This window comes from Trichocoleus desertorum ATA4-8-CV12, from assembly GCA_019358975.1.
In the GTDB taxonomy this organism is placed as follows: domain Bacteria; phylum Cyanobacteriota; class Cyanobacteriia; order FACHB-46; family FACHB-46; genus Trichocoleus; species Trichocoleus desertorum_A.
Window position 1 is genome coordinate 57,672 of sequence record JAHHIL010000016.1, and the last position, 43,180, is coordinate 100,851.

A 43,180-nucleotide genomic window follows, 5' to 3' on the forward strand; every position below is an offset into this window, starting at 1 on the left:
AAGTCCCTCTCCAGACAGGGAGGAAACAGGTATAACTTGTTCGTCGAAAATATTGTTGTAGCTACTGATTTGTCCATTAATCTCTTCTTTGGGAAGTTGTCTTAATTCATCTAAATGAGTGCCAGCAACAACAACCCGATTGGCAAATTTATTTTGAAGCTCTAGATATAAAGCCTTGAAAGCCTTTCTTTCAAATCTGTTTAAGGTTCTTGAAATATCTACCACGAAAATAATGGCATCTGGTGTAGGAAACTGACTGATTTGTTCGATACTCAACTCAAGAATCTCAGCAGGTTTGGCTTGATACCTCACATGACCATGTATTTTAACATCCTCTTCTTGTGGCAGTCGTAAAAACAAGCGTGTGATGTTTTCATATCCCAACTCCTCGTTGCCTCCAAGACCAGGTGTATCATAGATAACCAAGCTGCTTGGGAATTTTGCTTCGATTATGCAATCTGTTGTATCTGCCGTTCTTTTTACTTCTGCAATCGATTCACCAAAAAGGGCATTAATCAAGCTAGATTTGCCAGCAGAGGTCATGCCGACCAACACAATTCTAGGTGAGGAGCCAGTATGCATCCTATGTAATGTCTTAGATAGGGTAGTAGAATTCTCGTCATGGTAATCTGACGTATAGCTTTTGTCGAATTGCTCCCAGATACGCCTGCCTACCTCTACAACCTCTCCTCCTACCTCCACAATTTCCTTTACCATAAGCAGAAGAGTTTTTAAGGAACTTATGGAGTTCATATATCTCCGGAGCTAAGTGTTTGTGCCGCTAACTTTCCTAAGGTGCCCTTATCGAGCTCTTGAGGTAACAAAGCGATCGCCCTCTTGTAGCCCGAGTTAAACCAATTTCACCGGATCAAGTTGATAGTAGCGTTGTAGCTGCTCATAAAGGGTAGGATGCTTCCTCGATAATTGCTGCGGCTTTTCAAAAAACGTTTCGGTTGCCACGGCAAAAAACTCAGCGGGGTTCAGGGTGCCGTAGCTATCCATCACCGTTTTGGCTCCTCGTTGCACATCTTGGCAGAGTTGTTGATACTCCTGCGTCATTACCTGTGCCCAAACTGCATAATCTAGCTCTTTGGGCAAAAATGGCACTCCCTCCGCGTTACCATCCTCTTGATCTAACTGGTGAGCAAACTCATGCAGCACCACATTATGTCCATCTCGCCAACTACCCGCATCCCGCTGCACCTGCTCCCAGGACAGCACCACCTGGTCACGGCTCCATGACTCTCCCAATCGTGCTACCCGTCTTTCCTCCACTACATAGTTACCCGCGATCGCCGTCTCCTCTACAAAGTAAGTGCCAGGATATACCAAAATCGATCGCAACTTGAGAAAGTAGGTGCCTCGCTCATTCAACAACAGCAAACAAGCCACTGCCGCGATCGCCAGTCTCATTTCCTCTGTGACTTGCAATCCTGCACAGCCAATAAATTGCTTCTCTTTCAGAAAGACTTGGATATGTCCCTGTAACCGTCTCCTTTCACTCGCAGAGAGACGGGGATAAATAGGTAGATAATTCTCTACTACCGCATCCCAAAGGGGTGGAAATGGGCGTTGCTTAAGGCGATCGCGACGTTGCTTCACTAAGAGCGGACTAGCAAAAATCCCAGCTACAATTAGGCCGATCACGAGAAAAACAATGACTGCTGCAACCATGTTCTATCGCGATCGCGACTCCTGCTGTCAAGACTCCCTGAATTAAGACAAATTTTCTGGGATGCGTTGTGGCAAGCGAAAACGGGAGAAGAAGCGCCACAATTTGGCGATCGCCAGTCCCAAAAACGTGATAACCACGATAATGGCAACCACTGGCAAGGTGATCGCTAAAATCGAGAGCGCGATCGCCACCACTAATTCCACCGTCGCCACGATGGGATTTGCTAAACCGCCAGAAGTTGCCGTTGAGGTGGCTCGTAATAGATTCGTCAAGCTTTTGGTGATGCCAGCCGCTCCCCCTCCCGCTACTAAAGCCAGCGTCCATTGCGCCACGGGGTTGAGATCAGGAGCCAACGAAGCTGTGACAACGGTGCCCGCTAAAATCGCTGCTGGGGTTGCCACCACATCCAGAGCATGATCGAACCAGGGGATGTAGTAGCCACCTACTTCTAGGACTGAAGCGATCGCAAACACGGCTAAAGCTTGTGGGCTTTCAATCCAGTCAAAATCAGTGGGTAAGTTAGTATGACCCAGCACAGCGGCAGCACTGAGCGTCAAGAGCGGCACAAAGACTCGAAAGCCTGAAGCCGCACTCAAACTTACGCCTAATAAAAGTTCGATTAAAGTGTTGAAATTCAAGAGCTGATCCACACGCTCCTCCCTTGTTGCTGCCGCTAGCCCCTCAACCCTAGCTCTAGGATAGCGTTTGCCGCTCGTCTCTTTAGGCTGAGTTTAAGCGGATATTTGAACAGCCGTGCTCAAGGTGATCAAAGAGTGGTTGCAACTGCGCTAACCCAGCCTAATTCTTCACAAATCATAATCATCTCTAAGTACCATTTTGCTGTTATCCTACCTCTTCCTCAGGGCAGAATAGAAGTGTAAAGCTCGACACATTTTACTCTCGATAAAAACATCACGCGATCGCCTGTCCAGTTTACTGTCGAGAGCCCCCCTCAACTCCCACATTCTGCCGAAGGAAGGACAGCAAAATGGTTCAAAGTATCAATGCCACTGGTATTAGCAAATTCACAGCGGCGGATTTAGATCGATTTGCCGAGGTGCTAAATCGAGATGGAATTTGTGTCATTCCTGAACTCTTCGATCGCGAGTTGATCCAAGAGTGGGCAGCAGGGTTTGATGCCCTCTTTCGGGAGCGTCAACAGCGCCCCGGTGGACTGGCCCCCCGCGAGAAAAATCGTTACTATTTGACTTTGCCTTGGGTGCAGCCTTTCGCCAATACGGAAGTGTTTGCCAATCCCACAATTTTAGGTGTGCTGGATCGGGTCTTCTTCCAGGAATACCGCCTAGTGCAATTAGGGGCAGACACACCTTTTCAAGGCTCGGAATACCAAGAACTGCATCGGGATTTCCGTCCTCTCTTCGCTGATCAGATTGTCACTCCCCTGTACGCTCTAGCGGTTAACTTTCCCCTAGTCGAAGTGACGGAAGACAACGGTCCCTTCCAAATGGCACGCGGTACCCATGTCATGCCTCGCGAAGAAGCGCTGGTGAAGATTACAGCAGGTGAGATTCCCGTCGAATCTTTCCCCATGCAACTGGGTGATGTGATCATCCGATCGCCTTTGGCAATCCACCGAGGTTCGCCCAACATCACTGCTCAACCCAGGCCAATGGTCGTGATGGGCTATGCGATGCACTGGTTACACACTCCGGTGATGGATTTGACGGTTCAGCAAGACTACTACCAGAGTCTGCCGCAGCACCTCCAGGAGATGTTGCGCTGCAATGTGGTAGAGCAGCTACCAGAAAACAAGACCGAAACCTACATCAATTTCAAGTACTAAAACCTAACCCCCCAGCCCCTTCCCTACAATGGAAGGAGGAGTAGAAAAGCCCCTCTCCGCGTCGGGGAGGGGTTGAGGAGGGGTCAGCAAGCGAAAAAAATCAACGAGAAGCTTACTCCAGATAGAGGATGATTGAACGGCGATCGCTAACGATCAAAGTTCCATCCTCTATTTTTTTGCTGCCTGATTTCTTGGTGCTGAGGATGGATTGCAGAGTAAGGAGCGATGATGACTCAATCTGAAGCAAAGTCTGGGTTAGGCTCCCAAGAAAATGGAGAGACCTTAACCTATACCAATCCCGTTTATCCTCATTATTTTGCTGATCCATATGTGTGGCAGCATCAAGGGATTTACTACGCGATCGGGACTGGGCCAGCAGAAGCAGCCGGAGAGGTAGAGGAAACTGGGCAGAGACGAGTTTTTCCGCTGTTGCGCTCCCACAACTTGATCGATTGGGAATTTGTCCAGAACGCTTTGGTACGGCCTGACCCTAGTTTAGGAGATAACTTCTGGGCACCAGAGATCGCTTATTCCGATGGCACCTTCTATCTCTATTACTCAGTGGGGCATGAAGATAAAAACCACCAGTTACGGGTTGCCACCAGTTCAGATCCCGTAGGACCATACCAGGACGTAGGCGAACCTTTGTTAGATCCGCAGTCCTGCCCATTTGCGATCGACCCCCACGCCTTCTGTGATGATGATGGGCAGTGGTACTTATTCTATGCTCAAGATTTTTTAGACACTAGCGAGAACGTTCGGGCGGGCACAGCCTTGATGGTCGATCGCTTGGAGAGCATGACCAAACTGGCAGGTGAGGGCAAAGTTGTCCTGCGAGCCCGATCCGATTGGCAAAGATTTCTCGCCGATCGCCCGATGTATGGTGGTGTCTATGATTGGCATACTTTAGAAGGCCCTTCTGTGCGTAAGTATGGCGATCGCTACTACTGCTTTTATAGTGGTGGACGGTGGGAAACGGATAGCTACGGGGTGGATTATGGAGTCGCAGAGCATGTGATGGGGCCGTACTTAGATGCAGGAAACGAAGCAGGCCCAAGGGTTTTGCGATCGCATCCGGGTTACGTCCTCGGCCCTGGTCATAATTCGATCACGGTAGGCCCAGACGGAAAAACTGAGTACATCGTTTATCACGCTTGGGATACAGGCATGGAAGCTCGACGGATGTGCATTGACCCCCTCCACTGCACCCCAGAGGGGCCACGCTGTCCTGGTCCTACTTGGACACCTCAAAACATTGCCATCAACTCGAAGTAGTTTCAGTCCAAGTTGTGGGTTGGGGATTGCGTTCTGCATACAAGTAGTCGCAATAGAGTGCCCAAGCTGCACCAGATAAAGCGGCTAGAGATCCAGCGATCGCGGCAGTGGCTCCCCAACCAAGCGGGCCGAGCCAATTGGCAAATTCCTTCAAAATTGCGGTACTGCCTTTGGCTACGATGTAAGCAACTCCAGTCGCAGCCACGGTTACCAGTCCCACCTGGGTTAGCATTTCCATCAAGTTGCTCTGGGACAAATCCTCTTCAAAATAAATCTTCCAGATTCGGGTGTACATCAGCACGTCGGAAGCGCTGAGCACCACTTGTTTGGGCAGTTCGCCACCGAAAGTGGGCATCGCCACGGCTGCACCGCTACCCACGGCATAACCTGCGATCGCCAGGGCTACATCCAGTCGCTTTTTGTCTAGGTTGCTCATGCTGTTCTCTCCTGAGGATTGTCTGACGGAACCACCAGCAATTTTGGGGGTTCTGCGAGCTATCCTAGCTTGAGACCCTAATTCCTTCCCACTCAGACCTACTTTGAACCCGATAGCTGCTCCTCTCGCCGATCGCTTGCGTCCCCGCACTTTAGATGAATTTGTTGGGCAGGAGCATATTGTTGGCCCTGGACGATTGCTGCGACGAGCCATCCAAGCCGATCAGCTCGCCTCTGTGATTTTTGCTGGGCCACCAGGCACAGGTAAAACTACACTAGCGCGAGTCATTGCCAACACCACTCAAGGCCACTTCATTTCGATTAATGCGGTGTTGGCAGGGGTGAAAGAAATTCGGGCGGCGGTAGAAACCGCTCAGGAACGACGCGATCGCCACGGACAACGCACAATTTTGTTTGTGGATGAAGTGCACCGCTTCAACAAGTCCCAACAAGATGCACTGCTACCGTGGGTAGAGAATGGTACCGTGATTCTCATTGGAGCCACGACCGAGAATCCTTACTTTGAAGTCAACAAAGCTCTGGTCAGCCGTTCTCGCATCTTTCAGCTCAAATCCTTGACTGCGGCTGATTTAGTTAAGGTGGTGCAGCAGGCGCTGAGTGATCCAGAGCGAGGTTATGGCGATCGCGCGGTTCAAATCGCTCCAGACGCACTAGACCACCTTGTCAATGTAGCGAACGGAGATGCTCGTAGCCTCCTCAACGCTTTGGAGCTAGCCGTTGAAACCACCGCACCCGATCGCACAGGCACCATTCACATTAGTCTTGCCGTTGCCGAAGAGTCGATTCAGCAGCGAGCGGTCTTGTATGACAAAGAGGGAGACGCCCACTTTGATATCATCAGCGCCTTCATCAAAAGTCTGCGGGGTAGTGATCCGGACGCGGCATTGTATTGGTTAGCTCGGATGGTTTACGCCGGAGAAGACCCCCGATTTATCTTTCGCCGGATGTTGATTTTAGCCAGCGAAGACGTAGGACTCGCAGATCCAGAAGCTGTCGCCAGAGTCAATGCTTGCGCTGCCACATTCGATCGCGTGGGCATGCCCGAAGGTCGTTACCCCCTAGCTCAAGCCGCTCTGTATTTAGCTACTGCACCGAAATCTAACAGTGTGATGGGCTTTTTTGATGCCTTAGCTGCTGTGGAGCGAGAACGCGAAGCCGATGTGCCTGCTCATCTTAAGGATGCCAATCGAGATAAACACAGTTTTGGGCATGGAGCGAACTATCTTTACCCTCATGCCTACCGCGATCATTGGGTGGCACAGCAATATTTACCTGCGGCTTTGCAAGGTCAGGTGTTTTATCAACCTTCGGAGCAAGGATTTGAGGCTGCAATTCGCACCCAAGTAGAACGTCGCCGAGAAGCCCAACTGGCTGCGATCGCCGAAGGCTTAGATGTAACGGCTCCAGAAATTCTTACCTACAGCCCTACCAATAAAGCCCAAGAACGTTGGCTGCAACGAACTCTTTCTCAAACTGGAGAACGCTTGGCTCAGGTTCGCGATCGCCTTTTTGCCCTAGCTCAACCCCAGCGGCATCATATGATTCTGGAACTGAATGGCGGCAGTGGTTTACTCACTTGGGAAGCTCTGCGCCGAGTTCCAGAAGGCGGCGTTTATGTGCAGGTACCCACTGCAACCGATGTGGAACGACTCCAAACTCAAGCTCAGGCTTTACCAGAGTTGCTGCGACCAACTATGCTGCAAGGCACTGTGCAACAACTGTCAGCTTTGTTAACTGCTCAGGCACCGGAGATTCGGTTCAATCACATTCTGGGCCGCAACATTTTAATGTCGGCAGTAGATAAATCTGGGCTGGTCCGCACCTGGATACCTTTCTTACAATCCGGAGGCAAAATCACCTTAGCTGAAACCGTTCCGCGCCACAGCCAGCGGCTATATCGATTAATAGATGCTGCCAAAGTTGAACCTGACTTGTATCAACGCTTAATTCTAGCAGAAGAAGCTATCTACAAAGACTCCAGCGATCCCCGGATGAATTGGGACAGCACCGATCTACAACGGGTGTTTGAGCAAGCGGGATGTCACGCGCAAATTGAGACAGTTCAGACAGTTGCAGAAATGTATATCTCGCCTGCTTTAGTCGAGCGGTGGTTTGCGATCGCCCCCGATGCGCCCACCTACGCCCACCATCTCAGCCATTATCTCTCTACATTAGAGATAGAGTGGGTCAGAACGCTATTTCAACGCTGCTTGCAAGATCAAAGCGTACCTTGGGAGAGTGCGATCGCGCTCATATCAGCAAACCCAGATTAGCGAACCCAGCAGTTATCTGGATGGCTTTTGTCGATCTAGCCCGTTGTACATCATCGGCATCATCGGATCTACCTGAGAGCGGGAATTAGAGTAGTATCGTTCTGCTTTTAGTAAGCGTTGGCTAAGAGCCAAACCCAGGATCAATGCAGCTAATTGCAATTGCCAGGGCGCAAAAATTAGGCTAAGAAGTGCCCCTGTGATTGCTGCAACCGCTGATAGAATAGCGATTTCATCGCAGGATCTTTCGTAGATGAAAAATGCAGTTACTGCAATTCCCAGAGGAGCTAAGAACAACCAAGACATAGTCAATACGTTGCTAATCACTGCTAGTTAAGATGACTTAACTATGAAACTAAATTATCATAATATTTATTAATCTCTCTCCGTACAAGGAAATAAGTTTTAAGGTGGATGTTGGCTTGAATGTCAGGATAAGCGAGTTTTAGACAGTTTGTTGCTGTTCCACCTTGGTTACCTTGGGTTCGGAACTAGAACTACTGAATACTAAGAACAGTAACAGCCCTTGCACGACCAAGAAGTTAGTGACGAGGAAGAAAGTGGCTTCTTCGACGGGTAGCCCAAATAAGTGTAGCCCAGTGGTATAGGTCTCTGATATGCTCCAAATGCCTTGAGCAATGGCAATGCGATCGGCGACCCACAGATATAAGGTAGGAAGTAGAGTGGCAGTTAGCCAAAGGCGTTTGCGAACCCAAAGCTGCGCTCCTCCGATCAGCCATTGCAACGCTAAGATTGGGCCAGCCCAAACCAAAATTAGTCCTAAATAGACTCCGAAATCACGTTGGAGCAACCATACACCCAGGAGACTCAGACTTGTCCAAATGATTGTACCTGCTACATTGGCTGTGGAAGCGGGTTTTAGTTCGCTTGGCTCCTCCGTATGAGCTAGCAAGCGATATAGCCATAACCCTGTGAGAATGGGCTGTAGCACAAAAAATAAATACTCTTCGATGGGGACATAACCAACAGTGCCCACTACGCGATCGCGACCATAGTGCCATACATCGCGCCAAATCAAATAGTTGTCCCAAGGTGTCGTGTAGACAAACGCTACAGCAGCAATCAGGAACAAAGAGATCCCAGCCTTACGACCTCCTACTCCAGCTAAAGGCTGCGGTTGCTGTGAGGCGAGTAATAAGATGGGCGGCAAGATAAAGATGATGTGAAACAATGAATAAGTCATTTTTATGAACTGATTTTTAGGAATTGGTCATGCTCACAACAATTCTCAGCCAGGGATCTCAGCAATAAGCTTCAGCAGTAAAGCGATCGCTCCATTACTGAGTCCTTACCGAGTTTTTTACTGAGTTCCGGTTTTAGACTAATCGTGAAACGTTCGAGCAGCATCCTTCCAGAGGCTTGAATTCAGATTAAACATCGCTAGCTGATATAAATCGTCAGTCGCTTTGTATCCTATGACTCACAACACTAGCAGTCGCATCGGGATATATTTTGATTGTTGCCAGATCTAAGGCTAGAGCATCTATGGGAGCAAAAACATATGAGGATGTCCAGATTGAGAAGCCGCGATCGCTTTTACTGTAACTTCTCTCCGCTGCACATAGACTAGCTCCTTCCAGAACCATCACTTCAGTGTTCTCTGTCAGCGGGAGCAGGGTTTGTCGTAGGATAGTCATTGGTGTACGTGAAATCAAAAGCCGCTTGAACAGCAACTCAATCATTCTTCAGCAAGCTGCCTTGGCAGTGCTTGAGCGCTCTCGTCAGCGTCCCACTCCTGAACAGGTAGTTCAGGCACTATTGGAGGTAGAAAAAGCGAGCAAGCAGCAAAAAATTCGTTACTCCTTGAGCGATCTGACGGGTAACTGGCGGCTTTGCTTCATCACAGGTATGCGCAAAACTCGGCAACGGGCTGGAGTGGTGCTAGGGGCAGGCCGCTATGTGCCATCTTTGGTCATGATCTCTCTTGCTTATGCTGCATCTCCTTTAGCTGCACCTCCAACTGCAACAGATAACACATCATACAGTTCATCTTTTGAGATGGGGAACGTCACCAATCGAGTTCAACTGGGTCAGCTTCAAATGGCACTCTCAGGCCCGACTAAGCTCTTGACCAAAAACAACATCTTGGCATTTGACTTTACAAGAATCACTTTGCAACTGTCTAAGTTTTCTCTACATCAGGGTACAGTTCGCGGCGGTGAAAGCAGTGAAGCCAGCTTTTATTCAGCGAGTGTAGGGGCGGAGAAGCAAGCTTTTTTTAATTACTTCTTAGTGCAAAAAGATATCATTGCAGCAAGAGGGCGAGGCGGCGGATTAGCCCTGTGGGGGCGGCAGGGATGAAGTTTATTGTTGCTTTTCTGTTGTTGCTAGGACTGTCGCTCCTCGCCGTTCTACCAGCAGAGGCTAAATCGTTTTGTCGTTCGAGTGGCGATCGCTCAATCTGTATTCTTAGCATCAAACGCAGCGCCAAAAACCACTGGGAATATAGAGCCGCTGTGAGTGTCGATGGAGTGGCTAGACCCATTGAGGCGTATAACTGCCGCGATCGCCTGCGAATTCGCCAAGATGGCAAAGCTGTACGATTTGAAGCCCAGGGACCGGGAGAATTAATCTGCAATATGTTCATGATGAGGTACCGTCCTTCAGAGGCGATCGCGCTTCAGTGGAAGCATATCTCAGAAGATTTCCGGTACATTCATTTTGTGTAGGTAGTAGTCGAGGGTGAGAGAGTTCTTATTGCAGATTAGCAGGGATTTGCTCGGGCACTACCCAGTAGTAAATGGTTCTTCCTTGGATTTGTTCAACTCGTTCTGGTTTCCAGTCGCCCATGTCGAAAGCGTGGGATACAATCCGAGTTCCAGGTTTAAGTTCTCGAAGGAGCTTTGGGCGCAGCTTGAGATTGACATCTGGGAGCAAGTAAAGCGTGACGACTGTGGCATCGCTCAGATCAGTTTCAAACAAGTCTTGCTGTAGGAAACGAGTGCGATCGCCCACTCCAGCTTGTTGAGCATTTTCTCGGCTTTGCTGCACTAATTCTGGATTGATATCAATTCCGGTACCGCGAGTCCCAAACTCTTTTGCCGCCGCGATTACAATGCGACCATCACCGCTGCCTAAATCGTAGAGAACATCGTTAGGGCCTACTTTAGCTAGCTCCAGCATGCCCGTAACTACCTCGGGGGGAGTTGGGACAAAGGGCACATCTGCTTGCCGTCCTTGGGGTTGAGCGGTGGGTGCAACTGTTGTTGTGTTAGTTTGAGTACTGCTTTGAGCATCGGCTTCAAAATTGCGCTGTTGGGTGCAGGCGGCAGTCCCTAAACTAACGACTCCAACGCTAGCAAATAACAAAAAGATTCTTTGTAGTTGCATGATTTAGATCTCCTTTAGTGGGTTTAGTATGGTTTTGTTCGTGATATTGAACTCAGCTTTGGCTTATCGCCTGCGACTCCACCAGAGTAGGGGAATACCCGCTAACACCACAGCTACTCCTAGAAATGCGCCTATGCCTGTATAAACTAGGCTGGAGTAAAGTAAATAGAGGCTGATGAGGCAAAACAGCAAGGGTATCCAGGGATAAAGAGGAACCTGAAACGGACGGGGTCTTTCGGGCTCTTGTTTTCGCAGCACGAGAAGCGCCACTCCAGTTAGCAGAAAGAAAAACCAGAAGATGGGAGCTGTGTAGTCCACCATCGTCTCAAAGCCTCGACGAGTGACCGTTCCCAATAGAACCAAAGCCAGCGCGATCGCCCCTTGAGCTAGAAGGGCAGCAGCGGGGGTATTAGAGTTTGGCTGCCAACGGCCTAAGAACGAAAATAGGGGAAAATCTTGCCCCAAGGCGTAATTCGTCCGAGCTCCCGTGAAGATGGTGGCGTTAATTGAACTCAAGGTACAAATGGTAATCAAGAGGCTGATGAAAGCTGCTCCTGGCGCACCCAAGACTTGGCGCATTAGATCCGCAGCGATCGCATCTGATTCGGCCATCGCCGCTAGCCCCAAGCCTTGCAGATAGGCCAGGTTAACTAGTAAATAGATGGTGGTAATAATACCAACACTCCAAAGTAGCGATCGCGCAATGTTGCGCCGACCATCCTGAACTTCTGCAGAGATATAAGCCGCTTCGTTCCAGCCACCGTAGGACAACAATACAAATAGCAGAGCGAGTCCTAGCGTACCTTGGGATGAGGTGGTAGAAGGCACCGATGGAGCCAGAGGGATAAAGGCCATCCCCACCACGACCACTAGTAAAAGCCCCAGAACTTGGGCAACGGTCAGCCAGTTTTGTGCCCATTTCCCCTGCTGTACCCCCAGAATATTGAGGCCAGTTAGACAGGCGATCGCGAGGGCGGCATAGAGAGAAGCAGAGAAGGGGCCAAGCCGAAATAACTGAGAAGCGTAATCGCCTAGAACGAAAGCGAGCAGGGCGATCGAACCTGTTTGGATGACAGTCATCCTGGCCCAAGCAAACAGAAAAGCTGCCCGCCTACCAAAAGCTCGCATTAGATAGTGGTAGTTTCCTCCCACATGCGGATAGGTAGTCGCTAGTTCTGCGTAACAGAGGGCTCCCAGCAGTGACATACCCCCTCCTAAGAGCCAGAGTAATACTACTTCTACTTTACTACCTGCATTTGCTGCTACCAAGCTAGGTGTTTCAAAAATCCCTGCCCCAATAACAATGCCGACAATCAGAGCAACTGCGTCTGTAAAAGATAAAGTAGGCTTTGGGGCCGCTGCTGCAATGAGAGGGAAATTGTGTGATTGATAGGTTTCACGTTTATTCACGTTAAATCCTTATGCAGAAAGGATCTCTGGTCTGTAATATACATATTTGATCACGACTCAACATTGTCTTTAAGCCGTCAGAAGTTGTAACCTAGTCCTAGTTGTAATCCCACTTCGGTTCTGCGAAGGAACCCTACATTGACCCCAGCTGTAGCCGTGAGGCTGTCAGAGATAGGAGCATCTACGCCACCCGTCACCATAGGCCGCAGTCGGCTATCTCTTCCGGTTGAAAGAACAGCACCCCCACCGACATAGGGAGCGATGCTAAGACGACCATCTCCGCTTGCCGCTGCTGTGGGGAAGTCAACCGTCACAGGCAATAGGAAAGTAGCTCTATTACCAACTATGGCAGCAGGGCGAACGGACACATTATCAGTCAGCCCAACTTTACTAAAGACAGCGAAATTTCCGTCGCCTAAAGCTGTTCTACCACTGAGGCCAATGTTGCCACCTACGCCGACATAACTAGAGCCAGAACGGGTAGCGGTACCGGGTGAAATGGTTTGAGCGATCACCAGATCTGTGGAATCACTCTCTAATATTGCTGTATCATCAACTGTGTTAGGCGCGGTAGTGTTGAGGTCGGAGCTAACCACCTCAGCTTGGGCAGGTAGGCCATTCCAGGCGATCGCTAATATACCAAGACCGAGTAATATGAGAGTGTCTTTAGGACAACGGGTATTCATAATCCATCTTGCCGAAGCATTAACTTTAATATCTTTAGTTTCAGCAACGAATGTGATTAGAAAGTGACAGAGCTAAAGATCGCTACAAAGTTTTATGGTCAGCGATCGCGTTTATCGCAGGGGCAGCTCAATTTGAAACGTAGTTCCCTGCCCGAATTGGCTGGTAACAGTGATATGTCCTTGATGAGCCTCAATAATTTGTTGCGCGATCGCCAATCCTAAGCCAAACCCACCAGACTGTTTTGAGCGATCTTGATTCACTCGATAAAAGCGCTCAAAGATACGAGACAGATCTTCCTCTAGAATGCCTATCCCATCATCCTCGACTTGAATCACTACCTGATGTGCTTGGACAAACAAACGCACCTGAACAGTTCCGCCAGCGGGAGTATAGTTGAGCGCATTGCTCAAGAGATTACTCACCGCTTGACGAACTAAATCTGGCTCGGCTCGCAGTTTGATTGGGTACGGAGGCAAATAGCTCGCCAAGCTCAAAGCTTTCTCTGTGGTTTGTGGCGTATAAAAGTTGAGGAGCGATCGCAATAGGTCAGTGAGATCAATGGTTTTTAGAGACTCGGTATTCAGGTAGGTTGTATGACGGGCTAGCAGCAGTAGATTCCCAATCAAATGACTCATGGACTTCGTCACCTCCACAATTTTTTCTAGGCGGAGACGTTGCTGAGCCGCATCTTGAGTCGGTGTGAGAAGTGCTACCTGAGCATTACTAAGCACTACAGCCAAAGGAGTTCGCAGTTCATGAGAAGCATTGGCGGTGAAGCGCTGCAGCTGCTCATAGGCTTGATGGATAGGTTGCATTGCCAATCCTCCCAAAATCCAACCTGCGCCAGCAATCAGACCTAGGGTGATAGGGACTGCCAACGTCAATAAAAGCAGAAACCCTCGCAGAGCTTCTTGGGTAGGAGTCAGTGGGATGCCAACTTGGAGATAGCCAATGTCTATGCCAGATTCTTGCACAGCCAAGGTAACCTGACGCAGCCAAAGGGGTTTTGGGCCTGATAAGTTATCAGTAGTTTTGATCGTTTGAAAAGCGGAGATGGTGGTCATCTGGGTGCGCAACTGCTCTGGCGGAGGAGTACCAAAATATTGCACCAAATTTCCCTGAGCGTTATACCAACGGGCATAAACAATTTCACTGTCGGGGGGTAGCGGGTTACTCCCTAAGAAAGGAACTCGGTCTAGCTTGACTTGCCACTGGTTTGAGTAGCGTCTGAACTGCACATTTGCCGCCATGACACTGGCTTTCTTATAGAGCAGTCGGTCTATATCTTCTAGCCGTTCATTGACTTCTTGGTTATAGAGTACTCCTGTAAAGACAACCAGAATACTTCCCATTGACAGGGTAAACCAACGAGCTAAGTTACGACGACTGCGGTTGAACATTTAGCAATGGGTTGTCATGGTTCGCTGGGAGGGCTGAGGCGATAGCCCATGCCATAAATAGTTTCGATCCAACTGGCTGCACCCACAACTTGTAAGCGCTGTCGAACCCGGCGTACCAAGGCTGTCAAGGCATTACTCTCTGGTTCTTGACCCCACTCCCAGAGCGCTTGTTCAATCTGAGCACGAGTTAATATCTGGTGAGGATGACGCATCAGATGCTCTAGCAATTGAAATTCTTGACTAGAGAGTTCCACGGTGCACTGTCCTCGTTGAGCCGTCAGACTAGATGCACTTAGCTGAAGATCCGCAGTCCTCAGGATCTCTCCTTGCCAAAGGGGCGATCGCCGTCCTAAAGCACGCACTCTTGCCAGTAGCTCAATCAGATCTACAGGCTTCACTAGGTAGTCATCTGCTCCAGCATCTAGACCTGTCACTTTATCTGAAATTGTATCCCTCGCTGTCAGCATTAACACAGGGGCTGTTTTGTTCAAGCGGCGATATTGGCGGCAGAGACTGAGGCCACTGACATTGGGTAACATCCAATCAAGGATGAGCAATTCATAATCTCTTTGGGATAGCAACCATTCAGCCATCTCACCATCTTCCACCCCATCTACGTTATGTCCAGCCCCAGATAGGGCGGTATGTAGAGGTTCTAGTTGTTCAGGGTCATCCTCAACGAGCAGTATCTGCATCGCTTGCTCTTTGTTCTCATCGATTCAAACTTAGGGCATCTAGTGGATGAGTTCGTCTCTCAGGGGTAGGATTTCAGCCCTTAAAATGGCTAGTAAGATCAATATTTATCATTCAGTAACATTGAGTCACTGCTTTCCTAATGTTTTCTTCCCGTTGGCGACGTGTTTTAGGGTCTTTTGGCTTAGAATTCTGGCTCCCTCTCCCTTTACTCGGGTTAGTCTTTTGGTTCAGTGGCAATTTGCTGGCAGAGCGAGTGCTGAGCCGTTCTTATGGAACCGTTTCTAAGCTTCAGGCCGATACTCAGTTGGAAATTCAGCTTTCCGCAACAGTGACATCTATTCAAGTTGACATTTTTAAGCCTCAAGCAGTGACTAGAGTAGCGGTAAAAACCTCAGACTCCGCTCTAACAAAGCTAGAGTTTGAGTTTCCAACAACCGAATCTAGTCAATTAGAATTGCTGATTCCTCAAGAGCTAGGACTACCCCAGGAAAACATTAGAAGATTGGCATATTACCGAATCAAAGATTAGTAGAAATTGCTTAGGAAAACTAGCTTGAGGAGACTAAATTGAGGCTATTTACAGATTCAGTGATGCCAGAACTCTAAAGAGGACAGAATTCACAATTCCTAAGGTGATGGAGCCTAACAAAGCGCTCCAAATCCCCCATCTCAGGCGGAATCCTTGGACTATCAAGGCAGCTAAGCCAAAGATGATGGCATTCAAAATAAAGGCAAACAAACCGAGGGTGAGAAGGAGGAAGGGGAAGGTAAAAAAGGCAAGAATAGGCCGCAATAGTGCGTTTAAAACTCCAAAAACAGCAGCGGATAGAGCTGCTTTGCCAAAGCTGTCAATTTCAATTCCAAGCGGTAGCCGAGAAATAATTAAAAAGCTAATTGTCGTAATTAACCAGGTCAATAAAAGTCCAATCATGACAGTTGCGCCTAAGAGTAAAGTGAATAAATTCTAGCCAATTAAACAAAAATTAAGTGAGCGATCGCGGTTTGTCTTCTAGGTTTGTCTCCCCCTCAATCAATGGCCCCTTAAAACTCGAAGGCTTAGTTAGTAAGGTCGGCTGCCCGCAGGGTTAAGCGATCGCCGCATTGACCGACGTTTCGGTCTCCAAGAGGCTGTAGTCATGCCTAAAAAGTAAAGAGTTTTCCCCGCTAAACCCTCCGCTGTAGTTTGAGCGTGACAATCCAATCCACATAGCGAGCGTAATGAGCTACTTGGCCTGCCGCCTCAACCTTGCCTTGATCAAGGGCCATAGCCATATATGTGATTAAGGCTTTACTTCTAATGTCAGCAATAAATGTGACAGAAAAGTGATAAGTGCGATCGGCTTTGTGACCTCAGGTGACATTAGTTTAAAGAGCGATCGCGACTCGATATTCTGGGCAGAGGCCAACGAGGAGGCAAAATTGTGTTATACCTGGGTAGGTATAAATGCTTGCATTAAACCGACGACCCAAAATTTCAGACTACTGTAGAGGGCGTGTTCTGAAATCGGGATCGTTAAACTAGTGCAACCAAGAGAGCGCTGGTCAGGTTCATCCCCATGAACTTATAGGCCAGCTTTTCCTTAGATTACTGACCATTATAGTCTTAGATAGGCCGAATTCCAGGGATTCTCGAGCTTTGGATCAGGTGCTTAACTGGGTGGTTATATAGAGCGATCGCCAACCTACACACTTTGTTCTAAATTTCTGTTAAGATGAATTTCTGCCAGTACATTCCGGTCTGTTGCTGGCATATTGGAGTTTGCTTATCCGAGCCATCCAACTACACAGATTTCCTGCTCTTAGACTGGTCCCAGGTACTGATTTGGGATAGGGGCACCACTAGGAGCAATTTTAACTATGACATTTCATCACCTCGGCCTCTCGACCGAATTACTTCGTGCGGTTGCCGAGCAGGGCTACGACCAGCCCACTCCCATCCAAGAGCAGGCGATTCCTGCCGTCCTCAAAGGGCAAGACATTCTTGCCAGCGCTCAAACTGGCACGGGCAAGACGGCTGGCTTTACGCTACCTCTACTGCAACGATTGAGCAGATCTGGCTCTAGCCCAAGTCGTCGCAGCCCTCGTGCCCTCATTTTGACCCCCACTCGTGAATTGGCCGCTCAGGTGAGCGATAGCGTTAAAACTTATGGCAAGTACCTGTCGTTACGCTCAGCCGTCGTTTATGGTGGCGTTGGCATTGAGCCGCAAATCCAACTGCTGCGTCGAGGAGTTGATATTGTCGTTGCTACTCCAGGTCGCTTGTTGGACCATCTCAGCCAGAAAACGGTTGATCTATCTCATGTCGAGATTTTAGTGCTAGATGAGTGCGATCGCATGCTAGACATGGGCTTCATTAATGACATTCGCAAGGTCTTGGCGAAGCTACCTGCATCCCGACAAACACTCCTGTTTTCTGCTACTTTTTCGGCAGAAATTCAGAAACTTGCCAACACCTTGCTCAAGTCTCCTACTCTGATCGAAGTGGCTCCCCGCAACACCGCTGCGGAGCAGGTGACTCAAGTCGTGCATCTCGTCGATCGCGATCGCAAGCGCGAACTGCTCTCTCATATGATCGGGTTCCACAATTGGCAACAAGTATTGGTCTTTACCCGCACCAAGCATGGAGCCAATCGCCTCGCCGAACAACTGGCAAAAGATGGGCTGAGAAGTACAGCGATTCATGGCAACAAAACCCAAGCAGCTCGCACCCGTGCGCTTAGTGACTTTAAGCAGGGCAAGGTGCGGGTTTTAGTAGCCACCGATGTAGCTTCGCGAGGTCTCGATATTGATCAATTGCCTTATGTGGTCAACTTCGAGTTACCCAATGTTCCAGAGGACTATGTGCATCGCATTGGCCGGACGGGGCGGGCAGGCAACGCTGGACGAGCGGTTTCGCTGGTTTGCAGTGAAGAATACCCCTTTTTGAAAAGCATTGAACGATTGCTCAATCGTACCTTTATTAAAGATGTAGTTCCCGGATATGAACCAGCCGCCTCAGAGGGGCCTCAGACAGGCCAAGCGAATCGGAAGCGCTCCAATCAAGGCCGCCCTCAGCAACCCAAATCGGAGGTTGCAGCTACACCGAAGCGCAGCAAACAAAACTCTACAGGAGGAACTCGCGATCGCAAACATCTCCGTATCGTTTAAGTGAGTGTTAAACAAGTGGTGTAAGACCTAAATTTTTGCAAAATTTTGCTGTCAGTTCTACATCACAACACTTTACAATTAGCAACGTTGCCGAGAGCGTGGAAAAGGGTTTCCTAAGATTTCCAGTGACGAAATCCAGCCCATACTGGCTACAAAAGCAACATCGATTCCCTCTGAGTAACGCCTGTAGGTGGTCGCCAACAGTTTGTCGCATTTAATCTAGAGAGCAACTATGAAAGACCTGACTCGTTATCGCAATATCGGCATCTTCGCTCACGTCGATGCGGGTAAAACGACTACAACTGAAAGAATTCTGAAACTGACTGGTAAAATCCACAAAATTGGCGAGGTTCATGAAGGTGCAGCAACCACTGACTTCATGGAACAGGAGCAAGAGCGTGGGATCACGATTCAATCCGCTGCGACAAGCTGCTTCTGGAACGACCACCAACTGAATATCATTGACACCCCAGGGCACGTGGACTTCACCATTGAAGTTTATCGCTCCCTTAAAGTTCTGGATGGTGGCATCGGCGTTTTTTGCGGTTCCGGTGGTGTTGAACCTCAATCCGAAACTAACTGGCGCTATGCCAACGACTCCAAGGTGTCTCGGGTTATCTATATCAACAAGCTCGATCGCACTGGGGCTGATTTTTACCGCGTCGTCAAGCAAGTTGACCAAGTCCTAGCTGCTAAGCCTTTGGTCATGGTGTTGCCCATCGGCATTGAAGAGCAGTTTAGTGGCGTCGTTGATCTACTAACCCGTAAAGCATGGGTGTGGGATAACTCTGGCGATCCCATGAACTATCAGATCAAGGAAGTTCCTGCCGACATGGTCGATCAGGTTGAGACCTACCGTGAGCAGTTGATTGAAACTGCAGTCGAGCAAGACGATGAGCTGATGGAGAAATACCTCGAAGGTGAAGAGCTAAGCATCGACGAAATTAAGCGGTGTATCCGTAAGGGCACCATCGACCTAGCTTTCTTCCCCACCTACTGCGGCTCCTCGTTCAAGAACAAAGGAGTACAACTGGTCTTGGATGCGGTAGTAGACTACCTACCCAACCCGATGGAAGTCAAGCCCCAGCCTGAGATGGACCTTGAAGGCAATGAGATGGGTACGTTTGCCTATGTTGACTCCGAGAAGCCATTGCGAGCCTTAGCATTCAAGATCATGGACGATCGCTTTGGCGCACTCACCTTTACCCGGATCTACTCCGGTAAGTTGTCCAAAGGTGACACCGTACTCAACACGGCTACAGGTAAAACCGAGCGGATCAGTCGCCTGGTTGAGATGCATGCTAACTCCCGTGAAGAAGTTGAGTCGGCTCAGGCGGGTGACATTGTCGCGATCGTTGGTATGAAGAATGTCCAGACAGGGCATACTCTCTGCGATCCCAAGAAGCCTGCGACCCTAGAGCCGATGGTCTTCCCAGAACCCGTAATCTCGATCGCGGTGAAGCCAAAAGCAAAAGGTGGTGAAGAGAAGATGGTGACGGCACTGACCAAAATGGTTCAGGAAGACCCCTCCTTCCACATGTTTACGGATGAGGAGAGCGGCGAAACCATTCTTAAAGGGATGGGTGAGCTACACCTAGACATCAAAGTTGACATCCTCAAGCGCACCCACGGCGTAGAAGTGGAAGTTGGTAAACCCCAGGTTGCTTACCGTGAGTCTATTACTAAGCGCCTAGAAGATGACTACACCCATAAGAAGCAGTCGGGTGGTTCGGGCCAATTTGCCAAGATTGGCTACGTCGTCGAACCTGGCGAACCTGGCACTGGTTTTGTATTCGAGTCCAAGGTGACAGGTGGCAGTGTTCCCAGAGAATACTGGCCTGCGGTGCAAAAAGGCTTTGAGAGTTGCATTGGCAAAGGCGTATTGGCTGGATTCCCCTGCCTAGACCTAAAGTTCACCCTGCTAGACGGCGGTTTCCACCCGGTTGACTCGTCGGCGATGGCGTTTGAAATCGCAGCGAAGGCAGCTTATCGGCAATCCATGCCTAAGGCTAGCCCCCAACTGCTAGAGCCCATCATGAATGTCGATGTGTTTACACCAGACAACTACATGGGAGATGTCATTGGCGACCTTAACCGTCGTCGGGGCATGATGAAATCTCAGGAGACAGGCCCGACTGGTGCTCGGATCAAAGCAGATGTGCCATTGAGTGAGATGTTTGGATACATTGGTGACCTACGTACCATGACATCAGGTCGAGGTCAGTTCTCTATGTCTTTCTCTCACTACGCACCTTGCCCGAACAACATCGCGGAAGAAGTGATCAAGGAAACTAAAGAGCGTCAAGCTGCGGCATAGCGCTAATTTGGCACCTCCTTATTTCTTAGAGCCCTATTGCTTAGAGATAGAGGAATAATCTGGAAGCATCCTGGTTGGCGTACTGCTGATCAGGATGTTTTTTCTGGGTGTGGTTTTTGCTTCACTGGTAGCTTCAGGACAAATTCCGTGCCCTGCCCTAACTCAGAGTGGCAAACTAACTCACCATGATGCTTCTCAGCAATTTGATGACTAATAAATAAGCCCAAACCAGTTCCTTGATCTATTGGTTTAGTTGTGAAGAAAGGGCTCAGCAACTTAGCTTGAACCGCTTCTGGAATACCTCGACCGTTATCTTGAATCGACACCTCTACCCACTCGGCATTGACACAGCGGGTTGCAATGGTGATAGCTTTAGGCGAAGTTGCATTCTCAGTGACAGCCTCTCCTAATTCATCGATCGCATTACTCAGCAAATTCATAAAAACTTGGTTGAGCTGTCCAGCGTAGCATTCTACTAACGGCAACTCCCCGTAGTATTTCTCGATCGCAATCACAGCGTTAGACATTCCTGGCTTTAATCGATGTTGCAGGATTAAAAGTGTACTCTCCAACCCTTCATGTAGATCAACTGCTCTCACATCTGCTTCGTCAAGACGCGAGAAGTTACGCAAAGAACGGACAATTTCCCGAATGCGGTCAGTGCCCAGCTTCATCGAAGCACACAGTTTTGGAAAATCCTCCTCAATGTAGCTGAGGTCGCTGTCAGCAAGCTGCTGATCTAGATCTGCTGATGGAGTAGGATGTTCCTGCTGATAGGCATGAATTAGATCTAGTAAGGTTTGGGTATACTCCTGAATCGGCGCTAAGTTGCCGTGAATGAAGTTGATAGGATTATTGACTTCGTGAGCAATGCCAGCCACAAGTTGGCCTAAGCTCGACATCTTCTCGCTATGCACTAACTGAAGTTGAGTTTGATTCAGGTCAGTTAAGGTTTTTGCCAGTTGTGCAGCCTGTTCTTTAGTATTTGCCAGCAATTGCGCGTGTTGTAGTGCTACCCCTAGTTGGGTAGCGATTTGGCTGACAAACTCAACTTCCGATTGTTTCCACTGACGAGTCGTAGAATGTTGATAAACACCTAGTAGACCCCACAGGTTCGGACCGACAAAGAGTGGCACAACCATAAAAGACTTGATCTCAAACTGCTCCAGCAAGTCGATGTGACACTGGGCATATCCTGGCTGGTAAATGTCATTGACAACGGAAATCTCACCGTTGCGATATCGTCCACCTTGGGTTTCCTGGAGGTGAGTGTCATCCCAAACCATGTTTACGCCCAGATGACCAATGCTTTGCCATTCCGATGTAGTGGCTTCGTAGTTCCCAACAAATCCTCCGCCCCAGTCAGGAGTGAAACGATACACAGCCACTCGTTCTGCTTTGAGCACTTGGCTGAGTTCTTGCGTAGTGATTTGAAAGATGGTGTCAATCTCTAAAGACTGACGGATTTTAGCCACGATGCGAGACAGAGTTGTCTGGCGATCTACTAAATGCTCTAATTCTATGTTTGCTTGCTGAAGCTGCTCAGAACGCTGTTTCAGTTCTTCCGTCCGTTCTTCAACCTGCCGCTCTAAATTAGCATTCAGCCCTTGCACCTGTTGGTACAGCCGATATTGTTTTGCTGTTGCGGAGAAGCGTTCCCCCAGGACTTGGGCGTATTTGATCTCTTCTTCGACCCAACTTTGCGATCGCTCCTTCTGGATTTGCCGCCATACGTCGAAAGATTGCCGTGCCATCAACTGGCGTGTATCCGGATTGTGATACCCAGCCCAAAGGGTTTCAGTATCGAGTCCACTGCGGAAGAAGGTGAGACAACCAATGACTTGAGCGCCATGCTTGAGAGGAATAATTAAGGTGCTGCGAATCCTGGTGTCATTGAAGAAGGGGGCTAAGGTTCGAAACAGGGGTTCTTGATAAATATCATTGACCGCCCAGGATAAAGCCACTGGTTTTGTAGATTGAGTCGGTTCTGCTAGTGCGTAAACAGCCCGCATCCACTCAATCGACCAAGGCTGATACCCTGTCCCATCCGTAGAAGTATTCAAGACTGAGTGTAGATACTTCTGCCACACTAAGTTCTCCTCAATGAAGCGCTTCTGAGCAGGATCAATGAAGCTAGGCTGTTCGCCGTGAGTGTAAAGTTCTCTAGGTTGATGGGCATCCGGAAACAGATAGAGTCTGCCGCCAGCATCAAGAGTATCAGCGGCTTCCTCTAGAGCGTCTTGCCAGTTTACGGTGGGAGAGGTTTGTAGCAGGGCTGTGACTCGATTCAGGTTGGCTTCTTGTCGGGCTTGGGCTCGCACCTGCTCCAGCAAAATTGATTGGGCAATGGCAACAGCGACTTGGTCTACGACCGCCTGGATAAACTGCAACTCTTCTTCCGTGACTGTACGAGGCTCGGCGTGATGGGAAACCAAGAGACCCCAAAGTTGAGTCTGGGATTGGAGAGAGGAAGTTTGAGCAGATCCGGTTGCTTCTGCTTCGAGCAGCACCGGAACCACAATTGAAGACTGCACACCCATTGCCATCAGGTACTCTTGGTGGCAAGGATCGACAGGTCGATACCGGATATCTGTATCGTTATCGTTAAGCAGTTCTCCACTTTCGGGGCAGTTGAGGGAGCTAATGCCTACCTCATGAGTGCTCATATTCACGATTGAACGTTGCCGAGCGCGAACGAACAACTCCCGTGCATAGGGGGGGATGTCATCGGCAGGAAAATGCAGCCCGAATAAGGAAGGTAGGCGATCGCTCTGAAGTGACTCAGCAATCACAATTCCATGACCGTCTGGTTGAAACTGGTAAATCTTGACTCGATCCGTTCCTAAGTAAGACCGTACTTCTGCCGCTGTCTTGCTTAAGATTTCTGGAAGTTCTAAGGATTGACGGATACGGTTAGCAATCCGGTGGAGTAATACTTCCCGAGTCAAAGATGAATTGATGTCGTGGGGGGGCAGCATAGTCACGGTTCAACTCAGAATTCAAGGGTTGTTACACTTAGAGTTCCCTTAATTTTCGTAACAGCTAAGGTGCGCCAAAAATAACTTTTGGAAATTGGTTATCTCTGCTGCCTTGATTTCTGCTGCCTTGATTTTTCTCTGTGAGGTAACTTGCCTCAAGTGCTTTACCCTAGGCGAGTTGAGCGAACAAGCTCGACCAATTGAGATCTGCGGGTCTCTTCCCCTGATTCACGATTTCAAATACCTTACGCGCAGTAGCTGGATGATCTAAACACTCGACGCAGGCAGAGGCTACATCAATTCGACTTGTTTGCCCAGATAATTGATCTCCTGTCCCCAGCACCACTCCTTGCTTACCTCCGGTTGTAGCCTTCAACAAGGTATTGAGATCATAGGAAGTATAAGGACCATCAATCAATCGCCCAGGTCGAATAATGGTGTAAGGCAACCCAGACTGCGCGATCGCTTGTTCTCCTTTTTGCTTTGCATCCAGCACGCCATAAGCATTTAATAAATTGTAAGGTGGTTTATCCTTGTGCTCCACGCCACAGGATGAAACAAACACAAATCGCTTTAAGTCCCTAGGCGTAGTCTGCACTAGATGGGTCACTCCCTCGGCATCTACTTTTTCGGGACTATTCTGAGTGCTGGCATTACGGTAGTTAGCATCAAAATAAATCTTGCCCCATTGCTGCCAGCGTTGTAGACCTGTCTGGGATGGCAGATCAAAGTCCCAACGAGATGAAGGAAAAGCCGTTGTTCCAGTACAACAAATAATGTGAGTAATATCTGGCATCGCTGCCGGAAGCGTTTCGGCTTGACGGATATCTCCTACTGCCACCTCCACGCGATCGCCAAACATCTGCTGAGCTTTCTGAGCACTACGGCTAAGGACTCGCACCAAGAATTCTTTTTCTAGCAGCTTTGCCACTACTAGTTGCCCTACGCCTCCTGTTGCTCCAACGACTAGTACGCGCTCAGCCATGCTTACGCCTCATTATGCCAGGTCCATTTCACCAGCCTAAGATACTCTAGAAGGCACAGATTGCTGAACTACAGAAAGGAGTAGAGTTTTCCTAAATTTCTCTAGACACTGGAGGCTTAGAAAAATTTACGTGCTTTCCAAAACGCAATAAAGGTTAATTTTGGTGAACTAGGATTCAGCTCTTGAAGGTATTGAAGTTCTAAAGAAATTATAAATTTTGATGAACTTGCAGAAACTCGCGCAGAGCCCGTAACTGCGCTTCGTTGGGCATAGCGGAAGGATGCACCTGCTTAATCCAGTTCAAAGCTTCCCAGAGTTCCAAATTTTGGTAAAGGCAGAGGTAGGCAATACAGACTGTCGGCGATCGCTCAATGCCTGCCAAGCAATGAACATAGACCGGGAGATGGTTCTGCACACTCTGATGCACAATTTCAACTGCCTTAGCCAGCTGATGCACCTCCAGCTGAGTCGTATAGTAACGATCGGGCAAGATAAATCGGAGGCAATTGAAATCCTGTGTAATGCCTTCTGGCAAGGAACCTTCAATTTCTGCACAGAGAGAAAGCACGACCTTAATATTGGCTGCAACTAGCCGGGAGTGATCTGCCGCTTGGGGTAACCCTCCCACAGCCAACTTACCGGGGATCACCCAACTAAAAGGGGTTTGGCGCTGGTAGGAAGATCGCTGTCGTGGTTTTCCGCGCAGCCAGCTATGCCACTGGAGTCGGATGGTTTCGATCAGCCATTTAATTTGCCGTAATACTTGTCTCACCTGTATTTCTCGATGCTGACCCAATTGCTGTTTTCAGTGATCCAGGGACCCCCGTTTGTAATCCGGATTTGCGTTGACACGCCCGAACTAGTAACGAGTATAGGTGAGCTAAATCTAAAGATTAGCTAGGGATGTTTAACTAATTCTAAATAGTTGTTCTAACTAAGTAGTTGAACTATTCATAAATAACTCATCCTGTTTTGCAAAAGTATGGCATTGTTTATTGAAAAGTCTTCATGCTTTCAAATTCCCTGCCATCACCAAGTCATAGGGTCGAGGTAATTTACTCAAAAATTTGATTTCAGGTGCGCTCACTTCAACCCAATCATGAAGAAAAAAAGGCAGTCGGCTTCTAATGCGTCAACCGAACAACCAGAGAATTGGATTTTCCTTTAGCCATATTACTTTTACCAGCTTATTGCTCCTAGGCAGCACTGCTGCTTCTGGGTGGGCGCAAATGCCCATATTAGCGCCTCCCAGCTTAGCGCCTGCGAGTCTACCTCCATCAAGCCCAGCCATGGATGTTTCCCAGGATGGCTACCAATTGGGAGCGGGCGATCGCGTGCGTCTAGATATCTTTCAGGTTCCAGAGTACAGCGGAGAGCACCAAGTTTTATCCGATGGTTCTCTGAATTTACCCCTGATTGGCACGGTACCTGTCCAAGGCATGACGCTCAAGCAAGCCTCTGCGATTCTCTCGGCCAAATATGCCCCCATCATTAAGCGGCCCCTAGTGACGATGACCTTGCTGAGCGCACGACCCCTCAAGATTGCGATCGCCGGAGAGGTCAGCCATCCCGGTTCTTATACGGTGTCCCCCAGTGGTGAGCAAGGGGTGCCCACGGTCACTCGTGCGGTGCAATTGGCGGGAGGAATCACCCAAGCGGCTGATACCAGGCAGGTACAAGTCCGGCGGGCTCGGCCTCTGAATATGGGTGGCGAGCAAATCTTAACAGTCGATCTCTGGCAACTTCTGCAAACTGGAGATTTACGGCAAGACCTACTGCTGCGAGATGGCGATACCGTTTTTATCCCTACACAAAAAACTGTTAATTTAGCTGAAGCCAATCAACTAGCTGCGGCTAGCTTTGCGGCCAGTAAAGCAGAACCGCTACGAATTGCCGTTGTGGGGCAAGTGAACCGTCCTGGGCCCTATACCCTAACAGGAAATGTGGAGGGGCAGGCAGAGTCAGGTGGGGGAGTGCAAATGCCCACTCTGACGCGAGCGATTCAAGTGGCAGGAGGCATTACGCAATCAGCGGATATCCGTCAAATTCAATTACGGCGGATGACGAAAACAGGAGCAGATCAAGTCATTGGTGTGGATCTCTGGAAGCTGTTACAGGATGGGGATGTGCGTCAAGATATTCCCCTGCAAGAAGGAGATACAATCACGATCCCCACGGCAACGGCCATGACCCCCACGGAAGTCACAGAGCTGGCTTCAGCGAGTTTTTCACCCAGCAAAATTACGGTCAATGTGGTGGGTGAAGTTGTACAGCCTGGTGCAGTAGAAGTGCCACCCAACAGCCCCCTCAATCAAGGGTTATTGGCAGCAGGAGGCTTTAACCGCAGAGCGAAAAAAGGCTCGGTAGAGCTAATTCGGCTCAATCCTAATGGCACTGTGTCCCGACAGCAAGTCGCGATTAATTTCTCCAAGGGGTTGAGTGACAAAGACAATCCCCCCTTACGGAACAATGACACTATTATTGTCAAGCGATCGGGCATTTCTGGGTTTTCAGACGCAGTCGGCACTGTGCTCTCACCGCTGACCAGTGGTTTCGGTCTCTTTAGGCTCCTCGGTCTTTGATCCTCACCAGACTCATCTTCTAGGGTAAATAGTAGGCAACTTATGCAGATGGAACCATACTCCTATCCTTTAGTACCAGGACAGCCGCAGCCCGCTGGCGAGATGCAACCTCACGCTCTACCGCTGACGTATTATGCACCACAGCCCTACTATGCCAAAGACGAGCTAGATCTCAAAAATTTCCTAGAAGTTTTACGCCGTCGAGCCTTGGTTGTGGCAAGTGTGGCGATCGCAGTCACAGCTACCACTTGGGGTTGGACTTGGACTCGAACTCCTATTTACAAAGGGGACTTTCAAGTTCTGGTCGAACCTATCACCGATACCCAAACGCCCCAGAAGTTACTGCAAGACAATCAGAGCGTTCTGCAACCAACCTTCGACTACGCCACCCAAATTGAGGTACTGCGTAGCCCAGAACTATTAGCCCCAATAGTATTGCAGTTACAGAAGCAATACCCCGACCTTAGCTATGCTTCTTTGGTGCAAAACCTTACCATTAGTCAGCTCAGCAACACAAAAATTCTGTTGGTTAGCTATCGCGACTCTGACCCTAAAAAAGTGCAAACCGTTTTAGAAAACTTGTCAACACTATACCTGAATTACGGGGTGCAGCAGCGGCAAGTCAGCTTACAGCAAGGAACCCAGTTTGTTGATGAACAACTACCTAAGCTGCGTGAACGGGTAAGCACCCTGCAAAAACAGCTAGAAGATTTTCGCCAAAGATACAGCCTGATTGATCCAGAATTGCGAGGGAATGAACTGTCAGAGCTGATCAGTGATGTTGAGAAACAACAACAAGAAGCTCGCACGCAGTTGGTAGAAGCTCAATCACTTTACACTACCTTATACAACCAAGTCGGATACCGTCCCGCAGAGGCGATCGCAGCTTCTTCTCTGAGTGAATCTCCCCGCTATCAACAACTCCTCAACCAAATTCAAGAAGTAGAAGCTCAAACAGCGGTCGAATTGGCTCGTTTTCAGCCAACTAGCCCAAATATTCAAATCTTAGAGGACAAAAAACAGCAGTTAGAAGCACTGCTAGATGAAGAGTCCCAGAAGGTTTTGGGTAACCAGTCGCGACCGAGTGGTGCCGATGGCAACTTAACCTCTATCTCCCTAGATCTTAGTAAGCAGTTGGTCAATACCGCCAATCAAGTGCAAGTACTGCAAATGCGCAACCTAGCCCTGGCAGAAGTAGAGCGCAATCTCAAGCAAAACTTTGAGCTAGTACCAGCACTAGCCAGACAATATACTGACTTGCAGCGAGAGTTAAAGGTCGCCACTGAAAGTCTCAACCGCTTCTTGGGCACGAAAGAAACACTGCAAATTGAAGCCGCCCAGAAAGCAATTCCTTGGCAAGTGATTTCTGCCCCGCAAGAACCCCAACAACCGATTTCACCGAATACGCCTCGCAACTTGGCTTTAGGTGTTGTGGCTGGCTTGCTCTTGGGAACTGGGGCTGCGCTCCTGAGCGAGAAGCTGGATAACGTTTTCCACTCGCCTACAGATTTAAAGGACTTGACTCGTCTCCCCCTCCTAGGCGTGGTTCCTTTTCAAAAACGCTTGCCAGAGCCTAACTATGGTGATGTAACCCCTCGGTTTACGCTTCCAGAACACCAAAATTTAACGCTTGAGCCTGGACAACTCCAATTAGATGAAAACTTAAGCGCTTTCCCGGCAGCGAGTCCTAGCCATTACACTGCTTCTCCTTTCCTAGAGTCATTCCGATCGCTTTATACCAATGTTCGTTTATTGGGTTCAGATACACCTGTTCGCTCTTTAGTCATTGGGTCAGCGGTACCTGCAGAAGGGAAATCAACGATCTCACTACAACTGGCAAAAGCAGCAGCAGCAATGGGTCAGCGAGTCTTATTGGTTGATGCTGATATGCGCCGTCCTCAGGTTCATACTTACTTGGGTCTAGCCAACATGCGCGGGCTGAGCCACCTGATTGCTACCAATGTAACTGCCGAAGAGGTGATTCAGCGATCGCCTACCGATGAAAATCTCTTTATCATCACCGCAGGGCAAATTCCTCCCGATCCCACCAAGCTACTCTCTTCCAAAAAGATGCAAAACTTGATGGCAGAGCTACAGGAAAGCTTCGACCTAGTGATCTATGATACGCCTCCCGTCTTGGGTCTAGCCGATAGTAGTATTCTGGCAACTTATACTGATGGCATCATCATGGTGGTTGGTCTTGGCAAAACCGATCGCTCAACTTTAGCAATGGCTTTGGATGGGCTAAAAATTGCTTCTACCCCTGTCCTGGGTATTGTGGCGAATGGGATTAAGGGCTATACCACTCAGTCCTATGATTATTACAATCGCTACTACACCCAAAAACGCGACTCTGCGCCCCTGGAAGTTCTATGAGACCCAGTTAAAAGTTGGCAAATCACCCGGTATAAGGCATCGGGGTATAGCATTGACCTTAGTACTGACTGCTATACCCCAAGCATTTCAAGTTATTCCATCTCATCATCCCTAGTTATCCCTAGGTTAGGAAGAAGCAAGCAATATTTTTTATCTTTTTCTCTTTCCGGTTTTATCCTTTTCGAGAGAAGCCTAGTCTGCTCAACCAAGGACGACTTAACCGAAAGTAGGGGGATGAAGATGAATCAGTCTCAACGGATATGGGACTCGGAGCTTTAGTTTGGGCTTTGATCACAGTGGAGTACTGGTTAGCAATGATCTCTGGGGTAAAGTGATTCATGAGATAACGCCGTCCCGCCGCACCCAACTGCACGCCTAACTCAGTGTTTTGAGCTAGATCGCGAATAAAGTGAGCCAAACCCTGACCATCTCCATTCACAAAAGCTCGACCACAGTCAGCTGCTGCTAGAATTTGACGCAGATAGGAATGGGGTTCGCAAATAATAGCAACAGGGCGTCCAGCGGCAAGCGTACCATACAGCTTACTAGGAGCAACTAAGCCTTCCATGCCGGGACTAATGCTCACCAGGGATAAATCGCAAGCAGTCAAGGAGTAGGGCAAAGTTTGTTTGTCTTGGTAAGGCAGAAACAAACAATTACTTAGACCTGAACTTTTGGCTTGCTCGACACACGCTTGATATTGCGCGCCACTTCCAATAAATACAAACTGAATTGCTTCATTTTGTAGGTAGTTTGCTGCTTTTAAGATAGTTTCCATATCATGGCAACGACCTACATTGCCAGAATAAAGCACCGTGAATTTTTCAGTTAAATGATGCTGAGTTGCAAACCAATTATCTTGTTTGGCGATCGGAACAATGGTATTAGGATCAGCCCAACTATGAATTACCGAAATTTTATCCGCTAAGGCTGGATATCGGTTGACAATTCGCTGCTTCATTGTCGGACTCAATACAATAATTTGCTGCGATCGCCCCCAAACAGCCCGATTAATAGCATGCCAAAGTTGCGCTACCCAGTGTTTTTGCGAGACAACATTGAGTTGAATAGCGACATCAGGATACAGATCATAAACCAAACAGATATAAGGCAGCTTAAAGCATAAGTTAGCTAGCAAACCTAAAATTGGCAAATACGGAGGTGCTGTTGTAACTAAAAGAACGTTGCCTCGTTGGGAATGCTTGAGGAGATGAACGCCAGAACGCAGACAAAACAACAAACCACTAATGACTTTGCCCCGGATGCGCTGAGGCCAAATTTGTGTGGTGCGCGATCGCCGGATGGATACTTTTTCTAAGCTTTCAGCCGCTGGAGCTGATTTATGCTGAAATGCGTAGCCTGGTTGACCTGTAAAGATTTGAACTTCAATTTCTTGCTGACCTAACTGAAAAGCCAGTTCCTCAATAAGTTGCCCAGTAGCAGCATAATCAGGTGGATAGAACTGCGTAATAATTGATAGATGGAGCGCTCGATCGGAGTCTGGATTGCTACAGTTCTTCATATCTGGCTGCTAGTAGAGAGCTGACATAATAATTGCTTGCTCAACAAAATCTTCCTTCTAACTCTATCCATCAATCAGTAAGAGCCTAAAGTCACCTCGTTTTAATAGAATAGATATTACAGTTATTGAAATATGACATTAACCATTTATCTTTAACATCTAGCCGAATGTCAAGGGGTATTTAATAGGACGAAAAAGTTGAGATTCTTTATATATTTTTTAGCTTTTCTCTCATGTGGGACGACTTTCAACACCTGATTCTCTCTACTCGTTATACCAATGCTCTAATATTTGGAATCAAATAATAGCCTTTATTAACTATGAACCCATACCGTATTACTGGAGGAAATCGAGTCATCAGAAAATTTAGAAGTTTTTTTAGAACAGTCCGATAAAAATTTGCATTTGTTCATAATCTAGAGAATAAAGTTGAGGCGCTACCAAATCTTAGGTAATTCCTGGGTCTTCAGGGACAGAGTACACTAGCAGAGCGATGCTTGCTACCAAATCTATGTTCAAAGTTGTTACCCGCGATTTCTCTGAGGAGTTTGGGCGCTGGACAGATGCCCTCAACACCGCCAAATCTCTACAATCTCAGTGCAAAAGCTTACTCCAAGACATCCGAATCTTTGAAGGAGACGATCTGGTATGGATTTATAGTCGTTCCCATACCTATCCGCAGTTTGTTGGGCCTGGAACCTATAAACGCCTAGCTATCCGGTTTTTGCAAGAAGCGATCGACAATGGAGAAGCATGGGCCATAGGAGAGGCATCAGAGAGTTATGGTGAGTAGACTCCGTTTCTCTCGCTTATCCCTGCCTGATCATTTCTGGCTGATAATTTCTAGCTCATAATTTCTGGATTACAGAAGAAAAATCTCATGAAACAACTGCTGGCTCTCCTTTTAGCGATCGCTTTGATCCTCACTGCGGCTCCTAGCTCAGCTTCCGCTACAGATATTAGTCAAGGAGCAGAAATTTTTCAGGTTCATTGCGCTGGCTGTCATATCAACGGCGGCAACATTATCCGGCGGGGGAAGACGCTGAAGCAGAAAGCGCTGAAAAAATACGGGGTCGATTCTTTGGCAGCGATCGCCACCCTTGTTACCAACGGTAAAAACAACATGCCTGCTTTCCAGGAACGCTTGAGCGAAGTGCAGATTCAAGCGGTATCAGCTTATGTCTTAGAAGCAGCGGCGAAAGACTGGCGTTAAGCGATCGCAAGACAAATTATTCCTGAAAAGAGAAAATTTACCTAAAAGTTTGAGGAAAGAAAATTTTGGGTTGGGTACTTCAGTACTTTTGCACTGATTTTTATCAAAGATCCCAGATTCTACTGAACTAAATTATCAAGGAAGTGTGAGAGAACTATGAAGTAATCATGAAGTAAGCGAGCAGTAAGGGGTTGTATGAAGATTGACTTCAAAAAGCAAAACATCAAAGTCACTGCCACAGCACCTGGCTCTTGGCATTTTCAAGTGAGTACAGCGAGCCAAGAACAATTTGCCATTGAAGTTAGCGCTGCCTCCACGGGCTTTTGGCAATCGGAAATCCGCGACAGCCAGCAGCGTTTACTAGGATGCACCTGCGATCGCGCTCCTGAAAATGTGTTTGCTAAAGCGGTTGCTCTACTCCAAGCCTTTCTTGCCGAACCTGGTTTAACTGCTAATGCAGTTGTTTAGGCTGACATTTAGTGTCGATATTTAGTGAAGATAGGTTTAGGACAGTAAGTTTAGGCAGCTCCGACTGGTTAGATTTCAGCCTCAACGACATAGACTTTCAATTTGCTTCAGCTATTAGATTTGATTCCTAGTTCGCTGCATCTATTGCTAGGAAGAAGGTTCTAGATTCGAGATTCCGCCGAGATAGTTGAGATAGTGGAACAAATGAGGAACAGGATACGACTGATAGGCAGTTCCTCCAATTTATTCAGGGATGCGATCGCGCCACAATCATTGTTCAATAGCTAGGGAACTATTCTCTTCTGTTGAAACCTTGATGTTTTTCATCGCTCCTACTCACACATCTCCTTAATCTCGACATGCAAACAGTTGCCAAGTTTCCCTGGTTTGTGTCCGGTCTTGTTGGTTCACTTTTACTTTCAGCTCCTGCCCAAGCTGATGTCTTGCAATCCTGGCGGTTTGATGCTCGCCAGAATCAGTTAGAACTTGCCACCGATGAAGGTGTGCAGCCCACAGCCCAACTCATTGCCAATCCCACGCGCATCGTGATTGACCTGCCTGGAATTCGGCTAGGACGGCCTAAAAGCAGTCAAATGATTGGAGGTACGGTTCAAGCGGTACGAACGGGTCAGTTTAATGCTCAGACCGCGCGGCTAGTGGTGGAGTTAGCACCGGGATACACTGTAGACCCGCAGCAAGTTCAGGTTAGAGGTAGTTCCTCAACGCGATGGACGGTGAAGTTGCCCACGCCTCAGGCTACGACCGCGATCGCTACTCCAATTAGTCATGTACCGCAGGCGATCGCCACGATCGCTCCACCCCCTGAGACTTTTGGTGGTTTGATTCCAGCAGGGAGACCTTTAACCTGGTTACAACAACGAGTAGCCTCGCTCCGAACTTCCAAATATTCGTCCCTGCGGTCTGGAATTTCCTTTCTGGATATGGAGACAGGCAATTACTTAGATTTAAACGGAGACAAAGTTTACGCCACCGCTAGCATCATTAAGTTACCCATCCTGATCGCCTTTTTTCAAGATGTAGATGCTGGCAAAATCAAGCTCAATGAAACTTTGACAATGACGCGGGATATGGTTGTCGGTGGCTCAGGAGAGATGCAAGATCTCCCCGTGGGCAGCAAATTTACGGCGTTAGAAACTGCCACAAAGATGATTACTATCAGCGACAACACCGCTACCAACATGATCATCAAACGGATGGGCGGTATCCAAGTTATCAACCAACGTTTCCGCAGTTGGGGATTGGAGAAAACTGTGATTCGTAATTGGCTCCCAGACTTGCGCGGCACCAACACCACAACTGCCAGGGAGTTAACGCGCCTATTGGCAATGCTAGATCAGCAGAAACTACTTTCTCCTAAGAGTCAAACCCAAGCGATCGGTATTTTGCAAAGGGTCAAAAACCGTAAGCTTTTACCCGTTGGCTTAGGTCGAGGAGCCACGATCGCACATAAAACTGGAGATATTGGTTTCCTATTAGGAGACGCTGGGATTGTAGTTATGCCTAATGGCAAGCACTACATGGCCGCAGTTTTAGTTGAAAGTGCCTACGATGACCCAGCCGCTAGAGACTTCATCCAAGATGTTTCTCGCATTGTCTACACCTACCTGGATCAGGCAACCCGTACTGCTTCCGTCAACCAACCCAACCCATAACCCTGTGGGCTAATGCTTTCTAGAAGACTTGATCCTCTGAGTTGCAAAATAAGCTAAAACAGCACCTACTGAACCGATCGCGAGAAAGGTAAGTTGATCCTGAGAATTCCGAAATGTTTCTGAAGCCACTTGATGTCCAATAATTGTGATTCCAGCTAAAAAGAGCAGCCTAACTAGATCCACATACCAACGGCTACGGCGATCGCGGCGTTTGAGGTCTTGCCAAAAATCAATGGTGTCTGTAATCAGAAAAGAACCAACCCCTGCAAAAACAACCAATCCAGCTAAATATTGATATTGCATAGATTTTGCCTCTGGGTGTCTTTGCTAGTATCAGGCGCGATCGCCAGGAATTCCCCCACTTGCTGAGCAAACAAGCTGGGGTTTTCCCAATGAATATTATGACCACAGTCTCCTAAGATTCTTAACTTAGCCTGAGGGCAAAGACCTGCCATTTCGGTATTAACAGCCCTAAATTTTGCATCTTGTTCACCGACGAGCAAGAGCAGAGGTAGTTGATTCTCTGGTAATCGTTGCCATAGGGCGGGTTGGTGGCCTGTACCCATATAGCGGAGAGATTGAGCCAGTGCTTTAGGGTGATTGTTTAAGCGATGTTTTACGATCTGCTCAAAATCTGGGTGCTGCTGGAGAGATGCAAAAAGAGGTTGGCTATACCATCGCCTCAGGAAATTGGAGAAATCTTCTGTTTCTAGTTGATCAGCGAGTTGGGTATCGTGCTTACGGCGTTGCGATCGCTCAGCAGCAGTCTGGAGCCCAGGTGAAGTTGACTCTAGCACTACCCGATGAAAAAATTGGGGGAAATGTAGGGCTAAATATAAAGCCAGTCGCCCGCCCATCGAGTAGCCAACTAAAGAACAGGTAGAAATTGTTAACTGCTCCAAAAGCTGGATGAGTCCTTGGGCGGTCTGCGACATGGTGTAGAATTTATCTCCACCTCTAACTTCCGTTTTGCCGTGTCCTGGTAAGTCTACCGTTAAGCAGCAAAACTGATCGGCTAGCAAGGAGATGACAGGGTCAAAATCATGACAGTCACCCAGAAAGCCATGCAAAAACAGAATCAAAGGTTGATCCAAATTGCCTTGGAAAGAGTAATGCCATTGATAAGGCTCGTGATCAGGATTGAGTATGGTGGCTTCGGCCATGATTCGCCGCTCAGCGATCGCGTTTTCTCGGCATTATAATGGCTTTTCAATTCAAGCAGGACTGCTATTGCCAGCTAAAATCCGCTCTTGAATTTGAATTTGCGACCCTACGGCTGGTTTTCCAAATGCTTCCCAAGCACTATGTCCGCGCAAAAACAATTCCATCCATTGCGTTTCCTCACCCTGAGGATTTGTCCAACCGCTACTGCCTGCTGCAAAGGCAATTTGACCTGGTTCGACTGCAAAGCTTCCATCACTAGCGATCGCAGCTTGCTCGGCGTCACCAATTTGCACAGAAATCTCGGAACCAACCTGAGCTTTGCGATCGCTCTGTTTGATGGTGGTCTTTAAGTTGCCGTACCCGTCAATGTAGGCGATACAGTTCTCTGGAATGTCTGGAATGTCAGTGGGATCAAGAACATCATCTAGAGCTTCTGGTTGTCCTAGGGCGATCGCAGCAGCGGCTTGAGGAAAGAGATCTCGCGATCGAAATTGGGAACCCTCGGCGGCAACTGCGGCCCAACGTAACTCTACTGCGGCATCCCGCACAAAGGAGAAGGCGTGACCTGCGTTGACTCCAATCACCCGTACCCCATTGGGTAGGCGAGCAAAGGCTAGACGCTCTCCTGCATTGGCGGTGCGGGCTTGGTCATCATCTTGTCGGGGCGCGACGTTGTGGTAAATAATGGTGCCAGCAGGTGCTTCATTGAGACCTAGTTGGGCTACACAAAAACCAGCCGCTAAGGTGGAAAAAGCAGGGACGGGTGTGAGCACAAGTTCGGCATCGGGTAAGTGGAGCTTGATGCGTTGCACGACTTCTGCAAAGGCAAGGTCACCTAGACCATAGTCGGCGATGATGTGGATCAGCATAGGTTTATTACAAGCTGTTTTCTTACCTTAATGCGGCACCTGGGTTTGATCCTCAATCTAGGGGTGGGTGCTGGAGGTGAGCGATCGCTTGTTTTGGAAAGATTTAAGAAATTGGGGGCACCTGCCCCCAAACCCCCGCTGAGGGACGGCTGCGTCCCCCAGACCCCCTCCAGACGAGTTTGAGTGTAGGTGTTTCGATAGGAATGGCAGGTTGCTACAGGTTGGAAGGATATTTTCTAGAGAGAGTTCAACCTGTATTTCTCCTCAACGCTTCATTTCATCAAGCTGTTTCCAGCGCCACTAGATCTACTCACGGAATACCAACGGAGAAAATAATTCAAGGCTGCAATTGATTGAGTTTCTTCTGAGCAGATTGCGATAATGCTTGGGCTTCAGCATAAGCAGTTGTTCCAGACTGTACCTTACCGAGTTCATCTACAATGCCTTGTAGTTGACTGAGGAGATAACCACGATTAGTCGATAAGTTTGCATCAGTAGATGCCAAAACTGCTCGCGTTGTCCTTTTTGCCTCTTCTAGGGCTTCTACAGAATTGCGCTCAGCTTCTAGTCGAATGCGTACGATCGCCAAGTTTTTCTTATAGTCTGCTAATAGAGACCGGGAGGCTACATAGCCAGGATCAGCTAAACCAGCTTGCTCCACTTGGGTAATCGCATCTTCCCATAACCCCACTATCTGCTCCCACTCTGCTGCTGGATGGGGAGGATTTTGTCCGAGCTGTGCAGCTCTCAAGGCTAACTGCTTTCCAGCATTCATCAATGTATCGGTGCGAGCATTACCAGCGGTAAAACCTGTGACTTGCTCAAAATCCCGTTGATTGGCAACTAATTGGGTTTGAGCCATTCGACCTGCTAAGGTTGCAGAGGGAACTTGTTGCAATTGATCAATCGCCGTTTGCCAGTCAGCGATCGCGTCTGCTTTGGCGGCAGAAGCTTTGGCTTGTTGATATTCCTGCTTGGCAGTATTCAGGGCTTTGTCGCTTGCTGCTAATTGGGTTTGGGCGTTCTGCTCCTGAAAAACTTTGGCCTCCATGCGTCCAACACTTTTGCGGGCTGTTTCAAACTCATCTAGAGTAAAGCGCCAACCACACTGAAAAAATCCACAATAGGTTCGGGGACTATAGCCTAAAAACCAAACAGGCAAGGCATCTAAATGCTTTTGGGCCAACTTTACCTTTTCTGTTCCCAAGTTAATATCGGCAGGGCTAGTGGCTCGATTGACTAGCTGGTCTGACTGCTCTACCAATGAAATTGCTTGTCGGTAGTTGTGATCCATGCTGATGTAGCTGGGAAATAAGAGAAACGGCGCAACTTTAGCCACCGGAATCCGAATCATAGGAAACGGCAAGTTCAGGATATAAATGCTACCTGCCATACCTGCTACACCTACAGCCGCCACAGTCAAAGTCTTGACTTTACCCCAAATTTTGGACGCATGATTTGCCCTTGCTGCCTGCTTGATCGCCTTGTCACTAAACTCTGGAAAAATATCGCTAATCGCATGGCGTAACTCTGCTTCCAAAATCGCAGAACCGACTTGCGATCGCAGTCTTTCCAAGCGTCGCAGCACAATTTCTTTCTGCACTTGGCCCGCAGCATCATTGGCAGCGCAATTCTGGATTTCGGGTTGCAGGATACGAAAGGCGCGATCGTTGAGACGAGACATAAGAGCTTAGCCAGAACCACTGGATTACAGTTTTCCCGATTCTGGCCAATCTACTCCAATTTTTCTCTACAAAAACTTAACCAAATTGTTTTGATGTAACCCAATTGGCGCACATTTCCTGATCCTGCCATCCCCTGATGAGGAGATGAACAAATCTCGATCAAGAACCACAATTAGCTCAGAACCTACCTAGCTCATAGACAAAGGCGGTCAGAATGCAAAAACATGGTCCTTGGACAATTCAATCCAGTCATGAACAATATCAGAACTCTTTTATTCGAGTGATGGAGGATCAAGTCATTCAACCGGATGGAGAACTGGGAAGCTATGCTACAGTGCGGGTGCCACGAGGAGTCGCTATCTTGGCGATCGATCCGCAGAATACGGTGTACCTGACTCGGCAGTTTCGTTATGCTCTCGGCCAAGCCAGCATTGAGGTGGTGAGTGGTGCTATTGATGGGGATGAGTCTCCTCTAGAAGCAGCTCAGCGGGAAGCTCGTGAAGAGATGGGAATTGAAGCCCAAGCCTGGACAGAATTGGGAGTGGTGAACCTTGATACTTCAATTGTGCAAAGCCCAGTTACCCTCTTTCTGGCTCAAGAGCTGAGTTTTGGGGAGAGCGATCGCGAGGGTACAGAAACTATTGAACCTGTCAAAAGCTCTCTAGACGAGGCAGTGCAATGGGTGATGAACAGCGAAATTACTCACTCTGCTAGCTGTGTCTTAATCTTGAAAGCCCATCACACTCTAAATCGCTTAGTTTAACTGGGACTCTAGGCAGAATTGATGAACCTGCGATCGCGGCTTAGCCCCCTCAGAGCTGGGTAAGCATAAAAGCTTATCCTGCCGAAACAACCAGGAGTTGATTCTTGCTTCAATCGTCATAGATTACACGGATGTATACCCTGTGGGGGCTGTGTTACTGGTTAACTGTCTCCCTATTTATAGACATTGTTTAGCATGCCTCAGAATCTCTCTGCCCCCAGTGACTTACAGCGTGAGGAGCTTTGCTATCTATTTGTTAAGAATCTACCCTTTGCCGCTGCCCTGCTCGATCGCGACATGAACTATCTCATCACTAGCCAGCGCTGGTTGAGTGACTTACGGTTAGATCAACAAGATATCATAGGGCGATCGCACTACGAATTTTTTCCCCAGCACTGCCAACCTTTGAGTGCTGCCCACCAACATTGCTTGGCGGAAAACACGGAGCTTTGTGTAGAGGAACAGTTCCAACCATTAGATCAGGCGATCGCTTGGCGGCAATGGAAAATTTGCTCTTGGCAAGATAAAGTGGGTGCCATTGGGGGCGTTATGCTGGTGGCTGAAGACATTACCCAGCGCAAGCAAGCCGAAGCAGCCCTACGCGAAAATGAAGCGGAACTGCAAGCTATTATCGACAACTGCCCTGCCATTATTTACCTGAGAGATACCCAAGGTCGGCTGACTCGTGTAAACCGTCAGTTTGAAATCTTGACGGGGATGAGTGCCGAACAGATTTGCGGCAAGAGCAGTCATGATCTTTTTCCCAAACATGTCGCCGATGAACATTGGAAAAATGATCAAATCCTGTTAGCCACTGGCCAAGCAGTCACAGTCGAGGAGTTAGCGCCACAGGCCGACGGTCTACATACTTATCTTTCCGTCAAGTTTCCAATTTTTAATTCCAAGGGAGAAGTTTCTGTAACGGGTGGTATTTCAACAGATATTAGCGATCGCAAACAAGCCGAGCAGGCGCTAAAAGAGAGCGAAGCACTGTATCGGCAGATGTTAGATGCTATCCCTGATATGGTGCTTTGCAAAGGAGAGCGATCGCGCATCATTTATGGCAATGAGGCGTTCCGTAACTTCTACGGCAGGACTAACGAAGAACTGCAAGGTTTGATTGATTCGCCAGTCAACGACCCAGATTACACTCAGCAGTATATCAAAGACGATCTTTATGTATTTAGCACTGGGCAAACGCTCAATATCCCTGAGGAACCCGTCACTCGTCATGATGGATCTGTGCGTCTGTTTCACACCATCAAAACTCCCATTTTTGATGCCGCAGGCAATGTCGTTCAGACAATGGGCGTTTCCCGCGACATCACAGAACGCAAGCAAGCAGACATAGCCTTGCAACAAGGGAAGCACCAGCTAGAAGAAGCTCAGCGTCTAGCTCACATCGGCAGTTGGGATTTTGATCCAATGACCGGGGTGATTTCTTGGTCAGACGAGGTGTACCGGGTTCACGGGTTGCCAGTTGGGCCAAAAGCCCCTAGCTACGCAGAACTGCTACAAATGTATCACCCCAGCGATCGCGATCTATTTCAGGAAGCTGTGACTAAGGCACTCACTGAAGGAGCAGCTTACGAGATTGAATACCGAATTATTCAACCTACTGGCTCAATCCGCCACATTCATGCCAAAGGAGAAGCCATCCTGAATGAGCAAGGAGAAACTGTTCGCCTCTTTGGTACTATCTTTGACATTACCGATCGCAAGCAATTTGAAGTAGCTCTAAAGCAATCCGAGGCCAGACTGCGAGAAAAGGCCCAACGTGAACAACTTCTCAATCAGCTCACAAATCAAATTCGCAGCTCCCTCAATCTTAACCAAACCCTAGAAGCAGCGGTACGAGAAATTCAATCCCTGCTGCAGCTCGATCGCTGTTTATTTGTCCGCTATCGCCAACATATTGAGCTTCCTTATTGGGAGATCACTCAAGAAGCTAAAGATCCTGCCCTCAAAAGTTTTGTAGGTTCTAAAACTGTTGATGCAGATATCTTACCCTTGGCGGAGAAAGCCTTGAGGCGAGCGATTGTGCGCATTGATGATGTGCAATCAGAGCCTGATCCAACCACTCGACAGTTCTTTACCTTTTTAGGCTACACTGCAATGCTGACTATCCCTATCCATACCCAATCTGGTGAAATTGGTATTATCTGTTGTGTTATGACTCAAGCGGTTCGGACTTGGGATAATTCAGAGGTAGCCTTACTCCAAGTAGTGGGCGATAACTTAGCGATCGCCATAGACCAAGCCAAGCTATACGAACAAAGCCGTGCGGCTGCGGCCACTGCTCAAGCTCAGACCCAGCAACTAGAGCAAACTCTCCGAGAACTCCAGCAGACTCAAGCACAGCTAGTCCAGACTGAGAAGATGTCTAGTCTGGGTCAACTTGTTGCAGGTGTGGCTCACGAGATCAACAACCCTGTAAATTTCATTTATGGCAACCTCAGCCATGCTGATGAGTACATGCAGGGCTTGCTACATCTGTTAGATCTCTATCAACAACATTACCCGCAACCTCATCCTGAAATTCAGCAACAGAGGACAGATGTTGATATCGAATTTCTTTCAGAAGACCTACCTAGGCTACTGTCATCTATGAAAGTAGGCGCAGACCGCATTCAAAAAATTGTACTGGCGCTTCGCAACTTCTCCCGAATGGATGAAGCTGAGGTTAAGTCGGTGAATGTCCACGAAGGCATTGATAGCACGCTGATGATTCTCCACAACCGCATTAAGGATACACCTAATCATCGTGGCATTGAGATCATCAAAACATACGACAAGCTGCCTTTGTTAGAATGTTATGCCGGACAGCTCAATCAAGTCTTTATGAATGTGCTCTCGAATGCGATCGATGCGCTCAATGAACGAGACAGTCAGCGATCGCCTCAAGAGATCAAGCAAAATCCTAGTACCATCACCATTCAGACTCGTAAGCTCGATGCTCGGCAAGTGCAGATTAGTATTGCGGATAATGGCCCTGGTATGCCCGAACCTGTCAGACAGCGCTTGTTTGAACCCTTTTTCACCACTAAACCGATCGGCAAAGGCACAGGTTTAGGTTTATCTATCAGTTATCAGGTGATCGTTGAGAAGCATTTGGGGCAGTTGGAGTGTATCTCTGCTCCAGGGCAGGGAGCCGAGTTTTTAATTACTCTCCCCCTTGCCACTAAGCGACTGTAGAGAGTAGGGGCATAGATACTTTAGCGCCCCTACAGAGCGAGATTTTCTTTTAGGCAACACCGACACGAGCTAAATCATTGAGGCGTTGACGAACCACGAGATTAGCGACACCATCTACGTTGTATGCATAACGACGCTCGAACTCTCTCACCGCAGCGACAGTTCTAGGGCCATAAAAAGGTTGGTTCTGAGGAATGTTAGCTCGGATTACGCGATTGAGATTGCCCTGTAAAATCCGCATAGCCTGCTCTGCTTTTGCCATCGTAATCGGCCCTGCAATCCCATCTACTTTAAGCTTGAAATAGGTTTGAAAAGCTTTAACGGCTTCAACCGTAACTTTATCCGTCAGCGGGCCTTCGTAGCTGGAGATTGGGAAGTTAGGATCGTTTGCAGGAGAGGCACTGAAACCGTGACCATTAAGGATGCTGCGGAGTTGGGCATTGGTGTAAGTCATGATGAATTCCTGTAAGGGTGTTTGGGCTTGATATTCTGATCTACAGATCCCTAGGTTCCTTTTTCGTGAACTGAGCTATAGATCACCCGGATGGGGGACTGAGGCTCGTCCTCTTGGACTACAGCCCAATTAGAGCACCCACAAGAGGTGTTCCTACCAGTGTTATCTACTCATGTCAAGGAGAAAAATAGGCGAATAAGCAGGAGAAGATGAGAAGTCTTAAAGCTTTTGACTTCTTTGGGCTAAGCTGACAACGACAGTCGCTAGCTCTGCGGGCTCTACGGGTTTAGGGATATGAATCTGGAAACCAGCCGCAATTACCCTTGTACGGTCTTCAGCTCTAGCGTAGGCTGTTAATGCCACCGCCGGAACTAAGCTTCCCTGGTCTGCTGACATGGCTCTAATTCGATGAATTAAGCTATAACCGTCCTCTTCGGGCATCCCAATATCACTGATCAGCACATCAGGCTTTTTGGCCACAAGTAGCTCCAATGCTTCTTGAGCAGAAGTTGCAGCAAACACCTCGGCCTCACATTGCTCCAGAACTGCTAGCAAGTAATTGCGGGCATCGGTCTCATCATCTACGTTAATACTCTGACGCCTTTAAGTGAAGGCGGATTGCTGAAGGATACGCCTTGCCCTAAGGCTATGCATTGCCGCATCTTTCTTTACAAATAGAATAATAGTCAGAGAGTTTACGTAGTCTGGAGTTGGGCGATTGCCGCTTCATCCGCCTCAGGTAGTCGGGATGTCAAATTTTACGAA

At 48.3% G+C, this 43,180-nt stretch carries 38 protein-coding genes (1 of these 38 running past the window's edge); 16 read left to right on the top strand and 22 right to left on the bottom strand.

What is annotated here, in order from left to right:
* From KME12_13700 to KME12_13710, 3 genes are all read right to left on the bottom strand, one after another.
* Positions 1 to 717: the 5' portion of a GTPase domain-containing protein gene (locus KME12_13700; GenBank protein ID MBW4488835.1), read on the bottom strand. The gene continues 615 nt to the left of window position 1, outside the view; the window shows 717 of its 1,332 coding nt (coding positions 1–717); its start codon is at positions 715 to 717; the stop codon falls past the left edge of the window.
* A 132-nt stretch (positions 718 to 849) separates the two neighbouring features.
* A complete protein-coding gene (locus KME12_13705; protein MBW4488836.1) occupies positions 850 to 1,674 on the bottom strand; it encodes a zinc-dependent peptidase in 825 nt (274 codons plus the stop codon).
* A 42-nt stretch (positions 1,675 to 1,716) separates the two neighbouring features.
* On the bottom strand, positions 1,717 to 2,313 hold the full coding sequence (locus tag KME12_13710) for a DUF4126 domain-containing protein (protein MBW4488837.1): 597 nt from the start codon (positions 2,311 to 2,313) through the stop codon (positions 1,717 to 1,719).
* 350 nt (positions 2,314 to 2,663) lie between these two features.
* On the opposite strand from KME12_13710, the gene KME12_13715 reads away from it, so the two are divergent.
* Together KME12_13715 and KME12_13720 are read left to right on the top strand one after the other, a co-directional pair.
* Positions 2,664 to 3,479 carry a phytanoyl-CoA dioxygenase family protein gene (locus tag KME12_13715; GenBank protein ID MBW4488838.1) on the top strand — a complete coding sequence of 272 codons (816 nt, stop codon included), beginning with the start codon at positions 2,664 to 2,666 and terminating at the stop codon, positions 3,477 to 3,479.
* Between the two features lie 225 nt (positions 3,480 to 3,704).
* Positions 3,705 to 4,754 (top strand): glycoside hydrolase family 43 protein, encoded by a 1,050-nt coding sequence (locus KME12_13720; GenBank protein ID MBW4488839.1) that lies wholly within the window; start codon positions 3,705 to 3,707, stop codon positions 4,752 to 4,754.
* Here KME12_13720 and KME12_13725 read toward each other — a convergent pair.
* Positions 4,741 to 5,190 carry a hypothetical protein gene (locus tag KME12_13725; protein MBW4488840.1) on the bottom strand — a complete coding sequence of 150 codons (450 nt, stop codon included), beginning with the start codon at positions 5,188 to 5,190 and terminating at the stop codon, positions 4,741 to 4,743. The genes KME12_13720 and KME12_13725 overlap by 14 nt on opposite strands.
* Before the next feature lie 103 nt (positions 5,191 to 5,293).
* Between KME12_13725 and KME12_13730 the strand changes: the two genes are divergently transcribed.
* Positions 5,294 to 7,483, top strand: coding sequence for an AAA family ATPase (locus KME12_13730; GenBank protein MBW4488841.1), 2,190 nt, complete (start codon positions 5,294 to 5,296; stop codon positions 7,481 to 7,483).
* Positions 7,484 to 7,495: 12 nt separating this feature from the next.
* Here KME12_13730 and KME12_13735 read toward each other — a convergent pair whose 3' ends face one another.
* Both KME12_13735 and KME12_13740 read right to left on the bottom strand, forming a co-directional pair.
* Entirely contained in the window at positions 7,496 to 7,786 is a 291-nt protein-coding gene (locus KME12_13735; GenBank protein MBW4488842.1) for a hypothetical protein, read from the bottom strand.
* A gap of 139 nt (positions 7,787 to 7,925) precedes the next feature.
* Positions 7,926 to 8,684, bottom strand: coding sequence for a lycopene cyclase domain-containing protein (locus KME12_13740; protein MBW4488843.1), 759 nt, complete (start codon positions 8,682 to 8,684; stop codon positions 7,926 to 7,928).
* Between the two features lie 494 nt (positions 8,685 to 9,178).
* On the opposite strand from KME12_13740, the gene KME12_13745 reads away from it, so the two are divergent.
* Together KME12_13745 and KME12_13750 are read left to right on the top strand one after the other, a co-directional pair.
* Positions 9,179 to 9,802 carry a hypothetical protein gene (locus KME12_13745; protein ID MBW4488844.1) on the top strand — a complete coding sequence of 208 codons (624 nt, stop codon included), beginning with the start codon at positions 9,179 to 9,181 and terminating at the stop codon, positions 9,800 to 9,802.
* Positions 9,799 to 10,170: a hypothetical protein gene (locus tag KME12_13750; protein ID MBW4488845.1), complete on the top strand. Its 372-nt coding sequence runs from the start codon at positions 9,799 to 9,801 to the stop codon at positions 10,168 to 10,170. Before KME12_13745 ends, KME12_13750 begins: the two co-directional genes overlap by 4 nt.
* 25 nt (positions 10,171 to 10,195) lie before the next feature.
* Here the strand turns inward: KME12_13750 and KME12_13755 are convergent, their stop codons facing one another.
* From KME12_13755 to KME12_13775, 5 genes are all read right to left on the bottom strand, one after another.
* Positions 10,196 to 10,831, bottom strand: a complete 636-nt coding sequence (locus KME12_13755; GenBank protein MBW4488846.1) for a class I SAM-dependent methyltransferase — start codon at positions 10,829 to 10,831, stop codon at positions 10,196 to 10,198.
* 63 nt (positions 10,832 to 10,894) lie between these two features.
* The gene (locus KME12_13760; GenBank protein ID MBW4488847.1) at positions 10,895 to 12,241 is read right to left on the bottom strand and encodes an amino acid permease; all 1,347 of its coding nucleotides are present in this window, start codon (positions 12,239 to 12,241) and stop codon (positions 10,895 to 10,897) included.
* 77 nt (positions 12,242 to 12,318) lie between these two features.
* The gene (locus KME12_13765; protein MBW4488848.1) at positions 12,319 to 12,927 is read right to left on the bottom strand and encodes a hypothetical protein; all 609 of its coding nucleotides are present in this window, start codon (positions 12,925 to 12,927) and stop codon (positions 12,319 to 12,321) included.
* A 111-nt stretch (positions 12,928 to 13,038) separates the two neighbouring features.
* Entirely contained in the window at positions 13,039 to 14,328 is a 1,290-nt protein-coding gene (locus KME12_13770) for an ATP-binding protein (GenBank protein MBW4488849.1), read from the bottom strand.
* Positions 14,329 to 14,342: 14 nt separating this feature from the next.
* On the bottom strand, positions 14,343 to 15,023 hold the full coding sequence (locus KME12_13775; GenBank protein MBW4488850.1) for a response regulator transcription factor: 681 nt from the start codon (positions 15,021 to 15,023) through the stop codon (positions 14,343 to 14,345).
* Positions 15,024 to 15,163: 140 nt separating this feature from the next.
* Here KME12_13775 and KME12_13780 point away from each other — a divergent pair, with 140 nt between their 5' ends.
* Positions 15,164 to 15,553 carry a hypothetical protein gene (locus tag KME12_13780; protein ID MBW4488851.1) on the top strand — a complete coding sequence of 130 codons (390 nt, stop codon included), beginning with the start codon at positions 15,164 to 15,166 and terminating at the stop codon, positions 15,551 to 15,553.
* 48 nt (positions 15,554 to 15,601) lie between these two features.
* On the opposite strand, the gene KME12_13785 is transcribed toward KME12_13780, so the two are convergent.
* The gene (locus KME12_13785) at positions 15,602 to 15,955 is read right to left on the bottom strand and encodes a phage holin family protein (GenBank protein MBW4488852.1); all 354 of its coding nucleotides are present in this window, start codon (positions 15,953 to 15,955) and stop codon (positions 15,602 to 15,604) included.
* A gap of 926 nt (positions 15,956 to 16,881) precedes the next feature.
* Here KME12_13785 and KME12_13790 point away from each other — a divergent pair.
* Both KME12_13790 and fusA read left to right on the top strand, forming a co-directional pair.
* Positions 16,882 to 18,171, top strand: coding sequence for a DEAD/DEAH box helicase (locus tag KME12_13790; protein ID MBW4488853.1), 1,290 nt, complete (start codon positions 16,882 to 16,884; stop codon positions 18,169 to 18,171).
* A 232-nt stretch (positions 18,172 to 18,403) separates the two neighbouring features.
* A complete protein-coding gene (fusA, locus tag KME12_13795; protein MBW4488854.1) occupies positions 18,404 to 20,488 on the top strand; it encodes an elongation factor G in 2,085 nt (694 codons plus the stop codon).
* Positions 20,489 to 20,577: 89 nt separating this feature from the next.
* On the opposite strand, the gene KME12_13800 is transcribed toward fusA, so the two are convergent.
* The 3 genes from KME12_13800 to KME12_13810 all read right to left on the bottom strand — a co-directional run bounded on the left by KME12_13800 (position 20,578) and on the right by KME12_13810 (position 25,223).
* The gene (locus KME12_13800) at positions 20,578 to 23,472 is read right to left on the bottom strand and encodes a GAF domain-containing protein (protein ID MBW4488855.1); all 2,895 of its coding nucleotides are present in this window, start codon (positions 23,470 to 23,472) and stop codon (positions 20,578 to 20,580) included.
* A gap of 163 nt (positions 23,473 to 23,635) precedes the next feature.
* Positions 23,636 to 24,451, bottom strand: a complete 816-nt coding sequence (locus KME12_13805; GenBank protein ID MBW4488856.1) for an SDR family oxidoreductase — start codon at positions 24,449 to 24,451, stop codon at positions 23,636 to 23,638.
* A 208-nt stretch (positions 24,452 to 24,659) separates the two neighbouring features.
* Positions 24,660 to 25,223, bottom strand: a complete 564-nt coding sequence (locus KME12_13810; protein MBW4488857.1) for a dual specificity protein phosphatase family protein — start codon at positions 25,221 to 25,223, stop codon at positions 24,660 to 24,662.
* Between the two features lie 457 nt (positions 25,224 to 25,680).
* Between KME12_13810 and KME12_13815 the strand changes: the two genes are divergently transcribed.
* Positions 25,681 to 27,033: an SLBB domain-containing protein gene (locus tag KME12_13815; GenBank protein MBW4488858.1), complete on the top strand. Its 1,353-nt coding sequence runs from the start codon at positions 25,681 to 25,683 to the stop codon at positions 27,031 to 27,033.
* A 42-nt stretch (positions 27,034 to 27,075) separates the two neighbouring features.
* A complete protein-coding gene (locus KME12_13820; protein MBW4488859.1) occupies positions 27,076 to 29,409 on the top strand; it encodes a polysaccharide biosynthesis tyrosine autokinase in 2,334 nt (777 codons plus the stop codon).
* Between the two features lie 172 nt (positions 29,410 to 29,581).
* Here KME12_13820 and KME12_13825 read toward each other — a convergent pair whose 3' ends face one another.
* Positions 29,582 to 30,931 (bottom strand): glycosyltransferase family 4 protein, encoded by a 1,350-nt coding sequence (locus KME12_13825; GenBank protein MBW4488860.1) that lies wholly within the window; start codon positions 30,929 to 30,931, stop codon positions 29,582 to 29,584.
* Positions 30,932 to 31,442: 511 nt separating this feature from the next.
* Here KME12_13825 and KME12_13830 point away from each other — a divergent pair.
* From KME12_13830 to KME12_13845, 4 genes are all read left to right on the top strand, one after another.
* Positions 31,443 to 31,724, top strand: a complete 282-nt coding sequence (locus tag KME12_13830) for a hypothetical protein (protein ID MBW4488861.1) — start codon at positions 31,443 to 31,445, stop codon at positions 31,722 to 31,724.
* An 87-nt stretch (positions 31,725 to 31,811) separates the two neighbouring features.
* The gene (locus KME12_13835; protein ID MBW4488862.1) at positions 31,812 to 32,144 is read left to right on the top strand and encodes a c-type cytochrome; all 333 of its coding nucleotides are present in this window, start codon (positions 31,812 to 31,814) and stop codon (positions 32,142 to 32,144) included.
* Positions 32,145 to 32,339: 195 nt separating this feature from the next.
* Positions 32,340 to 32,612, top strand: coding sequence for a hypothetical protein (locus KME12_13840; GenBank protein MBW4488863.1), 273 nt, complete (start codon positions 32,340 to 32,342; stop codon positions 32,610 to 32,612).
* Positions 32,613 to 32,971: 359 nt separating this feature from the next.
* Positions 32,972 to 34,285 carry a serine hydrolase gene (locus KME12_13845; GenBank protein ID MBW4488864.1) on the top strand — a complete coding sequence of 438 codons (1,314 nt, stop codon included), beginning with the start codon at positions 32,972 to 32,974 and terminating at the stop codon, positions 34,283 to 34,285.
* A 9-nt stretch (positions 34,286 to 34,294) separates the two neighbouring features.
* Here KME12_13845 and KME12_13850 read toward each other — a convergent pair whose 3' ends face one another.
* The 4 genes from KME12_13850 to KME12_13865 all read right to left on the bottom strand — a co-directional run bounded on the left by KME12_13850 (position 34,295) and on the right by KME12_13865 (position 38,002).
* Positions 34,295 to 34,588: a hypothetical protein gene (locus KME12_13850; protein ID MBW4488865.1), complete on the bottom strand. Its 294-nt coding sequence runs from the start codon at positions 34,586 to 34,588 to the stop codon at positions 34,295 to 34,297.
* Positions 34,570 to 35,448 carry a 2-succinyl-6-hydroxy-2,4-cyclohexadiene-1-carboxylate synthase gene (gene menH / locus KME12_13855; GenBank protein MBW4488866.1) on the bottom strand — a complete coding sequence of 293 codons (879 nt, stop codon included), beginning with the start codon at positions 35,446 to 35,448 and terminating at the stop codon, positions 34,570 to 34,572. The genes KME12_13850 and menH overlap by 19 nt, the downstream gene beginning before the upstream one ends.
* A gap of 51 nt (positions 35,449 to 35,499) precedes the next feature.
* On the bottom strand, positions 35,500 to 36,318 hold the full coding sequence (locus KME12_13860) for an SAM-dependent chlorinase/fluorinase (GenBank protein MBW4488867.1): 819 nt from the start codon (positions 36,316 to 36,318) through the stop codon (positions 35,500 to 35,502).
* 337 nt (positions 36,319 to 36,655) lie between these two features.
* Positions 36,656 to 38,002: a hypothetical protein gene (locus tag KME12_13865; GenBank protein ID MBW4488868.1), complete on the bottom strand. Its 1,347-nt coding sequence runs from the start codon at positions 38,000 to 38,002 to the stop codon at positions 36,656 to 36,658.
* 215 nt (positions 38,003 to 38,217) lie between these two features.
* Between KME12_13865 and KME12_13870 the strand changes: the two genes are divergently transcribed.
* Positions 38,218 to 38,766, top strand: a complete 549-nt coding sequence (locus tag KME12_13870) for an NUDIX hydrolase (GenBank protein MBW4488869.1) — start codon at positions 38,218 to 38,220, stop codon at positions 38,764 to 38,766.
* 195 nt (positions 38,767 to 38,961) lie between these two features.
* A complete protein-coding gene (locus tag KME12_13875; GenBank protein ID MBW4488870.1) occupies positions 38,962 to 41,961 on the top strand; it encodes a PAS domain-containing protein in 3,000 nt (999 codons plus the stop codon).
* A 49-nt stretch (positions 41,962 to 42,010) separates the two neighbouring features.
* Here KME12_13875 and KME12_13880 read toward each other — a convergent pair whose 3' ends face one another.
* On the bottom strand, positions 42,011 to 42,415 hold the full coding sequence (locus KME12_13880; protein MBW4488871.1) for a peptidoglycan-binding protein: 405 nt from the start codon (positions 42,413 to 42,415) through the stop codon (positions 42,011 to 42,013).
* Positions 42,416 to 42,634: 219 nt separating this feature from the next.
* The gene (locus KME12_13885) at positions 42,635 to 42,970 is read right to left on the bottom strand and encodes a response regulator (GenBank protein MBW4488872.1); all 336 of its coding nucleotides are present in this window, start codon (positions 42,968 to 42,970) and stop codon (positions 42,635 to 42,637) included.
* Between the last annotated feature and the right edge of the window lie 210 nt (positions 42,971 to 43,180).

Coding starts and splice junctions, on each gene's coding strand:
- KME12_13705 (MBW4488836.1), bottom strand. CDS start 1,674: ATGGTTGCAGCAGTCATTGTTTTTCTCGTGATCGGCCTAATTGTAGCT.
- KME12_13715 (MBW4488838.1), top strand. CDS start 2,664: ATGGTTCAAAGTATCAATGCCACTGGTATTAGCAAATTCACAGCGGCG.
- KME12_13720 (MBW4488839.1), top strand. CDS start 3,705: ATGATGACTCAATCTGAAGCAAAGTCTGGGTTAGGCTCCCAAGAAAAT.
- KME12_13725 (MBW4488840.1), bottom strand. CDS start 5,190: ATGAGCAACCTAGACAAAAAGCGACTGGATGTAGCCCTGGCGATCGCA.
- KME12_13735 (MBW4488842.1), bottom strand. CDS start 7,786: ATGTCTTGGTTGTTCTTAGCTCCTCTGGGAATTGCAGTAACTGCATTT.
- KME12_13740 (MBW4488843.1), bottom strand. CDS start 8,684: ATGACTTATTCATTGTTTCACATCATCTTTATCTTGCCGCCCATCTTA.
- KME12_13750 (MBW4488845.1), top strand. CDS start 9,799: ATGAAGTTTATTGTTGCTTTTCTGTTGTTGCTAGGACTGTCGCTCCTC.
- KME12_13755 (MBW4488846.1), bottom strand. CDS start 10,831: ATGCAACTACAAAGAATCTTTTTGTTATTTGCTAGCGTTGGAGTCGTT.
- KME12_13765 (MBW4488848.1), bottom strand. CDS start 12,927: ATGAATACCCGTTGTCCTAAAGACACTCTCATATTACTCGGTCTTGGT.
- KME12_13770 (MBW4488849.1), bottom strand. CDS start 14,328: ATGTTCAACCGCAGTCGTCGTAACTTAGCTCGTTGGTTTACCCTGTCA.
- KME12_13775 (MBW4488850.1), bottom strand. CDS start 15,023: ATGCAGATACTGCTCGTTGAGGATGACCCTGAACAACTAGAACCTCTA.
- KME12_13780 (MBW4488851.1), top strand. CDS start 15,164: ATGTTTTCTTCCCGTTGGCGACGTGTTTTAGGGTCTTTTGGCTTAGAA.
- KME12_13785 (MBW4488852.1), bottom strand. CDS start 15,955: ATGATTGGACTTTTATTGACCTGGTTAATTACGACAATTAGCTTTTTA.
- KME12_13790 (MBW4488853.1), top strand. CDS start 16,882: ATGACATTTCATCACCTCGGCCTCTCGACCGAATTACTTCGTGCGGTT.
- fusA (MBW4488854.1), top strand. CDS start 18,404: ATGAAAGACCTGACTCGTTATCGCAATATCGGCATCTTCGCTCACGTC.
- KME12_13805 (MBW4488856.1), bottom strand. CDS start 24,451: ATGGCTGAGCGCGTACTAGTCGTTGGAGCAACAGGAGGCGTAGGGCAA.
- KME12_13815 (MBW4488858.1), top strand. CDS start 25,681: ATGCCCATATTAGCGCCTCCCAGCTTAGCGCCTGCGAGTCTACCTCCA.
- KME12_13820 (MBW4488859.1), top strand. CDS start 27,076: ATGCAGATGGAACCATACTCCTATCCTTTAGTACCAGGACAGCCGCAG.
- KME12_13825 (MBW4488860.1), bottom strand. CDS start 30,931: ATGAAGAACTGTAGCAATCCAGACTCCGATCGAGCGCTCCATCTATCA.
- KME12_13830 (MBW4488861.1), top strand. CDS start 31,443: ATGTTCAAAGTTGTTACCCGCGATTTCTCTGAGGAGTTTGGGCGCTGG.
- KME12_13835 (MBW4488862.1), top strand. CDS start 31,812: ATGAAACAACTGCTGGCTCTCCTTTTAGCGATCGCTTTGATCCTCACT.
- KME12_13840 (MBW4488863.1), top strand. CDS start 32,340: ATGAAGATTGACTTCAAAAAGCAAAACATCAAAGTCACTGCCACAGCA.
- KME12_13845 (MBW4488864.1), top strand. CDS start 32,972: ATGCAAACAGTTGCCAAGTTTCCCTGGTTTGTGTCCGGTCTTGTTGGT.
- KME12_13850 (MBW4488865.1), bottom strand. CDS start 34,588: ATGCAATATCAATATTTAGCTGGATTGGTTGTTTTTGCAGGGGTTGGT.
- menH (MBW4488866.1), bottom strand. CDS start 35,448: ATGGCCGAAGCCACCATACTCAATCCTGATCACGAGCCTTATCAATGG.
- KME12_13860 (MBW4488867.1), bottom strand. CDS start 36,318: ATGCTGATCCACATCATCGCCGACTATGGTCTAGGTGACCTTGCCTTT.
- KME12_13865 (MBW4488868.1), bottom strand. CDS start 38,002: ATGTCTCGTCTCAACGATCGCGCCTTTCGTATCCTGCAACCCGAAATC.
- KME12_13870 (MBW4488869.1), top strand. CDS start 38,218: ATGCAAAAACATGGTCCTTGGACAATTCAATCCAGTCATGAACAATAT.
- KME12_13875 (MBW4488870.1), top strand. CDS start 38,962: ATGCCTCAGAATCTCTCTGCCCCCAGTGACTTACAGCGTGAGGAGCTT.
- KME12_13880 (MBW4488871.1), bottom strand. CDS start 42,415: ATGACTTACACCAATGCCCAACTCCGCAGCATCCTTAATGGTCACGGT.